The following is a 57671-nucleotide window of genomic DNA, read 5'->3' on the forward strand; positions in this document are numbered from 1 at the left end:
GCAGAGGGGATGGTGCAAGAGCTTAAAAAAGTGGCTAAATTACATAAAAAAGAGCCGCAAGCCGCAAGCCTCGCAGTGTTAAAATCGCCAGATATTCCGTCAATATTGGTGGAAACGGGGTTTATATCGAATCCACGTGAAGAGCAATTACTAAAAAGTGCTAACCACCAAGAGCGCTTAGCAAAAGCAATATTTACCTCAATCAAAAGCTATTACTTAAAAAATCCACCCGATGACTCACTGTTTGCGTCGTTGAAGTCGCAATACCCGACTAAGCACAAAGTGCGTCCCGGCGAGTCTTTAAGCTTGCTTGCCAGTCGTTATGGCGTATCAGTTAGTAAGCTTAAGCAAGTCAACAAACTACAATCTAATACCTTGTTTATTGGTCAAGAGTTAGATATTCCACAAAGCTAAAATCGTTAGGATCTCTATGAGCATTGAAATATTACCCGCGCGATTAGCTAACCAGATTGCAGCGGGCGAAGTTGTTGAAAGACCCGCATCGGTTGTCAAAGAACTGGTTGAAAATAGCTTAGATGCAGGCGCAACACGGATTCAAATAGATATTGAGCGAGGCGGCCATAAGCTTATTCGTATTCGTGATAATGGTTCGGGTATAAATAAAGACGAGCTAACGCTTGCGCTTTCTCGCCATGCAACCAGCAAATTAAAGTCGCTTGATGACTTAGAGAATATTTGCTCACTGGGTTTTCGTGGTGAAGCACTGGCATCAATTAGCTCGGTATCACGGTTAACACTGAGCTCTAAAACCAAAGAGCAAGAGGCCGCGTGGCAAGCGTTTGCTGAGGGGCGTGATATGGCAGTGCAAGTAAAGCCTACAGCGCACCCTGATGGTACGACTATTGAAGTTAAAGACTTATTTTTTAATACTCCAGCCAGACGTAAGTTTTTACGCACTGAAAAAACCGAGTTTACCCATATAGATGAATTAATAAAGCGCATTGCTTTGAGCCGTTTTGATGTATCTATTACGCTTACTCATAACGACAAAGTGGTACGTCAGTATCGGGCTAAAATGGATCCCGCACAGGCGATTACGCGGGTAGCCCAAGTGGCTGGCAAAGCCTTCGCTGAACAAGGCTTGTATATTGAGTCAGGAGAGGCGGGTTTACAATTACATGGTTGGGTGTTGCCCGTAGGCTCTGCAAATACCACACAATACACCTATGTAAATAATCGCATGATGCGCGATAAGTTGATTTTACATGCTATTCGTCAAGCATTTGAGGAAGTTGCAGGGCAAGAAGAACTCCCTGGCTTTGTTATTTATATAGATATAGACCCACGACAAGTTGATGTAAACGTGCATCCTGCGAAGCACGAAGTGCGTTTTCATCAAGGACGTTTAGTGCATGACTTTATCTTACAAGCGATTAAGCAGGTTGTAGTACCATTACAAGAAGAGTTTGTTGATCATCAAAGCTCGCAACACGGGGTGATAGAAAGCCCTCACCGTAGCGCGCCATCACAGTACGTGAGTCAGGCAGCGAATGAGTTATTGGATTACCCTAAGTCAAACTTGCAATCATTTGAAAATAGCCACAGTGGAGCATCGTCTTCTTCCTCTCGAGGTGGTGGGTATGCAGGAACAAACGGTAGAACAAACCAAGCGAATCATCATGATGTCAGTGCATTTTATCAAGGTGTCAATGAGCAGCATGCTAGTCATTTTGACAAACCAACGAGTACCCCAATCGAGTTGCCGACATCTAATCAGCAGCAAACAGCACAGTCATTAATAATACAAAGTGATGGTGGCTGCGTGTTTAAGCAACAACAACAGTTGTACTGTTCACACTTTAAATATCTATTAGTGGATGATTGGTTAGAGTTGATAGCAGAGCACGGTCACCTAGAAGGCAAAGCGTTGTTGTTACCTGTGCGAGTCAATATCAGTAAAGAAGATAGTGCGCGCTTAACGCAGCAACAATCTTGGTTTACTTTACTGGGCTTTGAGTTATTGATTGAAAAGCAATTTGTGATGGTGAAAAAGCTGCCGCAGAGTTTATATTTGCTTGATGTAAGCCAAGCGATAGATGCCTTAATAAAAGCAACGCAAGCTGAGCTTGAGAGCATTGAGGATTGGTTACACTGGCAACGAGGGCAAATACCGCAACGCTTTTATGCGAGCCAAGCATTTGCAGAGGATGTTGTGCGTTTGCAAAATAATCCACAAACAATTCAGCGCTTAGCTGCAAAAGCGGTTAAAATAGATTTAAATCATTTCTTAGTGCAATTAGATTAAGGTCGTTGAGTTGAGTAATTTACCTGTCATTTTTTTAATGGGCCCAACAGCTGCGGGGAAAACTGCGTTAGCTATTGATTTATGTCAGCATTTAAAAACAGAAATAATCAGCGTCGATTCAGCCTTAGTGTACAAAGATATGGACATAGGGACGGCAAAGCCGGATGCACAAGAGCTTGCACTTGCGCCACATCACCTAATTGACTTAATAGATCCCAGTGAAAGTTACTCTGTTGCTGATTTTCGTCGTGATGCGATTGAAAAGATTGACCAATTTCACCAACAAGGTAAAGTGCCAGTATTAGTTGGTGGTACAATGATGTATTTTAAATCATTAATAGATGGATTATCGCCACTGCCAGAAGCCTGTCCAGTCATTAGGGCTGAACTCGAGCAGCAAGCTAAATTGCATGGTTGGCCAGCACTTTATAAAGAACTGCTTGGTATTGATCCACAAGCGGCAGAAAAAATGAGTGAAAATGACTCTCAGCGTATTAATCGTGCGTTGGAGGTTTACCGCTTAACGGGTAAAACCATGACTGAGCTGCAAAAAAGTAAGCAGCCAAGTTTACCGTATACGTTCCATCAATTTGCTATTGCACCGGATGATCGTGCCGACTTACACGAACGTATAGCACAAAGATTTAAAATAATGCTTGAGCAGGGGTTTGAAAATGAAGTTTCATCCCTATATCAACGTAAGGATTTACACCCAAACTTACCTTCTATTCGTTGCGTGGGTTATAGACAAATGTGGGATTACATTGCTGGCGAAACTGATTACGATGAAATGGTGTTTCGCGGTATTGCAGCAACACGACAGCTTGCTAAACGTCAATTGACGTGGTTAAGAGGTTGGCCCGATGTAACGTGGTTAACAACGGGTGATGAAGAAAACTTGCAACGTGTTGTAAGTTCGCTAAGCTAGTAGTAGTTGAAATTTTTTAGCTTTGTTAAATGAGTTCAGCCACTTAATTATAATAACACCTAGAACGAAGGAAAATAACATGGCAAAAGGCCAATCGTTACAAGACCCATTTTTGAATGCGTTACGTCGTGAGCGTATTCCAGTATCAATCTTTTTGGTTAATGGCATCAAACTACAAGGTAAGATCCAGTCATTTGACCAATTTGTTATTTTACTCGAAAACACCGTCAACCAAATGGTGTATAAACATGCAATTTCGACTGTAGTTCCTGCTCGTGCTGTTAACTTCCAAGGTATTCAAGGAAGCGAAGACGGTGAAGAGCCAGAAGTTGGAAATTTTTAAATTAGGAGCATAATGTTTGTTTGACCGTTATGAAGCCGGCGAACAGGCAGTCTTAGTTCATATCGACTTTCCTAAAGAAGGGGATCGTGAAGATCTTCATGAATTAGAGATGTTGGTATCTTCTGCTGGTGTTAGCAGTTTGGCGGTTGTGCAAGGCAGCCGTCAATCACCACATCCGAAACTATTCGTCGGTACCGGAAAGGCTGAAGAGATCGCTGAGATTGTCAAAATCCACAACGCAGATGTCGTCATTTTTAATCATCAACTCAGACCGTCACAAGAACGCAATTTAGAGCGCGTTTGCCAATGCCGAGTGCTTGATAGAACGACGCTTATTCTTGATATTTTTGCGCAACGCGCACGTACTCATGAGGGTAAGTTGCAGGTTGAACTTGCACAACTGCGTCATATGTCAACTCGCTTGATCCGCGGCTGGACACACCTTGAGCGCCAAAAAGGTGGTATTGGTTTACGTGGCCCAGGTGAAACCCAGCTAGAAACAGATAGACGCTTACTGCGAGTGCGTATTCAAAGCATTCGTGCACGCTTAGAAAAAGTTGCCGTGCAACGTGAGCAGGGTCGTCGTGCTCGCAACCGCAATGAAATCCCAACGGTGTCATTGGTAGGCTATACCAATGCGGGTAAATCGACGTTATTTAACCGTATAACTGACTCTAATGTTTATGCTGCTGATCAGCTATTTGCGACGTTAGATCCAACCTTACGTAAACTTGAAATTGAAGATGTAGGGTCGATTATTTTAGCGGATACTGTAGGCTTTATTCGTCATTTACCCCATGATTTAGTTGCTGCTTTTAAAGCAACACTGACAGAGACTCGTGAAGCAGATTTACAGCTACATGTGGTTGATGTTGCTGATCATCGTCGCAAAGAGAATATAGAACAGGTACAATCGGTTCTTAAAGAAATTGAAGCGGATGAAGTACCACAATTGCTGGTATACAACAAAATTGATGCACTTGAAGATATTCAAGCGCGCATTGATCGGGATGATGAAGGCACCCCGATCAGAGTTTGGTTATCGGCTCACAGTGGTGAAGGATGTGAATTATTATCACAGGCTATCAGTGAGTTGTTAGCAAAGAAAATGTTTGTACATACGCTTAAATTAGCACCACAATTTGGCCGTTTACGTGCTGCGTTGTTTAATTTAAACGCAGTACATCAAGAAGACTTTGATGAGCAGGGTCAATGGTTGTTAGCTACGCGTATGCCTATGGTAGAATGGAACCGATTGAGAAAAGAGTTTGGTCCTGAAATCGACGCTTTTATTTTGTAATTCGAAAAAACTACCGCACAATGTCATTTTTAGTATGAGAACAGCGGTATTTTTGTTAGATTTAACGTAATTACCTAAATTATTTAGATAACAATGGAGTATAGCTATGGCCTGGAATGAACCGGGTAATAATGGCAATGACAAAGATCCGTGGAACAAAAAAGGCGGACGTGATCAAGGCCCACCTGATTTAGACGAGGTGTTTCGCAAGTTCAGCGGTAAGTTTGGCGGCATATTTGGCGGTAATAAACCCGGCAAAAGTGGCGGTGGACTCGGTGGAGCTGGTCTTTCATTTGTGCTAATTATTGCTGCAATTGTATGGGCATTAAGCGGTATTTATACCGTTAAAGAAGCAGAGCGTGGCATCGTATTACATTTTGGTCAGTTTGACCGTATCGCAGATCCAGGTTTGCGTTGGAAAATGACATTTATTGAAACAGTCGTTCCAGTTGATATTGAAGCAGTTCGTTCATTATCGACATCTGGCTTTATGCTAACCGAAGACGAAAATGTGGTTAGTGTTGAATTTCAGGTGCAGTACCGAGTTATTGACCCTGTATTGTACAAGTTTAGTGTTACTAATGCTGATTCTAGTTTAAAAGAAGCATTAGAAAGTGCACTGCGCTATGTTGTTGGCCATTCTAAAATGGACCAAGTATTAACGAATGGCCGTGAAGTTGTACGTCAAAATACCTGGGACGAACTAAATAAAATTATCGAACCGTATAATTTAGGTTTAATAGTCACGGACGTTAACTTTAAAGATTCACGTCCACCGGCTGAAGTTAAAGATGCGTTTGATGATGCGATTGCAGCACAAGAAGATGAAGAGCGTTTCATTCGTGAAGCGGAAGCTTATGCCCGTGAGATTGAACCGCGTGCTCGTGGTCAAGTAACGCGTATGACGCAAGAAGCTGAAGGTTATGGTGAGCGTGTTATTTTAGAAGCAGAGGGTGAGGTAGCCCGTTTTGAAAAGCTACTACCTGAATATCAAGCTGCTAAAAAGGTAACTCGTGAGCGCTTATACATTGATGCCATGCAAGAAGTGCTCGGTAGCAGCTCGAAAGTGTTAGTCGATGTTAAAGGCGGTAATAACATGATGTATTTACCACTTGATAAAATGATGGAAAAACAAGGTACAGCAACTCGTGTTGCACTACCTAGTTCAAGTGATATCAACGACCTACGCAATAAAGTTAATACATCGCGCAATAGCACTGTGAACTCAAGTTCAGACCGCTTTGGCGCAGATCGCTTTAACGACGGGAGATAAGCGCAATGAAAAACTTTAGTCTAGTTCTATTATTAGCGGCCGTTGTGTTGTCATTTTCGTCAGTGTTTGTAGTACCTGAAGGGCAAAAAGCAATTGTTATGCTCTTTAGTAAAGTACAAAAAGACGACAGTGGTGAAGCAATTGTTTACAACCCTGGCTTACAATTCAAAGTACCTTTCTTTAGCCAAGTACGTCGTATTGATGCGCGTATTCAAACTTTAGATGGCGCACCGGATCGCTTTGTAACCAGTGAGAAAAAAGACTTAATCGTTGACTCGTTCGTGAAGTGGCGGGTAAGTGATTTTAGCGCATTTTATTTACGTGCCCGTGGTGATAAGCAATACGCTGAAGCGCTACTTAAGCAAAAAGTAAACAACGGTCTTCGTACTAATTTTGGTTCACGTACCATCCGTGAGATTGTATCTGGTGAGCGTAGCGAGCTAATGGAAGAAGCGTTAGTCCAAGCCTCTGAAAGTGCTCAAGAGTTAGGTATTGAAGTACTTGATGTACGTGTTAAGCAGATCAATTTACCATCAGAGGTTAGTGATTCTATTTACAAACGTATGCGTGCTGAACGTAAAGCGGTTGCAAATGAACACCGTTCTGAAGGTAATGAAAAAGCAGAAACTATCCGCGCTGAAGTTGACCGTCGGGTAACGGTTATGCTTGCTGATGCAGAGCGTAATGCCCGTGCTGTTCGTGGTGCTGGTGATGCAAAAGCAGCTGCTATTTATGCAGATGCATACAATAAAGACGCTGAATTCTTTAGTTTTGTACGTTCATTAGAGGCTTATAAAAAGACCTTTAAAGATAAGCAAGACGTGATGGTGTTATCACCAGACAGTGACTTCTTTAGATATATGAAAGGTGCTGCTGCGCAGTAATCACTTCTTATATCTAACACAAATCCAAACCCTGTGTATGCAGGGTTTTTCTTTTAGTAAGACAGATTATTGTGAATAACTTAATGTTATTCAACCAGTTAATTTTTATTGTGAGTGATGCACTACGCGCTCGCAGAAAAAATAACCTAAACGGGGTGATCTTTGCCCTCATTATCTGGTAAAATCTCGTCCTAATTTTTTCTAAGTGAATTTACAATGGGTAAAAACGTTGTTGTATTAGGCACCCAATGGGGTGACGAAGGTAAGGGTAAGGTAGTTGACCTCCTTACAGACAAAGCATCTTTAGTAGTTCGTTACCAAGGTGGCCATAACGCAGGTCACACTTTAGTTATCGGCGGTGAAAAGACGGTTTTACACCTTATTCCATCGGGTGTATTACGTGACAATGTTAAATGTGTGATTGGTAATGGTGTTGTTGTATCACCAGAAGCGCTAATGAAAGAGATTGGCATGCTAGAAGAACGTGGCGTACCAGTACGCGAGCGTTTATTAATAAGCGAAGCATGTCCGTTAATCTTGCCTTTCCACATCGCATTAGATGTTGCCCGTGAAAAAGCACGTGGTAACAAAGCGATTGGTACTACAGGTCGTGGTATTGGTCCAGCGTATGAAGATAAAGTAGCTCGTCGTGGTTTACGTATCGGTGATTTATTTAATCCTGAGCTATTCGCAGCGAAGCTTAAAGAAGTATTGGAATATCATAACTTCACTTTAGTTAACTATTACAAAGTAGACGCTGTTGATTTTCAGCAAACATTTGATGATGCAATGGCTGTTGCAGATATTCTTAAAGCAATGGTTGTTGATGTTACAGAATTACTTGATCAAACTCGCCTTGCTGGCGACAACATCTTATTTGAAGGTGCACAAGGTACATTACTTGATATCGATCACGGTACTTACCCATACGTAACCTCTTCAAATACCACTGCCGGTGGTGTTGCGACAGGCGCAGGTTTTGGTCCATTAAACCTTGATTACGTTCTGGGTATTATCAAAGCTTACACAACGCGTGTTGGTTCTGGTCCTTTCCCAACAGAGCTTTATGATGGCCTTGAAAAGCAAGACCCAGTAGGTAAGCACTTAGGTACTGTTGGCCATGAATTTGGTGCGACAACAGGTCGTTTGCGTCGTACTGGTTGGTTAGATGCAGTAGCAATGCGCCGTGCAGTGCAAATCAACTCAATTACAGGCTTCTGTTTAACGAAGCTTGACGTATTAGATGGTTTAGAGACGCTTAAAATCTGTACTGGTTATCAGTTAGAAGACGGTACTGTTACTAACGTAACGCCACTTGCTGCTGAAGGTTACGAGAAAGTAACTCCAGTGTATGAAGAAATGCCAGGTTGGTCTGAAAATACAGTAGGTGCTACTTCTGTTGAGCAGTTACCACAAGCTGCACTTGATTACATCAAGCGTATTGAAGAAATCACAGGTGTACCTGTTGATATTATTTCTACAGGTCCTGATCGCGTAGAAACTATGGTACTACGCAGCCCATTTGCGTAATAACCAATTGCACTAAAAAAGCTGCCTAGAGCAGCTTTTTTTGTGGCTGTTTTTCAGCTTTATTACAAATAAGCCTAGATAAATTTCATTCTGGAACGATCTTTGTATAAACTTTAACAAGATGGTTTTAATTAAAGTGACCTAAATGCGTTTGTTAACTTGTTTATCAATAGTGCCGCTCTCTATGTTGTTGGCAAGCTTCGCTAAAGCGGAGGAACCGCTGACTGCCGTACCTTTATACACAGAAACAGAGCTGTTAGCACTGATCAATAAAAATGCCCATTTAGCGCGGGTAAAGGCAGATGATTGCCAGTTAGTGCAAGATATCGAAGCACGAGCCAATAAAATGGCATTGCCTTCTTATCAATTCCTATATGGCGACATGTTAGCGTATGCGGTGTGTGTTGATCGTAATGTGGAATTGGGTGTGTATTATATGCGTCAGGCAGCTCAGCAAGGCTTAGCGGCTGCATTAGAGCAACTTGGTCGTTACTATGATACTGGCCGTTTAGTGCAAAAAGACAAAGCACTGGCTATAACTTACCTGCGCGAAGCAGCAGCACAAGGTAACTTGAAGGCACAATTACGCTTAGTAAATTTGTTTAATCAAGGCTTTGGTAGTCCACGCGATTATGAAGATGCGTATCGTTGGCTCTTCCATGCCATGGTGGCAGACAAGGCAACTCACCAAAAGATTGAACGATCACTTGCTCAACTGGCGCAAAAAATGCCAGACAGCGTAGTGGCACGCGCACGTTTACCTATGTAGGTGTGAATTGAATAGCTAGCGAGTTAGAAAGGATACAGTTAGCGAGTTGAAAGTAAAAGGGCTAGGTGTAATACCTAGCCCTTTTTGTTTACTCTTTTATTTCTTTAGATTGTTTAGGCTCTTTGTTTTTACCATTGTTGGGGTCTTTTAACACCGACATTTTCGGTGGCTGCATTGCAATAATACGCTCACCTTGTTGTGGCGGTTTCTCCATATTTATCGTAAATGGACGCAGCTTTAACGGTGAATCTTCATCGCTATCTTTATCCCCATTAATAATAAATAATGGGATCGCATCAGGATTCACCTCCTGATATTTCTCCCAACTAAACTCTTCTGAAATGCGTGTGGCACTCACTTTACCGCCTTTTGCTATAAGGCTACTTAAACGAGCATATGAACCACTATCACCAAATAGTATTTGGCGAGATAAAAATGTGGCGCTGTCTTTATTTGCCTTTGCATGTGAGGTTGAAGAACGCAGTGAAAACACGTTTTTCTCATTCAATAAATGTGAAAAATACTGCACACCTAATGCGTTGTGGTGGCGATTAGGCGATAGCGCCATAACACTACGAATAGTGGTTAATGGTAGGTAGCGCTCGGCATGCTCTGACTGCGGGTTGCCATAGTAACAAGCAAGGCCGTCCATACGTGCCATTTTGCAGTTTTCCCAAGCAGGATCAGATAAATGCACTGGAATATTTTGCTCTTTTAAGCCACAAGCAATGGCGCGAGCAACATGGTTAGCACCTATTATTAAGATAGTATTAGGTGAAGGTTGGCGTACACCCAATAGTTTAGCGATTGGAATAGCCGTTAAACTTTGCAAAACCACAGTAATAATGATCACAGTAAAAATTAGCGGGACTATTTTTTCTGCGTCGGCGACGCCTGCTTCCATCATACTTAGCGCAAATACCGAGCCTACTGCAGCGGCAACAATCCCCCGAGGCGCTATCCATGACAGCACTAGACGAGACTTTATTGGCAGCTCTGTGCCAAAGGTTGAAACAGCAATACACAGTGGACGTGCAACAAACAGCACTATTGCTAAAAAGATAAACACATCAGCATCAAGCATCATTAAATCCGAGAGCTCTAAACGTGCTGCAAGCAAGATAAATAAGGTCGAAATTAAGATCATAGACAGATCTTCTTTAAACTCTAAAACAGAATCAATTTCTAAATCATCTTGATTTGCTAGCCAAATACCAAATACTGTAACCGCAAGTAAGCCAGATTCATGGCTTAAATGATTTGAAATTGTAAAGCTGATCAATACCAGCGCTAAGATGCCAAACTTATGTAATTCAAATGGTAGCCATTCACGGCGGATCAATAAAGTTGTTAACCAGCCAGCAACTACACCAATTGACAAGCCCACCCCTAAGGTTTTGAATAAGGCGATAATAGTGTGTAAAAACACTTCACCTTGACCAACAAGCATGACAGCTTCAAATACTAATACCGCAAATAAAGCACCGATTGGGTCGATAACAATGCCTTCCCAGCGCAAAATTCGGTCTATATCTTGAGTCGGCCGCATTGAATTTAATAGCGGGGCTATTACAGTAGGCCCTGTTACAACTAAAACAGCACCAAGTACTGCGGCAACACGCCAGTTTAGTTCTAAAATCCAATATGCACTTAGGCTGATGACGATACAAGTGGCAATCATCCCTATTGAGCAGAGGTTCCTGACTACCTTGCCAATACCTTTGAGTTCACGAAAGTGCAGTGTTAATGAACCTTCAAATAAGATCACTGCAACACTGAGAGAGACCACTGGAAATAGTAAATCACCAAGTAGTGCATCGGGATCTAATAGACCCGTAGCAGGCCCTAGTAGCAGGCCTGTAAGCAACAAAAATAAAATAGCTGGGACACGAAAACCCCATGCTACCCATTGAGCGAGAACCGAGCATAGCGCGATCCCTGCGATATAAATAGCTGACATAGATGATGCATTCCTTATTTATTACTGCAGTGTGGAGTAACATTTTAGAGACTAATGATACAGGGGTATACACGTGTATGTTATTTTTTCCTAATAGAATTTTAGCTGTTTATGAAGTTATTTGTGGAAGAAATGAAAATTAACTGCGTTTAAAATAATCAAAATGAAGTAAAGTTACCATAACCTATTGATAAATATGTATTTTAAAATTTTTTAGGATGAATAATAAGCCAGCCGGACGAAATGTAGCCTTGATCTCTTCCCTAAAATTAGCGTATTATAGTTAGTGTTCAAACAATTAGTTATCTAATTAGTTATTTTTTAGAACTAAGCGAATACATATAGTTATTTTTAAGTCGCTATTTATTTCAATGGCTTAGATTGAGGTTACTATATTTATATGCTTAAAAATTAACTTTTAATTGTTTGGAACACAATTTGTATAATTTTACTCACTTTTAGTAGTTAGTTAATTTGAACAAAAATTACCTTTTGGTGATTTATTTAGTTTGAGTTGAACTGTTACTTGCTCAATATTTGACACCCATCGTGGTGAGCAAATCTCGGTCCTTGAGTCATCACCCTATCTGTTGGTGTACCAGACTCTAGAGGCTCTATGTATGTTGTTAATAAAAAAGCCTCACACAGCTTTTTACAGCGATGCATAAACAACACTTTTTTATTTACTTTATAACTGTTCAGTCTTAATGATTGAGCTAAAGTTATGCTATACCTATTGCTTAGTAAACATACTGAGTGAATGTTTTTGGCTGAGTATTTAAAAGTGCAGAATGAAAGTGAGTGAAATGGAACGTACACATTGTTAACTCGTAATCTAGTGTAGTGCTAGGTGATTGTTTTCATACTTACCCTACTAAAGGGTAAAACACAGTTAAAATGGAAAGTTGAACATTTATGCAAAAGTTAAATTGGCGACGTATCGTATTAAAAGTAGGTAGCGCATTAATTGCACCGGATCAAGATGGCTGCCGCTCGCGTTATTTATTAACCATCGCTCAGTTTATTGTTCGTTGTCGTAGTCAAGGAATTGAAGTGATTTTAGTTTCGTCAGGCTCAGTTGCTGCTGGCGCGCATTTATTTCCTGCTCAGCAAGAGCGTACTGTGGTAATGAAAAAAGCCATGGCAGCGGCAGGCCAAACAGAAATGATGGCAATGTGGGACCGCTTTTTTGACTTCCCATCGGCACAAATTTTATTAACTCATGGTGATTTACGCGACCGTGAGCGCTATCAAAGTATTCGAGAAACCGTATTTACCTTACTTGAGCATGGTGTACTGCCTATCATGAATGAAAATGATACGGTGACCACAGATGATTTAAAGGTGGGTGATAACGACAATTTATCGGCGATGGTGGCAGCGGCCGCAGATGCTGATGCATTAATGATTTTTTCAGATGTAGATGGGCTTTATGATAAAAACCCGAACTTACATGATGATGCGGTGTTATTGCCTGAAATTAAATCAATTGATGATTCAATCTATGCTATGGCAGGATGTGCTACCAGCGCGGTTGGTACCGGTGGGATGAAAACTAAAATTGAAGCGGCAGAAAAAGCCACTTCACACGGAATTACTACGTACATTATTAACGGTTTTAAAGAGAAAACATTTACACAACTACTGGAAGGCGAAAACCCAGGAACTATTTTCTTGCCGTATGAAAAACCAATGCAAGAAGCTGTACACTGGATGACACATACAGCAAATGAGCAAGGTGAAGTTGTTGTTGAAGGTTCATTTGATGAATCTCTAGAGGGTGAAACAGGCTGTATTCGAGGTGATGAAATTGTTGCTGTACATGGTGAGTTTGCGGTTGGTGATACCATTTTAGTTCGCAGCAATGATGGTACTCGATTAGCTAAAGCGACCGCCAATTACAGTAGTTGTTTATTGAATTTTATAGCTGATAACGAACAAAGCGAATTTAGCGACAAAATGCAAGATTCGATCGGTCCCGTTATTTCAGAAAAAGATATCGCATTATTGGAGAAGTCATGAGTTTAATTACGGATATTTCACGTCAAGCAGCAAAAGCGGCACATCAGTTAGCCTTACTCGATACCGAGACCAAAAATCAGGTGCTACTAGAAATGGCTGCGGCACTACGTGCGCAAAAAGCCTTTATCATTAAAGAAAATGAAAGTGATTTAGCTGCTGCGCGCGATAATAATTTAGCAGCATCAATGGTTGACCGTTTGACGCTCAATGATGAACGTATCGAAGCGATGGCGGAAGGCATCGAAGTGATTGTAAGTCTTGATGATCCTGTGGGTCAATTACGTGATATTACAGAGCGTCCAAATGGTATTAAAATTCGTAAGATGCGCGTACCGCTGGGTGTTGTTTGTATGATTTATGAAGCGCGTCCAAATGTAACTGCCGACGCAGGTGCTTTGTGCTTTAAGTCAGGTAATGGTGTAATTTTACGTGGTGGTAAAGAGGCACTTAAAAGCTCGCAAGCAATAGCCAGCGTAATGCACAGCGTACTTGAGCAGCATAATTTACCTACAGCATTAATTTCAGTTATCCCAGATCCAGATCGCGGTTTATTAATGGAGCTTATGCAGCAGCGCGACAGCATTGATTTAATCATTCCACGCGGTGGTGAAGGCCTTATTAATTTTGTGACAGAGAACAGCACGATCCCTGTGATCCAACACTTTAAAGGTGTGTGCCATTTATACGTCGATAAAGATGCCGATCTTGAAGTGGCTATTAACTTACTACTGAATGGTAAAACCCAGCGCACCGGTGTATGTAATGCATTAGAGGGCTTAGTGGTTCATCAAGATATTGCTGATGAATTTTTAAATCTATGTGCTGTTGTATTACGCCAAGAAGGGGTAAAAATTAATGCAGACAGCCAAGCTGCACAGTATTTTGATAATGCAACCGTACTTACAGCAGAGCAATTTGGTGAAGAATACCTAGATTTAGAAATCGCAATTCGCGTTGTACCAGACTTTGCCGGTGCCATTGACCATATTGCACAATTTGGTTCAAACCATACCGAAGTGATTTGTACTAAAAATCAAGCTGCCGCTGAGTTATTCCAACGCAGTGTTGATGCTTCAGTCGTAATGGTAAATGCGTCGTCACGCTTCTCAGATGGCTCACAGTTAGGTTTAGGTGCAGAGATTGGTATCGCAACGTCAAAATTGCACGCTTACGGCCCAATGGGCTTAGAGTCACTTACCACAGAAAAATACTTAGTGAATGGTGAAGGCCAAGTACGCGAATAAGCCTTAAGTTAATGCGCGGCTTTAGCTAGCTATAACGAGTAAAAATAATACCGGGCAATTAATTAGCTCGGTATTATTTTGCCAATTTTTTAAGCCAATCACTAGCAGGCTCAGGCCTATGTAGATGGTAGCCTTGTAAAATCATATTTGGGTAGGCTTGCAATAATTCAAAGTGCTCATCGCCTTCAACCCCCTCAGCAACCACTTCTAAATCAAATAAATTCCCTAAGCTGACGATCATATCAATAATAAGTTTATCGTTTTTATTAGTGGGTGCTTCAAATACAAATGATTTATCAATTTTAAGTTCATGGATCGGCAGTTGTTTTAAATAGGTGAGGCTTGAATAGCCAGTACCAAAATCATCAATCGATAATCTAACACCTAATTTTTTTAATTGATGTACAGCGGCAATTGCTGCTTCCATGTGATTAAGTAATGTACCTTCAATGATCTCTATTGTCAGTGTTTTAGGATTAATTTCACTATTGTTGATCTGCTCTGTTATAAAGCTTAGAAAACGGTTTTCGTGAAAGTGCCGGCCGCTAATGTTGATTGATAAACTCAGTTGTGGGTGTTGCTTGTTTACTTTAGCTAATAGGGCTAATGCTTGTTGAGTAACCCAGCAGTCTAAGTCAAAAATAATATCGGATTCTTCAGCAATTGGAATAAACTCCGCGGGGCTAATAAATCCTTTACTAGAATGCTCCCAACGTAATAATATTTCGGCCCCTTTTAATTGCTGTTGGCGATCAAATTGAGATTGTAAGTAAAGGGTGAGCTCATTTTGATTAATAGCTTTACGTAAATCTTGTTCAATTTCAAAGCGCCGTTTTGCTTGCTCGCCAAACGATGTGTCAAATGAGGTGATACGGTTACCGCCTTTTTCTTTGGCTTTATAGCACGCGGCTTCACAGTTTCGAATGGTTTCTATGGCTGATTCACGCACTTCCATATGCGGAAATAAATAGCTACCAATACTGACCGTTAAAGTTATTTGCTCGCTATCAATCTCAAATGGCTGACTGATAACTTGCAATAACTTTTGCGCTTTACTTTCAGCTAGCGATTGTGCACGTATACGGCCGCACCCTTTGTTTGCAGTACTCAAAACGGCAAACTCATCACTACCAAGGCGTGCAATCACATCATTATTATCAATACATTTATCAATTCTACTCGCAAGCTCTTTTAAAACGGTATCTCCAGCAAGCAAACCTAAGCCATCATTTATGGAATGAAAGCTGTCAATATCAATAATATAAATATACGCATAACTGTGCTCGGTATAAGATTGGCGTAGCTGTAAATCGAGCTGTTTTAAAAAATTATTGCGATTGGGAAAGCCTGTTAATTCATCGTGCCAGGTTAAATAATCGATCCGCTCTTGAGTTACCTTTACACTGGAGATATCACTAAATACACCAATAAAATTGACGTTAGTGTCGGCGTCATTTTTCACCATACTTAGGGTTAATAATTCAGGGTATAACTCGCCATTTTTACGACGCGTGACAAGTTCGCCACTCCAGTAACCAGCATTACTTGCATGTTGCCAAATATCAGCAAAGCTCATTTCTGGGAGGTTATTTTGTTTAACATCTTTGAGTGGTGTATTTAAGGCTTCACTTTCGCAAAAGCCAGTAATACGGCAAAAAGAAGGGTTGACTGCAATGATGATCCCTTGGCTATTAGTGATTACCACACCATCTGCGGTACTGGTTAACGCTTGATAAAAAAGCTTTTGTTTGGCAGAAAGTTTTTTAAGCTCAGTTTCGCGCTTGTTTAATTCACTGGCGAGCTTTTCAATTTCTAATAATTTATCGTGTAGGTCAAAGTTTTTTTCGATCAAGCGATCTAGCATACCTTGTACAGTGATATGAGTACGAACACGGGCACGTACCAGGGCTAATTTATAGGGTTTGTGAATATAATCTACCGCGCCCAGTTCAAAGCCTTGTTCTTCAGAGTCTTCATCAGTGAGTGCCGTGACAAAGATAATTGGAATACCTTTGGTATGTTGGTTACTTTTGAGAATTTTACATACTTCATAACCATCCATATCAGGCATCATAATATCAAGAAGGATCAAATCTGGGCGAGTTGTTTTAACAAACTCAATAGCTTTAGGGCCGCTTATAGAAACGCGCACATCATAATCAGACAACAAACCTTCAACCAATATATGTAAGTTGCTAGGCTCATCATCAACAATTAAAATTAAGGGTTTTTGTTGCTCATTAGTCACCAGTACACCGGTTATTAATTGTTCTTTAGATAGTACGTTAAATTCTTCTTTTAGTGTGTAACTATATAAAAGTAGTCCACTGTTCCTGTTCTTGTCTAATTTTCTAGCTCTTTAAATATTGTTTAATTAGTGCCTGCGTAACTGGAAAATTAAACTGCTCAAGGGAGTCCTTTATTGCACTCAAATGTGGGTCGTCGCCGGACTTTTTAATGTGATCTGTTAATTGCTGGCGTAGCTTTGCTGAAATAGGCCGCGCTGCTTGAGTGTCTAACAATATCATTTTTAAATAATCAGTTTGGATTATGGTATTTGGGTCTATTTGTGGCGTCACTTCTAATTGTTTGGTTAGTAAATATTGATCGATAGCACATAATGAAAGTGTAAAGCTCTGTTCGAAAGCATTAAAATCGACCCTGGCTTGCTCCTTTATCTCGGTTTTCAAAGTCTGTGTAGCATGGGTTAGTTGTTCAAGCCCTAATGTACCAACTAAACCAGTTAAAGTGTGTAAGGCTCGGCGCAGTTCTAGGTGGTGATGTTGAGCATAAAGCTGTTTAATGGTCGGTATAAAGTCAGTATAGTCATCTTTAAAGCGCTGATACAGTGTATTTAGTAGTTCTTCATTAAAATCTAAGTTCTCTAAAGCTACCGCAGGGTTGAGTAACAGTGGTTGTGGATTATGGCCAAAATCAATGGTTTTATGGGCAGTAGCGGTAAAAGGTAAAGTGAATGAAAACGCAGAACCTTGGTTTGCAACGCTGTGAACTAGAATTTCCCCACCGAGTAATTTAACGAGTTTTTGGCTAATGGTTAAGCCTAAGCCGGTACCGTTAAATTGGCGGTTTATATTATTATTCCCTTGATGAAAAGGGTTAAAAATCTCTTGTAATTTATCAGCTTCAATACCGATACCTGTATCCTCAACGGTAAAACGTAAAGTAATGATTTGATGTTGTTGAGCCACCGTTTCGATAAATAGCTTAACTTCACCTTGGTCGGTGAACTTAACGGCGTTATCAATTAATGCATACAGTATTTGACGGAGTCTAGCTGCATCTCCATTAAGAGGTTGTTTTTGATCAGTATGGCAGGTGATTGTTAGCTTTATATTTTTCTTTTTAGTAACACTCGCAAAAGAAGTATTTAAACTTTGTATAATGTTTATGAGTGTAAAAGGAGTGCTTGCTAGCTTTAAGCGTTGAGCATCAAGTCTGGCAAAGTCGAGAATATTATTGAGAATTCCAAGTAAGTTATTGGCGCTGTATAATGCTCTACTTACATGATTTTGTTCATGTTTACCAATATCAGACTCTTGAAGTAATTGCAGCATACCTAAAATACTATTCATGGGGGTTCGTAGTTCGTGGCTAATATTGGCAACAAAGTCACTTTTTGCTTTGTTGGCCTTCTCGGCTTGCTCTTTCGCGAGCATCAATGCTGCATTGATATCTTTCATCTGCACATTAAGTTGCTGTGTTTCTATGAGCAACTTATTACTTTGCTGATTTTTTCGATATAGCGCATTAGCAGCTTTTATGGCACTGGTAATTTCGTTTTTTTGGTTGGGCTCGTCCAGCTCAGTGGTGAGCCTGTCATTATTCATATCTTCAAGTAAAAGTGTTAATTTGCTGATTGGAATAATAATTGCCCTAGCGATAAATAAGCTAACAACAATAATTAATACCACAATAATCAGCCCAAAAGCTCTAGACTGCTTAGCTGTTTGCGCTAGGCGGTCGGTTAGCTGTTGTTGGGCCTGGCTTAATGTTGCTTTTTCACTGTTATTAATTTGTTTAGTCAGATAAAGCAGTTCGTTAGCAATACCGGTTAATACAACATTAAAAGAGTAAATATAGCCCCTAGTTAATAATGTGAGTTGATTATAAGCACGGCGGATATTGAGTATGTCGATTGCAAACTCAGCTGCGGGTGCTTGCATGTTTACGAGTTCAATATTAGCCAGTTGTGCTTGCAGGGTTGTAATTTTAGTTGTGATGATTTGTGAGGCATCATAATGAGGGGTACGTAAATAAGTTAATGCCGCGTGTTCGATAGTGGATAAAGTGAGTTTAGCTTCGGCGTAATATGTTTTATCTTTTTGCTCAGCCTGTAGTTTTAAAGCATCGAGTTTATTATTAAGTAATGTAACTGAGAGCTTAAATTGATCATTGAATAACGTTTCACGGTTAGTTTGAATTTTAACGACTTGTTCGAAGGTGTTGTTGTAGTTAATTAAGTGATCCTCAAGGCGGCCCATTATAGATTGATATTGATGTTGCGCTGTTTTACTTGAAAAGGTGATTAGATTTTGTTGTGCTTGGTCATGAAAACGTTTGAAGTTGTTAATGGCGTTTGGTGTCGCATGATCAACATATTCCACAACCTGACCTTGCAGTGAAATAACATTATTCTCAAGGCTTGTTGTGAGCGCTGTTTTCATTAACGCATCATTTTGTAAAAAGAGTAACTTGGTTAATGAGCTTTGTGCTCGCTCAAAAAAATAGCTTTGCAGCAATAATAAGCAAATTAAAATACTGAGGGTAATGGTAATTTTTGATTTGATCGAGTGCAGCATCATTAGCGACTAATTAACTCATACCACTTTTGCAAGCTGTAATCGTAAGTTGGCATTACTGTATTCCATACTGCTACGTTACTTAAACGCGTTAAATAACTACCGCCACTTCTGCTACTCCCTGCGAGCACGGAAATCTTCCCTTGGGTATTTTGTAAATCTTGGGTTGCTTGCTTTCCCTCGTACCAATATTGCCACTCAGCATCACTTAGCAATGGCTTAGAGCGCTGTGGGTTACTAATATAATAGCCTTGACGCGCTATAAATGCACCTGGCCAACCAGATAGCCACCAATTCATATAATCATACGCTGCATCTTCTGCGTTATTAGCGACTTGAGATGATAAACACATTACTCCATGCCAACCTCTATACCCTTCCTTTGGGGCGGCAAAACGAACGTTGACACCTTGGCTATTTAGGCTTTCGACTGCAGGAGAAAACATACTTTCAATATAGGCACGGTTATTACGCATAAACTCAACTGACTCAGGTACCGAGTTCCAATAACCGCAAAAATGATCTTGTTTTTTATAATCGAGTAAAATAGCAAAAAGTTGGTCCAGTTCATTGCGGCTCATGGCGCCAATATCATGAAATTTTATTAACCCTTTACTTTGAGCTGCTAACGCTAAGTCAAACACGCCAATCGAAGGGGCGTTAACAATCGCCACTTTCCCGCGATTTTCTTCATTTAATAGCCATGACCAACTTTCAGTTTCATAAGCTGTGCCTAGCGGAATATGATCGGTGTTATAACCAAATGAATCTACGTTATGAACATAGGGTAAATAACTAATGAGGTCACTTTCAGTGCTGCTTAAGGTCCCATCATCTTGAATGTTTAACAGTTTATAGGGCGCATCGCCGGCACCTAAAGACGCGTTAGGTGTTAACTTGCCAGTTTTGGTAAGAGCATTGATTTCAGAAAAGTGGCTAATACGTTTTTTATCAATTGCCTGAATACTCCCCGCATTCCACAATACATTAATACTGTTTGACCATTGTTCGTATAAATCAAAAGAGCTTGGATCCATTGAGGCTTTTTGCAAAACAGCAGCACTGCCTGCGGGTTGAAATTTAATATCGATACCTAAATCAGCCATGGCTTGTTGACGAATAGCTTCTTGCAAAGTGACATGAGTACCCAATACACGTAGCGTCACTTTTTTACGAGCAAATACATAAGGAGCATGAGTAATAATACTTGCTGTGACTCCTAACGTGGCAATTTTCTTTAGTGTTGCTCGCTTAGGAAGATCCATAATTTAATCAATATCAATTGGCTAATATTTAGGTATAGCTAAGTATTAGCAATTGCTCAAGATTTAAGTATTTAATTGGTATAAAAGATTGTTGGAATTAGTATTTGATGAGGATGAAATAAACGTTTAAAAAGATGATAAATAAGAAGAGTAGGAAAGTGGTGGAGCTAAGCAGGATCGAACTGCTGACCTCCTGCGTGCAAGGCAGGCGCTCTCCCAGCTGAGCTATAGCCCCACATTCCTAAAGTTACGAATTTCGTAACCCACTTGAGATTCCCTTTCAAGCGGGACGAACTTTAATGAGATTTATAAATTTGGTCAAGCATTTTTTATATATTTTGCGAATTTTCACGCAAGTAGTGTATTTTTGATAGACTAGTAGCCACTAGAAAGTAAAAAGACTTTAAAGATGAAAAAATATGCATGGATCCTACTCGTTTTGCTCTGCGGATGTGCAAGTCAAAATGATGAGCCGCCTTTTGAAATTAATAACAAGCAGTTGCATACCAAGTTAGATGAGCAAGGTAAGAAGATTTTTGCCTATGTTGTGTCGGTCAAAGCGAATAGCCGAAAAAGTTTAAACTTAGATCGACCACTTACCCGCAGTGAGTTTAAAAGCTTTGCTGAGCAAGAATATTTTGAAGAATCGAACAGCTTAAAGCTAGAGTTAGAGGACCAAGCCGTAGAGTTATTGCAACAAGAGTTAAAAACAACGCAATACTGTAAGGATAAGTATGAAATAAACAATGTTGTATGGCGTGACTTAAGTGTGCAATTAAGGGGGCATTGTTTATAAATGGTGGCGGATAAAACTAAGTTAGCAGCACTGCTAGCGCATTTGGAAATTAGCTACGATGTAATTGAACATCCAGCATTACATGGCAGTCTGACTGCTGATGAATTAATGATAGAACGTCCCGGCACACGACTAAAAAATTTATTCCTGCGCGATAACGAAGGTAAAAACCATTTTTTAGTGATCACAGCTCACGACAAACAATTAGATTTAAAAGCGCTGGCTAAATATCAAGGTTTGTCGCGTTTAGGGTTTGCTTCAGATGAGCGCTTGGCGCGTTTTCTAAAAGTCGCTCCTGGGTGTGTCTCAATGTTGGCGTTAATGAACGATAAGCAAAATAATGTCACACTTTGGTTAGACCAAGATATTTGGTTTGGCGATTTGTTTCATTGCCATCCGTTCGAGAACACGCAAACATGGTTGTTAAAAAAAGCCGATTTAGAACGTTTTTTTGCAAGCACAGGTCATCAACCTAAGGTGGTTTTTTTACCTGCAAAATAACCCGCAGCCACTAATGCTAAACCACATAAGCACACAAACAATAATGCTGCCATAAATGCAACATGGCCATAGTACTGGTAAACCAAACCAGGTAAAAAAGAGCCTAATGCCCCGCCACTGTAATAAAACGACACATAAGCGCCATTCGTTACACTCGGTGGCGCGTTACTGATTTTATTAACCAGTGGTGCGGCTGTTGAGTGAATAATAAACATTGCCCCACAAAAGCCAGTAAATGCCAGTAAAAATACCAACAACTGTGAACTCATTAAAAAGACCATGGTTGTACTATAAAACATAAATATTGCTGACAATAAATGCCACGGTGAAATACTTTTTCTTAATAGCCAAGGTGTTGCTATAGAAGCGAGTGCGCCGATTAAATAGCCACTGTAGACTAAGCCAATATCGCGAGTGTTAGTAATTAAAAAAGTGTCGCGTAAAATGAATGGCAAATAATTTAATAACGCTGCAAAGCAAAAAAACATACAAAACACAGCACCATACAACTTTAAGACGGCAGCATTAGCCAGTTGCTTTAAATAGTTTAGTGGTGAAAGCGCATTACTAACAATGGCGACTTGATGGCGTGGTATACATAAAGCTGAGCCAATTAAACCAGCAGCGATAACAAAATAAAAACTTTGCCATGTCCAAAGATCTGCAAAAACAGCGGCAAATACACGGCCAAAATAACCTCCTGCTATGGTGCTCCCTATATAGAGAGTCATGTTCTTTTGTAAGTGTTCCGCTTGATAAGTACTGCCAATATAGGTGGTCATTGCTGTAAGTGCGGCAGGTAACGTTAAACCTTGTAAGAACCGTAGCAACAGTAATAACTCAAAGCTGGGGGCGTACGCAAAAGCAATGCAACTAACAGCAAGTAGCAGCATAGTATAGCGAAGAATAGTAAGAGGGTTACGTTTAGCGAGTAGTAAACCATACATTAAAGGAGCGACGGCTAATGGGATCATAGTCGCCGTCATCAAGCTGCCCGCAGTGGCCGGACTAACTGAAAACTGCTCGGCAAATAAGCCTAACAATGGCTGTGGCGCATAAAGTACAAAAAAGATAAACACTGAGCACACTAATAAATGACTCAAGCGCATTATATTGCCCCTACTACAAAAACCACAGCATAACCTGATTGCTATTTAATTCAATCAAGTTAAACCTTTTTTCTTTTAAATCATCATTTATTGCGCTAAATCAGGGTATCAGCCGCAACAGTTTGTTAGATTAATAGCCGCAGCACTATGATTCTTCTGCATTGACGATTAAAATAATCTTAATATCAGTTTTTAATGGAACAAAGCCATGGGTTCATTACAAGACCAATTGCTAAAAGCAGGACTAACAACGTCACACAAAGCGAAAGTCGCTAAGACTGAAAAGCGTAAGCAGCAAAAAAAGCCTAAAAAAGGGGCCACAAGTAACCCCAGTGATCTGCAAAAACATATTCAGCAGACAAAGTTAGAGCAACAGAAAAAAGCAGAAGAGTTAAATCAGGCGCGTCAAGCTGAGCTGAAGCAGCGTGAACAAATCGCCCGTGTTAAGCAAATTTTAGAGCACCATAATCAAGATTCGATCCGTGGGGAGCGAACTTTTAACTTTACTTATGAAAATAAAGTAAAAGAGTTAGATGTAAACGAAAAAACCCAAAAGGCATTAGCCGGTGGGCGACTCGCTATCTGTGTTTTAGAAGGGCAGTTTTTTGTACTTGAAGATGAGCCTGCGCGAAAAGTGGCAGAAGTCGATGAAAAGTACATTGTGTTTCATGTTGAACCTGAAGACAAAGGCAAAGATGCCGATGATCCTTATGCAGATTTTGAAGTACCAGATGATTTAGTTTGGTAGCCTAGCAGCTAATTTGAACAGTGTGTTTGGTGATCTACTTGGTGTATAAATAACGTACATTAGTTATGTGCAAAGATCCGTTATTATGGTCTACAATTAGAGCAATAATTTTTATAAACCGTCAAAAAGAAGAGAGAATACAATGAGCAAGATAACAAAATTACTCTTAGGTGCCAGTCTCACTATGGCTGCAAGTGTGTCATTTAATAGCATGGCTGCCGATGGCGCTGCGCTTTACACTGCAAAACTATGTCAAACATGTCATGGCCCAGAAGGTAAAGCACCTATCATGGCTATGTACCCAAAACTAAATGGTCAGAATAAAGAGTATTTAGTCGCACAAATGAAAGATATAAAATCGGGCGCGCGTAACAACGGCATGGCTGCAGCGATGAAAGCAATGGTCGCAAATGTATCTGAAGAAGAAATGACAGCAATTGCTGATTATTTAGCAAACGTAAAATAACTTGTCTAAATGCTAGTTACCTACTTAACTGGCAGTAAACAGCCACACCAAATGGTGTGGCTGTTTTATTTTAAAGATTGATCATCCTCGCTCACTACTTTAGACTTCTATCCATCTATTTCGTGTTAATTGTTGAGCACGTTTCTATAAGGCACTGCAATGTTTGAATTACCACAACTTGATTTAAAAAATAAAGTTTCTGCCCAAGAGTGGCAGCTACGTATTGATTTAGCTGCCTGCTACCGGTTGGTTGAGCATTTTCGTTGGGGTGATTTGATTTATACGCATTTATCAGCGCGTTTGCCGGGTACTGATCATTATTTAGTGAATGCGTTTGGCTTAACATTTGATGAAGTAACCGCCTCCAATTTAGTTAAAGTGGATTTAAATGGCAATATTTTAGATGACACGCCATTTGCTATTAACCCTGCAGGGTTCACTATCCACAGCGCGATCCACGAAGTGCGTGAAGATGCCCACTGCGTGATCCATTTGCATACTAAAGAAACCATCGCCGTTGCTACGCAGCAAAATGGTTTATTACCACTGAGTCAATATTCCATGTTTTCACTGCCTTCATTGTCTTATCATGGTTATGAAGGGTTGGCGGTCAATAATGATGAGAAAAAACGCTTGCAAGATGATTTGGCAGATACTAATCATATGCTATTAGTAAATCACGGTGGCTTAACAGTTGGGCCAACAGTAGGGGATGCATTTATGCGTTTTTATGATTTACAGCGCGCCTGTGAAATTCAGCTCGCTCTACAAGCCAGTGGTCAAGCGGTTACACCAGTGCCGCAAGCGATAATAGATAATATTTATAATCAAGCGAATGTCGTACACAGTGGTAGTACTGGCGGACAATTAGCCTGGCCTGCGATGTTACGTAAAGCTTATCGACTTGATCCTAATTTTGCAAAATAACCAAGTTGGTTAATAAGGAATTTTATGAAAGTTAATCGCGTTGAAGTGTTTGATATCCATTGTCCAGACAGACCTGCTTGGACACCTGTATTTGTTCGTATTCATACCGATGAAGGTATAAGTGGGGTTGGTGAAGCTGGGCTTGCTTATGACTTAGGTCACAGTGCTGCCGCTGCCATGATCAAAGAAATGGCCGATGCATTTTTAATTGGGCATGACCCGTTTCAAACCGAAAAATTATGGTCACGTATGCTTCGTGAAAGCTTTTGGGGCTTAGGTGGCGGACCTGTAGTGTATGCTGCTATGAGCGCGATAGACACGGCTCTATGGGATATTAAAGGTAAAGCATTAGGTTTGCCTGTGTATCAGTTACTGGGCGGTAAAGTGAATGACAAACTACGTACCTATGCATCGCAACTACAGTTCGATTGGGACAGTGAATTTAAAGCGCTTGTGCATCCACAAGAATACGCTGAAGCAGCATTAAAAGCGGTGGCCGAAGGTTACGATGCGGTTAAAGTTGACCCGATCCAATACGATAAGGACGGTAATACCTATTACGATCGTACTAACATCATTTCACGCGCTGAGATGAAGCTTTATCGCGCGCGCATGCAAGCAATTCGCGAAGCGGTTGGCGATGAGGTTGATATCATTTTTGAATGCCACAGTTTACCTGGGGCAACTTCTGCCATTCAAATAGGTGAAATCGCCAAAGAATTTGACTGCATGTACTATGAAGAACCTGTTAATTATCTAAACCACTCTTTACATGCGAAGGTCGCAGATAAAGTGTCGGTGCCAATTGCTGGTGGCGAGCGCTTATATAACCGCTGGGGTGTGCGTCCGTATTTAGAAGATCAAAGTATTGATGTGCTACAGCCGGATATTGGTTTATGTGGTGGTTTTACTGAAACCAAAAAAGTGTGTGATTACGCAGATATCTTTGACGTGCGAATTCAAGCTCACGTCTGTGGTGGCCCTGTTGCCACAGCGGCATCATTGCACTTAGAAACAGCGATTCCAAACTTCTTAATTCATGAGCACCACACTTATGCGATTAAAAAGTGGAATAGAGAGTTATGCTTACAAGATCCACAGCCTAAAAATGGTTTCTTCGAAGTATCAGAGGAGCCAGGTATTGGTATTGAGCTGAACGATGAAATAGTGATGCGCTCGCAACGTGTAGAAATAAAATAAGCGACGAGTCGCGAGCTATGGATAGCGAGCTAAATTTAGCTCGCTTTTCATTAAGCTTATCCACTTTTTCTTTTAAAACTATTTCTTACACATTCACTGCACTACAATTTTGCTCGAACCTCGAACCTCGAACCTCGAACCTCGAACCTCGAACCTCGAACCTCGAACCTCGAACCTCGAACCTCGAACCTCGAACCTCGAACCTCGAACCAACCCTCGAACCTCGAACCTCGGACCTAGTTATAATTCACCTTACATTTCACATCCGGCAATGGCTCTGTGGCTTTGCTGTCTAAATGCCTTACAAAGCACAGATCATTTTTAATGAGTAGTTCATAGCGGTCTGGCATGTTGAGTTGCTTGCCCATGATTGGGTTACCAAACTCATCGAGTTTAGTAACGTTATCGACCACCAGTAAACTGCGCTGCATAAATACATCATCAGCGATTGCAATATTATCAGTGCGCATCAGACGAGCAATACCTTGGGCAATAAGCTCGCTTTGCGGTTTTGTTAGTAATGCATGCTGTAATTTGGGCGTGGCAGTTTCTGCTGTTGTACAACCGTAGAGCAGTACTGCCGTTATCATGAAATAGAGTTTTTTGTTTAGCATTCTTATGGCCTTAATAACTTACTGGCTTGGCAATATTTTATTTTGCTCAGCCAAAGTTGCGGCACGGGTGTCTTGTACAGCTGGCGTGTCGCTAAAGCGAGCGGGTGCAAAGCCCTGCTTACTGGCTATTGAGCTTGCAACAGGGCAACTGCCGCTTGCACGGTAATTAAGTGCTGCTTTAAGCATTGCTTCTTCAGGATCACCTAATTGATGGCTAAAGTCGTCAGCCACTGCGCAGCCTTCTACACGAACAGGTAAACGGGCGTTGTCAGTGGTATTTTGTGGTGCAAAACCGTCAGCATACTCCCCAAAGCCTTTGTGGTTCTCGCCGGTAAATTGAATACTAAAATAAGTGATGTCGCAGTTATCGGTTGCGTAAAAGCCATAGGGCTTACCGCAAGTACCAGCGCCAATTTGAATGACTTCAACATCAGCTCCGCGTAAGCCATTCATAATCGCTTCACTGGCTGAGCAGGTGCTAGCGGTCGTTAATAAATAAACGCGTTCTAAATTAAGGGTCGGTAACGGGGTGCCAGGTATTAATGCTGGGTTATCAGCAAAGCCAAGAAATTCATCAGTGAACATCACAGGTTCTAAACGTTGTCCAGTGACAGGGTTAAAAGTGGGGTGCTGATCGTTAAAAATCGTTCTTTCGAAAATTTTACCATTGGTATTCTCAGCTCCTGCGATCATGTAAGCAACTTGGCTTGCCATTTGTAAGAAACCACCGCCGTTGTAACGAATATCAATAATTAAATCAGTGACATTACTGGCTTTTAGATTATTAAAAGCATCATAAAGTGGTTTTTCAGCCACCGCATTATGACTATTAAACTGAAAGTAGCCTACGCTGCCATCGGCTAAGGTTTTTACGTTTGTAACAGGTTTAGAGCTAATTGTTTGCGAGGTTAAAGTGACTTCACGCGTTTCGTCAGTGTTTAAGTCCTTAAATAAAAAGGTCGTATTTTTCCCTGTTTGAGTTGGAAATAAACCTGCATTGAGGGTGTCTACTTCTGCTTGCGTGCTGGCATTAACAAAGTCAACGCCGTCAACTTCTAAAATCTCAAAACCACGAGCAAGATTTGCATTACTTGCAGGTGAGTTCGGCTCCGTATAGCTAATCACACCTTGGCGCGGCGCTGATGGGCTTATTAACTTCACTTTAAAACCATAGCCAAACGTTACACCAGATTGACTTTGTGCTTCCCATTGTGCGGTTGGTAGACTGGAATGAAAGTTATCTTTTTTAGCGCCAGAGTCAGTAATCTGCTCGGTTTTTAATAAGTTAAAATAGTCGCTCACAGCGGGAGTGAGGGCAGGATCACGATCGACTATTTCATCATACCAAAGGTAAGTTTCATTGCTCCATGATCGCAGCCAATGCTTTTCGTTTAGTGCTTGGCATTGTTGATCAAAGTTACTTGATGGTTGGAATACACCTTGAGTCCAATTGATACTGTTACCAGTGTCGCCATCACCATTGCTGTTATTGTTGTCGGTCATTGTACTACCGCCACCACAGCCGCTGAGCAGTACTAGCAAAGAGCAATTAATAAGCCCTAACGCGAATTTATTTGTTGATGAAATAGCCATATTTATACTTTATTTTAATACAACATAGCTTAAATATAGCGGGTTTTAATTAAACTTGATAGCAGTACTGTGCGTTTTTGTAGCTAAGTTGTGACCACATATTGTCACTCGTACAGCGCTGATAATGGCTATGCCAACATTGTTGATAACTTGCATTGATTTGGCACACTGGAAAGTTACTAGCAAACATTACTCGGTGTAAACCAAAGTGCTTAATAATAAACTCGAAGCACAGTTGTTGCAGGTTTTGTGAAAGTGCAGGAAATAATTCAAATCCTGAAAACTTGATCCTGCAATTGGCTATTTGTGCTAATTGGCGGATCCCTTGCTGCCAATCTAATAAGTCATTTGGCAAACCTGCATGGTTTATAACGATCTGTAACTGCGGTAGTTGATGGCAATAATTTACAATGTGTTGTGTTATTGCAAGGTTTTCAATTGCAAATTGTGCTTCGAAAATTAACTGCTCACTGCTTAGTAAAGCTAGGTTTTCTAGGCAGTTAGAATTGCTTAAACGTATGGCGTCGCTGCCTTGTGTAATATCTCGAATACCAATCAAGGAGGGGTGTGATAATGCAGTAATAGCAGCATTAAAATTACTTGGATGACCATCAATTTTGGCAAAGCTAATTGCTTTATAGTTTTGATCTGCTAAATGTTCAGCTAACCAAAGTAATTCGTTGATGGGTTGTTGGTTATCATAACCTGCCTCAATATGCACCAGGCCTGCCAGTTCAAACTGGGTTTGTTGCTGTAATTGCGCTGCGGTTATAGGTGCTTTAATTTTTGCTAAATTTGGCCAGCTGACCGGATTGTTACCTTGCAACCAATCGTATTGCCCCTGTGCTAAATTAAAAAAGTGCACGTGGGGATCGATAATACGTTCACTCATTGTGTTGTGTAGCCACCGTCAATGGTTTGCAAACTTCCAGTAATAAAGCTGGCATCATCACTGGCTAAAAAGTTAACAAGTGCCGCTACTTCATCAGCTTGGCCGAGTCTACCTAGCGGCTGCAAAGCACCTTCTTCGGCAACGATGCTTGCTTTATCTGCGCCACTGCGAGCGCAGTAGGCATCAATCGCATTATGAAATAGTGGTGTTTCTATGGTGCCAGGGCAAACAGCATTAGCGCGAATATTATATTGCGCGTAATCTAGAGCTGTGGTTTTGGCTATTGATGCTAAGGCATGCTTTGTTAAATTGTAAGCAAATGAATTGGTTTTGCCGATAATTGCTTGATCTGAGGCAATTAAAATAATCGCCCCATGTTGCTGTGCTTTCATGCTCGGTAAAACGCTCTGAATTGCTGCGTATGCACCTTTTACATTTAAGGCAAATAAGCTATCAAAGGTTGCTTCGTCGGTATTCTCAATCGTTGCACTTAAATGACGGCCCGCATTCGATACCAATACATCGATGCGTTGTTCTTGATTGGCAATATCTGTAATAACTTGCTTTACAGCACTCACATTACTGACATCACAGTGGTGCCAAATACCTAGCTCGCCACTTTCAATATCTAGGTTATGTACCTGATAACCATTCTTTAAAAAGCGTGCAACCACAGCTAGGCCTATGCCTTTACTGCCGCCCGTAACGATAGCAACCTTTGACATAGTAATTCCTTAGTGGTTGTGGCCGCAGCCGCCTTCGCTATGCACATGACCATGAGATAATTCATCGCTGGTTGCTTCACGCACGCTAAGTATTTGCACATCAAAAGTCAGTGTTTTGCCTGCAAATGGGTGATTTAAATCACAATCAGCATTGAAGCGGCCTACTTTTACAATCGTTACTTGATGACGACCTTGGTTTGAATGAACCATCGCTGTCATGCCTGGTTTCCACACTTTAGTGTCACCTTGTAGATGTTTAAGTGGAATGCGCTGAATAAGATCATCAACACGCTCGCCATATGATTCACTAGGTTCTAAAGTCACGCTTAAAGTGTCACCCGCAGATTTACCTTCAAGGGCTTTTTCAAGACCTGGCAGCATGCCTTCAAGGCCGTGGATATAACTTAATGGTTCATTGCCTGTACTTGTTTCTAGTTGCTCGCCTGCTTCACTTAATGTGTAGTGAAATTCCACGGCCGAGTTTTTGCTAATTTGCATGCTGATCTCTTTAATTTAACTAAAATGAAAAACTAATTTTACGCTAAATACGAGTGATGTGAAACTGCTGGTTAGTGCGGTTGTTTTAAGGTTTTTTCAAGTTCAGAAAGTAAACCTTCATTGTGTATTTGAGGAGCCGTTTTCGTTGCTTGTGGTAAATGTAAAACCAGTTGCGTACCTGGTGTTAAAATACTGGAGGCATTGAGTTGATTCCATTGCGCTAAATCACTATGCGGCACGTCGTATAGCTGGCTAATTCCCCAGATGGTATCGCCTGGTTTTACTTGATAGTGGATCGCAATCGTTGGGATCGCCATTTCATTCTGCTCAAGGTAAGGGCTAATTCTATAATCAATCGTTAATGAATCGGGCATAGTGCGAGGTTGTCCAATCATTAGGGTTTCACCAATACCAATTAGGTTGGAATGTTTATGATTTATAGCTTTAAGTTTTTCCACCGATAATCCAAAGCGGCGAGCTATTGAATATAAGGTGTCATCTTTTTTCACCGTATATTCACCAGCAAAATTACTCTTAAAGAATTGACTGCTTAGTAAGCTTTGTTGCTGTAATGGGAGTAATAAAGTGTGTGGGCCGTTGGGAGAACTTTGATTTTTTAAATAACCTGGATTCAGTTTATGTAACTGGTTACGACCGATGCCTGATAGGTTGGCTATCACTGAAAAGTCAAATTGTTGACCAATATTTAGTTCAGTTGTTAGTGCTTTATTCGCCAGCTTAGGGCGAGTCAAGCCGCGGTTTGGGTGTTTTACTAAGTAGCTTAGTGCAAGTAGTTTTGGTACGTATTCAGCGGTTTCTTTTGGTAATTTTAAAGTCCAGTAATCAGTGCTTTTACCGCGCTTTTTATTTTCGGCAATTGCGCGTTTTACTCGTCCTTCGCCACTATTATAGGCCGCTAATGCATGCAACCAATTGCCATCAAATTGTTTATATAAATACTCTAAATACGCCAGTGCTGCATCGGTTGAGGCCAAGACATCTTTGCGACCGTCATACCACTGATCTGATTTGATCCCAAAGTGATGGGCTGTCGCACCGACTAATTGCCATACTCCAACCGCCTGCTCTGATGAGCTGATGGTGGGCCTAAAGTCGCTTTCAACAAAAGGTAACAAGGCTAACTCCATCGGTAACTTACGTTGCTCAATTTTACTGACAATATGATAAAGGTACGGAGCAGCACGTTCATTGACTATCTGTAAGTAATTAGGTTGCTTGGTATACCATGAAATACGTTTGTTGAGAGCTTTGTTTAGATACACTTTGATGGTTAATTTATCAGCAATATGCTGCCATAAGTCTTGACTGCGATTGCTTGCTTGAGATTGTTTTGTAGCTTGTTGCGATGGTGCTTTTAATTTTATTGTTTGTTTTTTCTGTTCGCTGTCTGCCAGTGGCTGCGGGGTATGTGTTGGTTTAAAGTGATTAAAAATAATTGGGGCTTGCGGTGCATCACTTGGCTCTACAGGTTGCTCTGTTGTCTGGCAACCAGTAAGCAACAGTAACAACATTAATAGGGCTAAGAGATAACTGCGCATAAAAATCACTAAATTAATATCCTTTTAAAAGTCTAGCACATCCGCGTGCAGTCGCTATTTTGACTGTTTCGCTCGTTTAAGTCCAGCCTGTAGGAACAGAGGATAAGCTTTCTTGGATATTTCGTCGATTTGATAGTCTTTAGCAAATTGTTGATCAAAGCTGTGTTCTAATTGAGTTAAGTCTTGTTGTGGGTGCGCTAATACATGCGCTTCAATAGCCTGTAAAAAGCTTAAAGGTTGTTGTAAATCATCGACTTTAAGTACTCCTCCGTGTCCTGGAAGAATTAGTTTAATGCGTTTATCACTGTGTAATTGCGACAGTACTTTTATCCAACTATTAAAATTACCGTGACCTGGATAGGCTAGCCAGTCAACGAGATCTGCGCCAACTAAAATACGATGGTTTTCGGCGCTGAGAGTTAGATCAGCGTTGGTATGAGCTTGATAGGCGTTAATAGTGACAGGATAGTTACCAAGCTCCAGCGTGAGCGGCTGAGAGACTGGTATATTGGGTGCTTGCAGTTGGTATTGGCGCCAACGAAGCAATCGTTGTTTCGCTAAGTTGAGCTTATCGCGCCACTGTTGCTGCTGGGCTTCTGGTTGCTGTGATAAGCGTTGCAAGCTCAGTTCAATGCTTTTTTCATAACTGTCCAATTTATCAAAGTAAGCTTTTTGCAGAGTCTGAAACTCAGTTGCAAGCTGTTGATGAACAATTAGTTGGGCGTCAGGGTAGTGGTGTTGCAAAATAGCCATCCCCAGTAAATGGTCATCGTGAAAGTGGCTAGCAACCAAGTAGCATAAAGGAGTCGTTAAGGTATTTTTTAGGTGTTCAATGGTCGTTTCAACAGCGGCAAAATCGCCACTGGCATCAAACATTAATGCACATTTATCACCCTGAATAAGCACTTGGTTTGAATCATAAAAACGTAAATTACTCGACTGCTCTAAAAATTGTACATTTGCAGAGATAGTGCGCCATTGCGTTGGCGCAGCAGTTGTATTGGCTGCAACACAGAAGCAGCTTAGCAGTAAAAACGTAATAAATTTCATGGGAGAATAAAAATAATGGGTCATAGTGACAACCTGAGCAGCCAACAATAAAATAGCAAAGTTAGCGGATTTTGTTTGGAATTGATACTGGAAATAGCGAGATAATAAAAAAGCGCAGGGCGCTTTTTTATTTGGTTGATGATTGTCCTAAGTAAGCACTTAGTTTATCAATGAGCTGATCTTGTTGTTGTTGTTCAACGCTTTGCTGCGTTTTCGCTTCAAGTAACTCGTGGCTCATGTTCAAAGCTGCCATTAATAAGGCTTTTTGATCATTTCGCACGGTTGAGCGTTGCTTCATTTGTTCAACCAAATCATTTAAATATTTGGCTGATGCAATGAGGGCATCTTCTTGTCCTGCAGGGCAAGCAAATTGCTGCTCTTTACCAAGCAACTCAACGGTGACTCGCTGGTTTTGCAGCTCAGACATTAGCTAGCCTGTTGGACGCTTTGTAGCTTCTCAAGTAAACCAGTTAACGTTGTACTGGTGTCTTTTTGTTTTTCTTCACTTTCGAGGACTTCAAGTTGAAGAATTTCATTTTCATCGATTAACTTACTGTTTTTTTCTTTAAGCTCGCTAACCTGAGCTTGTAGCTGTGAATTTTGACCAATTAATTGGTCGATCAATTGTTCTAGTTGAGAAAGGGTATCGTTATTCATTAAGGCGCTCATAAAACTGTGATTATTGTCATGCAAATGTAAAGCAAAGTTGCTTTATATGCCAGCATTTACGTGCGTTTTAGCTGATTTTTATTTAATGTTAATGAGCTGTTCAGGCTAGCGCCTGATTTGTTCATAAGTGATTCACTTAATCTTGAATTCAAGCACCAGCAATTTATGACCCTCGGCATTTTATGTTGTAGAATATAACCAACTTCAATGGGTTTATTTAAATAAACCATTTATAGCGAAATAACATTATGCTTAGTTATAGACACTCATTTCATGCTGGAAACCCAGCCGATGTGGTTAAACATTTGGTCCTTGCTCAAGTCTTGAGCTACCAAACACTTAAAGATAAGCCATTGGACTATATCGATACCCATTCAGGGGCTGGTTTTTTTGAATTGGCAGGTGCCGATGCGCAAAAGACCCAAGAATACCTTGATGGTATCGCTAAGCTTTACCAACATAATAGCGAACACCAAGCGCTAAATGATTATATCGAATTGATAAAATCATTTAATAACTCGGCGCAGTTGGCTTTTTACCCCGGCTCTCCAAAAATTGCCGAGCATTTTTTGCGTCGCCAAGACAAGGGCTGGTTTTTTGAATTGCATCCGCGGGATTTAACGCTACTGCAAGAAAACATGAGCGGCAAACGTTCGATCCGTGTTCGTGGTGAGAATGGTTTTGCAGGTTTAATTGGTTTATTGCCTCCTGCGTCGCGTCGCGCGTGCGTATTAATTGACCCACCCTATGAAATTAAAGACGACTACGATACCGTTGTTAAAACGCTAACCAAAGCTTATCAGCGTTTTGCTACAGGCACGTATATGATTTGGTACCCAGTGGTTGATAGAGAGCGAATTGAGCGTATGGAAGAGGGCTTAATTGCCTCAGGTATGCGTAATATTCAGTTATTTGAACTGGCTACCACAGCGGATACTGAAGTACATGGTATGACGGCATCAGGAATGATCGTAATTAACCCGCCATGGAAGCTTAAACAAACGATGGATAAGATATTACCAGAGCTGGTAAGTCTGCTAAGCGACTCGTCTGGTTTTTACCGTAGCGAACAGTTAGTTGAAGAATAACCTAAAACGCCCAGCAGAGCTGGGCGTTTGATGTCTATGCGTTATATTTAAAAGTAAGTTGCTTTAAAAGTTGCAAGTTCGTTTCCTTGCTGATCTTTCAAACGAAGTAATTCACCTTTAATTTCCCACTGTGCGGTATTTTGTAATACTGCTGACATTGCCGCTTCTTGTTCCATACCTTTAAAACACATTTTCTTTGTGCTGGCTTGTGGGCTAAATTTAAGTGTTTGCTGATTTACTTGGTAGCTACCAGTAAAGTTGTTACAACCTAAAAAACCATGGCTTTTGTTATCAGCGCTAAATTGAATAAAGGGCTCTTTTGTTTCTACGATTACTTTTTCGCCATTCAAAGTAATCGCTTTAAAGTACGTATTTACTAAATCGACATTAGGTTTTTGCGGCGCTACTTTAGACACCACAACCTCATAAGGAGTGGTTTGTTGCGATTGCTCAAACGGGTTGTTATGGGTTGTGCTTACATATAATAGTTGGTCTTGATTAGTGATCCGTGCCATGACGCTATAGCGGTGACGTTGGTCCATTTTACTCGCATCATAACTAAGCTCTACCGTGTAAGGTGGTGCACCATTAATATCAATAGTTTGCTGGCTGATCACTTCAGCTTTAGCATCCATTTTTGATACGTCAGCAAGGGTTACTGTCAGTTGCGCCCCCGGGCGCAGCATGCTGCGATCAAGGTAGGTAATTTGCGTAGTTAACGTGGCCATAGCTGCATCTTCAGTAGTTTGTTCAGTTGATTCAGGTTGGCTTTGACATCCTGAAAGTACAACAGCACTGCTGGCTAATAGACTCATACCAACAATCGATTTTAAAATTGCATTTGGTTTATGTAATAGCATGGCTTATTCCTTGGAGTGAATGAAATCGGTGGATTCTTAACTAGCTATAAGTGTACGACTTAGTTACTTAATAATAGCTTAATTGTTGGAACACAAGAAAATGCGCTAGACGCGCTTATTTTTTAACAAACTTGGTTAAAATCACAATGCGCTGACCGTCTACACGCCCTTCTATATGCTCAGGGTTGCTCGTCAAGCCGATATTGCGAACCGCAGTGCCGCGCTTAGCCGTTAAGCTACTTCCTTTAACATCTAAGTCTTTAATTAGTGTAACTGTATCGCCTGCTTGTAAGACTACACCATTGCTATCAACATGCTTAATATCATCGTCTTCTGCTAATGCAACTTTTGCCCAGGCTAGTGTGTCTTCTTCTAAGTAAATCATATCTAGTGCGTCTTGCGCCCAACCATTATCAGGTGCTAAGCGGGTAAGCATTCTATAAGCAACCACTTGAACGGCTGGTGTTTGACTCCACATGCTGTCGTTTAAACAATGCCAATGAGTTGGGGTGAGCTCAATGTTGTTTTCAATTTGGTCTTTGCACGTTTGGCAGGTATAAATGCATTTATCTGAATGAGCTTCTGTAACAGGTGGTACTTCGTATACAGAAAGATTTTCACTCGCAGCACATAACTCACATTGGGTATTGCTGCGTTCAACTAAGGTCTGTTCTATGCTCATATCGGGCTCTTGTAAGGGAGGTAAACTTAAAGGTAAGTAGCTATTGTACTCAATTGTAGAGTAAATTAGAACATATCCATTATTTATGTGTGGGTATATAAATTACTATAAGCGCACAGTATTTTGCTGGCATTGAGTTGATTAGGCTGGTTACCGATGTTTAAGTTTAGGCAAGCTGAAAAAAATTAACTATACTGAATCGATAAAATAACAACAATTTAGCTGGCATAAGTCGCTAGAATTATTAGCAGGAAATAATATGCTGAGTACGCAGATAACAGCCGATATGCCAAACCTTGTTACTCAATATATAGCAAGGCAACCAATTTTTGATGCTGACACAGGCCTTTATGCATATGAGTTACTTTATCGAGATTCGATTAATAACGCTTTTCCTGTTGGTACAACCGACGGCCAAGCTACTGGGCGGTTGTTTTTTAATGCCTTAATGTTGATAGGTATTGATAAGCTCACCGCAAATCATCGTGCATTTATTAACCTTTCAACAGATGCCTTATTAGAAGACTTCCCTAAACTGTTGCAACCAAATAGCGCTGTAATCGAGATAGTTGAGCGTGCAGATAATATAGCGAAAGTGACAAAACGTGTTAAATCTTTAAAGCAAGAAGGCTATCGGTTTGCCTTAGATGATTACGATGGCGATGTTAAATGGGAGCCACTTTTAGGCTTAGTCGATTATATTAAGCTCGAAGTCGAAGAGCCTATTATTAAAACCAATATGCTATTGAAAAAGCTCAAGCGCCGATTTCCTGATGTGAAAATTATCGTTGAGCGTATAGAAACCCATGAACAATTTACGCTTTTAAAAAGTGCCGGCTGTGATTACTTTCAGGGCTTCTTTTTCGCGCGTCCTGAAATGCTTACTTATCATAATGTTGAACCCTCGAAACTGGCTGTGTTTGATTTATTGCGCTGTACATCACGCTCAGATCTAAACTTTGATGAGGTGCATCAACGTGTTGCTAAAGATGTTGGTTTAACGGCTCGTATATTGAAATTAGTGAATGCCCGTTCTAAAAGTCAGAATTTAGTTATTACTTCAATTTCTCAGGCGGTTATTTATTTAGGCGAAGATGCAATACGCCAATTTGTTAGGGTATTAGCGCTGAGTGAACTTGGGGTTGATAAACCCAGTGAATTAACCAAACTGGGATTAACACGTGCGCACTTTATGTTGTTGATGTTACAACCGGGTGGCCAAGAGATGTCAGAGCAAGGCTACTTGGTTGGGCTGATGTCGGTACTTGATGCGATCTTAAATATGGAGCTTGATGTAATAGCGCAGGAGTTTCGCTTAGGTGATGAGCTTTCAAGCGCATTACTCAACTTTAATGGTATGTTGGGAGCGACCCTTAAACTAGCGCGGGCAGTAGAAGAAGATAATTGGCCTTTGGCTGAAAAGCTGCTGGAAACAATTCGCCCAGCCTCCGAAATAGAAGTGGTTTATAATGCGATGCTCAGCGCCCGTCAGTACGGGGACGACGTATTAGCATCAATTATTGAACAAGAATAAGCACTTGAGTATTATGCGCATTAACTAACTTATCTTATGAAGATATTACATGCGTTTATTATTACCATTTACCACGATTTTAATTGCTTTAGCACTGCTTATTCCTGGTGTAACTCAGCCTGTTTTGAGCTTAGAGGGAAAAATAGATAAGTCAAAGCTAGCACAAACCGGGATTGAAATGTTGGCAGATGAGGGCGACCGTAATACCCGTAATATGTTAATGATGGCTTCAAGCATGTTGGGTCTAGACAAGCTCGAAGGCGAAATTAGTGCCTATAAAAAAACACGCAGTATTTGGGGCACGGTTAACGAACTGGCTAATAATAAAAACTATTTAGTCGCCGTGCTGGTGGCATTTTTTTCGATAGTGATACCAACCTTAAAATTATTGATGCAATTGCTATATATTTTTTTACCCGTGAATAAATTTAAGCAGCTGCTCGGTCAAGTAATACAAGGCTTAAGTAAATGGAGTATGGTTGATGTATTTGTTATTGCGTTAATCGTATCCTATTTAGCCGGTAACGCAGAAGGCCAAATGGGCGAACTTATCAATATGCACGCAGAGTTTGGCGCTGGTTTTTGGTATTTTACCGGGTATTGTTTATTTGCCATCGCCGCCAGTAATTTAATTAAGATTGAACCAAAAAACAGTTAAACGTTTGTGTTAGTGAATAAGTTAACATAAAATTCCCTAGAACCTAGAACCTAGAACCTAGAACCTAGAACCTAGAACCTAATTTTAAAAGGCACTTTTTTGCAACGTATTTACCTTAGTTTATTGACCATTGTTTTGTTACTCACTTTAGTGGGTCAAGCTGTTGCGTCTGTAACTATGAGTTGTGAAATGCCACACATGAGTCACTCACAGTCAAGCATGATGGATAATAATGATATGCATCATGATATGCATCATGATATGCATCATGATATGCATCATGATATGTCTGCTGGCATGATGAATATGGATTGTTGTGATGACGACACAACAGCCAATCAAGAATGTGGTTGCCCTGTTAGTGCATGCTCTGCACATTCTATGCTGAGTATGGATGGTTTATTTACCACATTATTATCGCCGTCTGAAAAAGTACAACTTCACATCTCGCAAAATCAACACCGTATAGCCAGCTCGCTTTACCGCCCTCCTATGTCTGCTTAATTGCAGGATAGGTGCGTCTAAAATTTATATAAATCACCTTTTCTGCCTCTAAATTTAATCCTTTTTTTAATTTTAGTGGAGTAAGTGATGAATCACTTAGCAGTATTTAAAGCCATTTTTTTAGCGATTTTGCTAGCAGCGGCAAACCCAGCATACAGTAATGAGTTAAGTCTTGAACAAGCGCTTAGCTATGCACTTAATAATGAACCTTGGTTAACAGCCAATAAGTATCAGCAAGCAGCAGTGCAAGCACAAAGCTTAGCGGCGGGCACGTTGCCAGATCCCGTTTTGACTGTTGGGCTAATGAACCTTCCTACAGATGGCTTTGCCTTTGATCAAGAAGGAATGACTCAGTTCAAAGTGGGCGTGAGTCAAATGTTTAGTCGTGGTGATAGCCTTGCGCTGAAACAGCATGCGTTAGCACAATCAGCGCAGCAATATCCTTGGTTACGCGCAGATAGACTTGCCCAAGTAAAAACCATTGTTATTGAATCTTGGCTCAATGCGTATCGAGCACAGCAAAGCATCGCTTTAATTGAGCAAGATAAGGCATTGTTCTCGCAGCTGATTGATATTACAGAATCAAGTTATGCCAGCTCGGTCGGTAATACTCGCCAGCAAGATATTATTCGCGCCCAGTTAGAATTAACTCGCCTTGAAGATAAGCTAGTAATGCTCGAACAACAGTTTGAAAGTGCTAAAAAGCGTTTGTCACAATGGTTGCCAATCAATATGTTAACTCAACCGGTAAGTGCTAATCGCAGTGACATAATACCATTGGTTGATTTTGACCAGCTTGAGTTTACACAGCTAATGCCATTGTTAATGGCGCACCCTGCAATCGTTGCAATTGAGCAAACTGTCGCGGCAAAGCAAACTGAAATCGATGTTGCTAAGCAAGGTTATAAACCACAGCTCGGCGTGAATATGGGCTATGGTTATCGTGACGATACGCCAATGGGTGACTCCCGCGCCGATCTGTTTTCTGTCGGTATTAGTATTGATTTACCGCTGTTTACTGATAACCGCCAAGACCAACAAGTCAATGCCGCGATCGCCACGGCTGAAGCCGTTAAAACTGAAAAATTGATTGCCTTACAAAAGCTCAAAGGTATGTACTTTAAAGAGTTTAGCCAATTAGCACGGTTGGCAAAGCGTGACGCCCTTTATCAAACTAAACTACTGCCTCAAATGGCTGAGCAAGCACAAGCGACATTAAATGCCTACACCCGCGATGATGGTGATTTCTCTGAAGTAATGCGCGCCCGTATCAGTGAACTCAATGCCAAAATAGACGCGTTAAATATCCAGATAGATCAACAAATTATTATTGCTCGCCTGAATTATTACGCCAGTAGCAAAGACGCTGCTGTGATGGCCGAGCTATTAGCAGGAGAGCATGATGAACACTAATTTAAAATTGCTTATTGCCGCACTCGTTGGTGCAGCCATTGCGACAACGAGCTTAACCCTACTGACAGATAGTACGCATACAGTCAGTACCAACACAGAAAAGAAGCCCTTGTACTGGGTGGCGCCAATGGATAGTAACTATCGACGTGATGAACCAGGACTCTCGCCTATGGGCATGGATTTAGTGCCTGTTTATGCAGAAGGCGAAGAGAACGATCAAGACGGCCCCGGTGCGGTGACAATTTCGCCCGCTGTGATCAATAACCTAGGTGTTAGAACTGCCAAAGTACAACGTAAAGCACTGCAAAGCGAAGTGAACACGGTAGGCTACGTACAGTATAACCAAGATCAGCAAGTGCATATTCACCCTCGGGTAGAAGGCTGGCTTGAAACCTTATATGTTAAAGCCGCAGGCGATCAAGTTAAACAAGGAGAGCCACTGTATACCTTGTATTCTCCACAGCTAGTTAACGCTCAAGAAGAGTTTGTACTGGCGGTGAATCGTAACAACCCTGTGCTTATTCGTGCAGCAAAGGCACGTTTAAAGGCGTTAAATGTATCGGACGGTTTTGTTGAACGCTTACAAACCAATAAAAAGGTGATGCAAAATATTACCTTTTATGCACGCCAAAGTGGCGTGGTCGATGAGCTTAATGTACGCGAAGGCTTTTATGTAAAGCCTGGTACTTCTATGATGAGTATTGCTCAGTTGGATGAAGTATGGGTTGAAGCTGAGGTATTTGAACGCCAAGCACAATTGATTGAAGTAGGCTTACCCGTAACCATGACCCTTGATTACATCGCAGGGCAAAGCTGGCGCGGTAAGGTTGATTATATATACCCAACGTTGGATGCCAAAAACCGTACGCTGCGGGTACGTTTACGTTTTAACAATCAAGATCACCAACTAAAACCGAACATGTTTGCACAAGTGAGCATTCATGCTAAAGCCAGCGAGCAGCAGCTAATTGTGCCAAAACAAGCGGTGATCCGCACAGGTTCTCAAGACCGCGTTGTTGTTGCTCTAGGCGAAGGCCGTTTTAAGTCAGTCGCGGTGGAACTTGGCCGTAGTGATAATAATGATGCTGTTATTTTAGCAGGCATTAAAGCCGACGATGAAGTAGTGACTTCTGCGCAATTCTTATTAGATTCAGAATCAAGTAAAAGCTCTGATTTTAAGCGGATGCAGGCGCCACAAGTTATCACCAGCGTGTGGGGAAAAGGGGTTATCAACCATGTAATGGCAGATCAGCGAATGGTGAATATTAGCCACGAACCAATGAATGAACTTGATTGGCCTAGCATGACGATGGATTTTATGGTTGCTGAAAGCGTTGATATTGGCGCGTTACAAGCAGGTCAAACACTGCATTTTGAGCTAACAAAACAAGTTGATGGAAGTTATGTAGTAAGCGGTATTCATATTATGGACTCAACTCATATGATGGTTGATGCGGCCAACACTGCCACCGTAAAGGGCACTATTAACAGTATTGATAAAACCACGCGAGTAGCCAATATTAGTCGCGGCGCAATCGAAAAATGGCACCGAGCACCCGCCACTATGGACTTTGTATTTGCTGATGGCGTTGATTTAACAACGCTTGAAGCTGCACAACAAATAACATTTACCTTTAGTTTGCAAGGGGGGGAATTTGTTATTAGCCGTATTGATGTTGAACCCTCAATGCAATCACACAGCGGACACTAGGGGGCGTTATGATAGCAGCAGTTATTCGTTGGTCTGTGACTAATCGCTTTTTTGTTTTGCTTATAACCGCAATACTAATTGGTGGCGGTGTATTTGCGGTAAAAAACACCCCAGTTGATGCCTTGCCGGATTTATCTGATGTGCAGGTGATTGTTAAAACCTCATACCCTGGGCAAGCGCCGCAAGTGGTGCAAGATCAAGTTACTTTTCCACTAACCACCGCCATGCTCTCAGTGCCAGGGGCGCAAACTGTGCGTGGTTTTTCATTTTTTGGTGATTCTTACGTGTATGTCATCTTTGATGAAAAAACCGACCTTTACTGGGCTCGTAGCCGAGTACAGGAGTATTTGAGCCAAGTAGCCAGTCGTTTACCAGAAAGTGCAACCGCTGAGCTTGGCCCAGATGCCACTGGTGTTGGTTGGGTTTATTTATATGCGCTGGTGGATAAAACCAATCAACACGATATTAGCCAATTACGTAGCTTACAAGATTGGTTTTTAAAATTTGAATTACAAACTGTCCCTGGGGTGTCTGAGGTGGCTTCAGTAGGTGGTATGGTGAAGCAATATCAAGTCAATGTAGAGCCAGATAAATTGCGTGCCTACGGTATACCGCTGAGTTTAATACAAACAGCCATCAAACAAGGCAACCAAGAAATGGGTGCCTCAGTGGTAGAAATGGCCGAAGCCGAATACATGGTAACCAGCACCGGTTATATTAAAAGTGTGGCTGATTTAGAGGCCATTCCACTGGGCGTTAACGCCAATGGCACACCGCTACAGTTACGCGATGTTGCCGATATTCGCCTTGGTCCACAAATGCGCCGAGGCATCGCTGAGTTAAACGGTGAAGGTGAGGTTGCAGGTGGCGTAGTGGTAATGCGCTATGGTGAAAACGCACAAAAAACTATAGAGCTGGTAAAAGCAAAGCTCGAATCACTCAAGAAAGGCTTGCCTGCTGGGGTTGAAATTGTGCCAGTGTATGACCGCTCTAACCTGATCAAAAATGCAGTAGATAACCTCACCAGTAAGTTGTTCGAAGAGTTAGTGGTGGTGGCGCTGATCTGCATTGTATTTTTGTTTCATGTGCGTTCATCCTTAGTGGCGATTATTACTTTACCGCTGGGGATTTTAACGGCGTTCATCATCATGTATTGGCAAGGCATTAACGCCAATATCATGTCGCTGGGCGGTATTGCCATTGCCATAGGTGCAATGACCGATGGCGCGATAGTGATGATTGAAAACATGCATAAGCACATGGAAAAAACACCGCTTACTGATGAAAACCGTTGGCAAGTGGTGAGCGATGCAGCCAGTGAAGTCGGCCCAGCGCTGTTTTTTAGTTTAATGATCATTACCGTCAGTTTTATGCCAGTGTTTATTTTAGAAGCGCAAGAAGGGCGCATGTTCGCGCCACTGGCGTACACTAAAACCTATGCAATGGCAGCATCTGCGGGTTTAGCAATTACCTTAGTGCCAGTATTAATGGGGTATTTTATACGTGGCAAAGTCATTTCAGAGCAAAAAAATCCGGTTAATCGCTTACTGGTCAATACTTACAAGCCACTGCTTAATACGGTCTTACGCTTTCCTAAAATGACTTTAGTGTTAGCGCTGGTGGTAGTAATTATTGGTTTTTATCCGGTGAATAAAATTGGCAGTGAGTTTATACCGCCGCTGGATGAAGGCGATTTAATGTATATGCCAACTACTTACCCAGGTTTATCGATTGGTAAAGCGCGGGAGATTTTACAACAAACCGATAAACTGATAGCCAGCGTGCCTGAAGTGTTAACCGTGTTTGGTAAAGTAGGCCGCGCAGAAACTGCCACCGATCCCGCACCACTGACCATGATTGAAACCTTTATTCAGCTTAAGCCAAAAGAGCAGTGGCGCGAAGGCATGACCTTAGAGAAACTGAAAAAAGAGCTCGACGGTTTAGTGAAATTCCCAGGCCTGACAAATGCTTGGGTTATGCCAATAAAAACCCGTATTGATATGCTGGCAACGGGCATTAAAACGCCAGTAGGCATTAAAGTCGCGGGGCCAAACTTGAATGAAATTCAAAAAATTGGCCAGCAAATTGAAGTCTTACTAAAAGATGTACCCGGCACTGCCTCGGTATATTCTGAGCGTGTTGCTGGTGGCCGTTATATCAAAGTGGATATCAACCGCGAAAAAGCCGCTCGTTATAGCTTAAACATTGCCGATGTACAGCAAGTGGTCGCTACAGCGATAGGGGGGATGAATGTAACCGAAACGGTCGAAGGGCAAGAGCGTTATCCAGTCAATTTACGCTACCCACAAGATTACCGCGATTCACCTGAAGAGCTGATGTTATTACCAATCGTAACCCCATCAGGTCAGCGGATAGCGCTTGCTGATGTGGCGGATGTATTTATTGAAGATGGCCCACCGGGGATCAAAAGTGAAAACGCACGGCTAAATGGTTGGAGCTTTATTGATATTGATGGCATTGATATTGGCAGTTATGTAGATAATGCGCGCCAAGTGCTTGATGAAAAACTAGTGCTACCAGCGGGTTACTCAATAACTTGGGCGGGGCAATATGAGTACATGGAGCGCGCCAAAGACAAGCTCGCCTATGTATTACCTCTGACATTAGCGATTATTATCGTGCTGTTGTACCTCAACTTTCGAAGCTTTGTTGAAGTAGCCATTATAATGGCCACCCTACCGCTGGCAATGATTGGCGGAATCTGGCTTATGTACTTAGAAGGCTTTAACTTCTCAGTCGCCGTGGGAGTGGGTTTTATTGCCCTTGCTGGGGTCGCGGTGGAAATTGGCGTGATCATGTTGGTGTACTTAAACCAAGCCTACAATGAAAAGTGCGTGCAAGCACAACAAGCCGGCACAATGCTTAGCTTTGTCGAGCTGAAGCAAGCCATAGTCGAAGGCGCAGGCCTGCGAGTACGACCAGTGATGATGACAGTCGCAACCATAATCATCGGTTTGCTCCCCGTACTTTACGGCACAGGCACCGGCAGCGAAGTAATGAGCCGCATCGCCGCCCCCATGGTCGGCGGCATGTTCAGCGCCATCGTTTTAACCTTGTTGGTACTGCCAGCAGTATATTTGTTATGGCGTAAGCGAGGTATAAATGCGTAAGTTGAGTTAAAAATACAGCGCCCCTAAACTTTGTTTGACCAGAGTCGCAGAGCCTCGTAAAACAGCTACTGCGACTACCTCCAATTTTGAATAAAATAGGACAGGCACAAAATTTTTTGCAAAAACCATAGTATCAACTACTGTTATTATATACAGTTTGACTGGAGCTGATACTTTATGACTCGCGCAAGAAAAAACCTGATTGATTTAGCATCCACATCCTATTACCATTTAATCGCTCGTTGTGTTAGACAAGCATACTTGTGTGGTAATGATAAACACACGGGTAAAAACTTTGATCACCGAAGAGAGTGGCTTGTAGAGCGAATAAAGCTATTAAGTAGCGTGTTTGCCATCGAAATCGCAGCCTACGCGATTATGAGCAACCATTACCACCTTGTTGTAAATGTGAATAGGCAACAAGCACTTGAGTGGTCTGATGAAGAAGTAATTAAGCGCTGGTATCAACTCTATAATGGTCACATGTTGGTTGATCGCTACATAAATGGTGAGCAGTTAGATGAACCTAGTTTACTTTTCTTCAATGAGATCATCGCTAAATGGCGAGAAAGGTTGTATGACATTAGCTGGTATATGAAAAACCTTAATGAATATATAGCCCGCGAAGCCAATAAAGAAGATAACTGCACCGGAAAGTACTGGGAAGGGCGCTATAAGTCACAGGCGTTATTAGATCAAACAGCAGTACTTAGTTGCATGGCCTATGTCGATTTAAATCCTATCAGAGCAAATATAGCAGATACCCTTGAAGACAGTGATTTTACCTCAATTCAAGAACGTATAGCGCATTTCAAAGCCTTTACCGCAGACGTGATGAAAGCGAATAAGCCCCTCAAACAAAATGATAATATCCAACATGAAAGCCAACCTGCACAGCTAAAGCCATTTGGTGGTAATGACATCAAACATACAATTCCCTTTGCTTTGCTAGATTACATTGAATTAGTAGATTGGAGTGGCCGACACATAGATCCAAAGAAAAAAGGGCATATAAACCACACAGTCCCTAAAGCGCTACTTACTTTGAATATAGAAGAAGCGCAATGGCTTGAATCCGTAAAGCGATTTAGACATCAATATTCAAATTTTGCAGGCAGTAAACAACGATTAAAGCAGCACGCCGCCAGCAACGATGTCAAATGGTATAAAGGTACAGGTTGAATAGTTGAACCTTTTTAAGTTATTCAGCTCGAAGTTTGGCAATTAACAGCGTGCAATAAAGGAATGCGAGGATTACCTTCGATAGGGGAAGTACAAAATCTTCTGACAAAATATATGCCTGTCCTTTTTTATTTTCTTTTTATTTTAAGGTGTTTCTTAACTTGTAAATAGTGGCTTTTAATTAGTAAAAGGACATTTGTCTTTGATAGGTGAAGTGCACAACTTTTTGAAAAATATATGCCTGTCCTCTTTTTATTTCTTTTATTTCCTTTTTTTATTACTCTTTTAATAACAAGTCTGGCTTTTTACGATTGTTGCTCCCTTTTTAACATCACCCTATAAAAATTACCCTGTTACTTGTAACTTATACGAGTTTAAGTAACAGGATTTTAATACCCACTTGTTTTTAATTAACTTTTTAATGGCACGTTTTTAGCAATATTCTTATAACACGTTTTTGCTATAGCCTTGTTAGCAGACTTAATTAAGTAAGGAACACACATGCAAGTTAAAACAATACAAGAAGTGTACGATTGGACTGTGCTTTTTCATACGCAAATGGCGGCAAATTTTTTTAGTCTTCGCGAGGGGTTAGCGGAGCATAATCGAATGCTCGCCGATTACTTTGTTGAGTACGAAAAAAAGTTAGCTGAAGATATGGTTGGTTTTAAAGCTATCACCGAAATAAATACGTTAGATACTTATTGTTACGAGTACTTTGCTGAAAACCCAGAGTTGATCAATTTCACCGATTTAGATCGTGATACCCGTGTTGATGAGCAAGTCATGCAGGGTTACTTATCTCAGCAGCATAAAAAAGTAATCAACCTTTATGAATACTTACTTAGTCGTGCAGAAACCCCTGCAGGTAAAGAGAAGTTAGCGCAATTGCTAGAGCTTGAGCAGCAAGGCTTAAAGCAAATGATACAAAGCGCTAATCGCCATATGGATATGTAACTGATACTAGGGCCTGTTGACCTTTCAAGGTTAAATTTGCAGCAGTCTGTTAGGTATTTAGGCAAGGCAACGCCTATGTAGTGTGGTTATTCCCCATAAATAGGCGATAACGCAGCATCAATACCAAACAGGCGCTGCCCTTTGGGTTCTGCCAAGGGGCGATTTACTCTTTGTTGCTCGGCTTTTACTTAGTCCACTAGGTTACAAACCTCGCGCCGTGATTAAACCGCCCCTTGTTTGAACAAATTTTAATCCGCAAAGATCAACAGGCCCTAATATTCAGTTGATAAGTAAAGTAGCTTACGGGATAGCACTTATCCCGTTTTGTATCTAAACAAAATCGATTAAAAATCCCACTTTTTTCAAATACTTTTGCTCTTGCTGTAAATCTGCATGCAGCAAGGTTTGCTCACTGAGCCAGCCCAGTGGAAACTGCAATAACATACTATTACCTTTTACAGAAACTGCTAACTCCTGATGCTGGTCATTCAAGCGCTTTTGGTTAAGTAATACTGCTAATCGCAGTAAGACAATTAATTGCAATATTTGAAAGTGTGGTACTGAAAGTAGCGTTGGAAATTGCTCTAAACGCACTTTTTTACGGTAAAAGCGTATCATGCAGCTAAGCAATGTTTGTTGCTGCTGCGTAAATCCAGGTAATTGGCTATTTTCAACCACATACGCACTATGCTTATGTAAGCCCGATGAATTGATTCCTAAACCTACTTCATGTAACTGTGCAGCCCATAGCAACAGCTGATGATTATCTAACGAGTCAAGTTGCCATTCTTTTTGTACTTGTAGGAATAACCAGTCAGCAGTGTTTGCAACACGTTGAGCATGAACCTTATCGATTGTGTTTCTTTCGCTTAAATTAGCAATAGTGTTGGTACGTATATCTTTAAGCGCTAATTTTTGCTGCATTTCATGGAGCAGGCCTTCTCGTAGTGAAAAGTCGCTATAATCCATTTCAGTAATATTAAATAGCTGAAAAATAGCAATTAAAATAGCCAAGCCACCACAAATACTTACTTGGCGCTCAGGGCTTAAACCTTCAATTAATAAGTTATCAATGGTTTTTGCAGCAATAAATTGGGTTTTTAGTTCAAGTAACCGCTCTAAGGTGATATTTTTTTGTTCAGGGTCATTAGCACTGATCATCGCAAGTATTGATTTTATAGTGCCGGAGGTGCCCACCACAGATTGCCAGCCAGTATTAATATAATTGGCAAAAATAACTTCAAGTTCTTGCTCGGCTTTTATTTGTGCTTTGTTAAAACGTTTGTCGTTAATAATACCATCGGCAAAAAATTGCTTGGTATAGCTTACGCAGCCCATATTGCGACTTGAGAGCAGCTTATGTTTAAAATGCTTGCCAATAATTAGCTCGGTACTACCACCGCCAATATCAATCACTAAACGGTTTTCATCATGATGAATATAATGAGCAACACCTTGATAAATTAACCGAGCTTCCTCTTGACCTGAGATCACATCAATATGGTAGGGGAAAACGTTACTTGCTTGAGTTAAAAATGAATTAATATTTTTAGCACGTCGTAATGTATAGGTTGCGGCTATTTTTACGTTACTTGCTGGAAAGTCTTGCAGCGTGTTGGCAAACTGTTTCAATACAGCCAATGCTCTGTCTATCGCAGTTTGGCTTAGTTGGTTTCTATCATCTAAGCCATCAGCTAAATAAACCCGTTGCTTTTCTTTGTGAAGAATTTGCAAAGAGCCATCGACTTCTCTGGCAACGACCAAATGAAAACTGTTGGAGCCTAAATCGACCGCAGCTATTGAGGGATAATCATTCATTATTATAATTGCCTTCCCATTTTTTTAAGTGATCGTAAATTGCAATTTGCGAGCGAATTTTCTTACGATTTCCGCGTCTTACATAATGGTTCTTTTGTTCACTATCAATAATACGCGCTTTGGTGCGATCTTTAAATTGTAGCTCAAGTACATCGATGATCAGCTGTTTGAGTTTTTCATCATAAATAGGCACGCCCACTTCAACCCGATGATCAAGGTTACGAGTCATCCAATCTGCGGATGAAATATACACTTTTTCATCGCCGTTATTAGCAAATACCATCACTCGCGGGTGCTCTAAAAAGCGATCAACAATACTAATAACGCGGATGTTGTCGCTAAAGTTAGTAAGGCCCGGTACTAAGGAGCACATACCACGAACTATAATCCTAATTTTAACCCCACTACGCGCCGCTAAGTACAAACAATCGACTAGCTCTTTATCAACTAAGTTATTTATTTTTAATGTTATTCTACCTTGTTTACCACTTTCGGCATGAGCAATTTCTTGATGAATTAAACCAATTAGCAGTTGTCTTGCGTTTACTGGCGAAATCATTAAGTGTTCAAATACAAAGGGTTTATAGCTACTTTCAATAAATTTAAATACGCTATCGCTTTCATCACAAATGCCTTGATGCTTAGTGAATAAGCTAAAGTCAGTGTAGATTTTTGCGGTCTTTTCGTGAAAATTGCCAGTGCCGATATGGGCGTACTTAACGATTTGGCCTTTCTCGCGACGGTGCACAATACATAACTTACTGTGTACTTTGAGTGCAGGAATGCCAAAAATAACTTTAATACCGGCACTACTGAGCACTTTTGCCCACTCAATATTATTTTGCTCATCAAAACGTGCTTTAAGTTCAACCATTACCGTTACTTTCTTGCCATTTTTTGCGGCATTAATAAGTGACGATATAAGCCGTGACTTGCTCGCTACGCGATAAATGTTGACCTTAATTTGTGTCACATTAGGATCAAATGCAGCTTGGCGAACATACTCTAGCAAATGGTTAAATGTATGATACGGATAGTAAAGTAAGATATCTTGTTGACTAATCGCTGCAAATATACTGGCATGGTTGTTAAAGGCTGTACTTTGTAAAGCGGGCAGTGGTTTGTTCTCTAAATATTGGCGGCCAACATTGGGAAAACCAATAAAGTCTCTAAAATTACGGTAGCGGCCGCCGGGGATCAAGGCGTCGTGGTGAGTTACACCTAAGCGCTTCTTCATTACTTTGAGCATCGATTCAGGCATTGTTTGATCATAAACTAATCGCACCGGCTCGGCATAAATGCGTTGTTTAAGGCCCTTAGACATTTTATCTAAAATGCCTTCTTCTAATTCATCATCGAGGTTGTATTCTGCATCACGAGTTAATTTTATGGCGTAACCTTGAATGTTATCAAAGTCAAAAAAACTACTAAAAATATCACTTAAGAAGAAGGTAATAATATCGTCTAACATCACAATAGTTTTATGACGACGAGTTTTCTCAGGCGGTAAAATAATAAATCGAGGCACGCGATCGGTTGGTACTTCAAGCATGGCGTAATGGCTTTTGTCATTACTCATCTCAACAAACATATACGTCATGGTATCGTTGATTTGATCTGAATAATCTTTGTTTTCATCTAATAAAATAGGTGAGATATGCTGTAATACGTTATCGAAGAAAAACTTTCTTAACCAATTGGTATGAAACTCACTCAGCTGCTCAGGTCGGTCAACATGAATATTGTGAGCAATCAGATCTTTTAAAATTTGTTCGTGGATCTGGTTAAATTTTTTGCCTAACTGCAGTACTTTTTGTTGAATTTGAGTCAGTAAAATTTCGTCTTCATCAAAGTTGGTATCAGGGAGTTTGTTTAATAAAATACGACGTTTAACATCGGCAACACGAACTCTAAAAAACTCATCCATGTTATTTGAAAAAATCCCCAAAAAACGAATGCGCTCAATAATTGGGTTACTTTTATCTCGCGCTTCTTGTAATACGCGATCGTTAAAAGACAGCCAACTTAACTCTGGGGCGAAATAATTAATCGTTTGAGGTACATCAGCACAGGCGTTCATATTCTATTCCTTGGATAGTAACTGAACAAAATATAAAGTACTTAGATGACAAAAAAATGACAAACGTGTCACTTTTGTGACACGCCAATAGGTGTTAGGGGTTGCGTATTACAGTGGCTTAAGCGTCTTCAATATCAACAATTAGATCTGAGGTAATGGCTTCTAATGCTGCGACTACTTCGTCTTTATTCATCCCTGTAGGTAGCGCAACTGTAGCTACTGCGCTAAAAATAGGCACTCCCCAGTTTGGTGCGCTTTGCTGTTTAGAGTTTAAGTGGGTGATGTTTGCACCTTTGTGACGTAGCACGCCTGCAAGTTCTTGAATAATGCCAGGGCGGTCATTACCTGTGATCACAAAGTTAAGCTGTTCAGCTGGTGTATCAGGTAGTTCATCAGTGCCAGTTTCAATGCGCACTTCTAACTGTGGTAGGCTGTGTAGCGAGTCTTGTAATTCTTGCAAATGTTCAGCAGGGACTGCTACTTCAATAATACCAGCAAAATGGCCTGCTAAATGGCTTAAATTACTGGTAAGCCAGTTACCATGATGATTTAAAATTGCAGAGGAAATATCCTCCACAAGTCCAGAGCGATCTTGCCCCAAAATTGTTATAACTAATTGCTTCATATAATAAATCCTTTAGGTGCCGTAATTAAATAATAAATGCTCAGGCATGAAATTGTTGTTATATTAAAAAGAACCGAATTGAGTATTGACTCAGCCTCCAAATTTGTCCAATTTTTTTACCATTAGTTCAATTTAAAAACAGTAATATAGTGTGAGTTTATCAGATGAATTCTCTAAACTTATGTTATTTAATAATAAATCACTAAGTTGAAAGTTTTTCAATTTGTCATAAATTTTTAACATGTTGAATATCAACAGTGTTTAATTGGTTGTAATGAATATAACGACAAACCCTAAGCAATTATGACGCTTGTAACAATACTGTCATCTTGGTGAAATATAATCTAGCCAACGTTAAGATTTATAGGTGTTTCGATGACTTCCAATCCGAATAAACCGTCTTTTAATACGGATAGAAGCCGTCTATTCAAAGATCGGTTTGCCCAATTTAGCATTACCGCTGGCGGTATTATGGTATTGATAGCTTTGCTATTGATATTTTTCTATTTGTTGTACGTTGTGCAACCTATTTTCGAATCAGCGAAAGTAGAGACACGTGATAGCTTTCCCCTAAGTAATGCAGAGCAAATTGTAGGTTTAGGTGTAGAAGAACAAACCGAAGTGGCCTTTTTACTAAGCCAACAAGGCAGCGTTGATTTCTATAGTGTTGAGAAACAAAGTTTCGGTAAGAAACTTCAAAGCTTAGCGATTCCACTAGAGAGCGATGTGAGCAGTTTTGCCGTTAGCGCCCCTTTTCAAGGGCATTATGCATACGGACTTGAAAACGGCTCAGTGGTTTTAGTTGCCCCTAAGTTTTTAGTCACGTTTCCTAATAATGAACGTCAATTAACACCGCGCTTAGGTTATCCGCTTGGTGAGGATTCACCATTACAAGTTGACGCTGAAGGTGCCGCAATTAAACAGTTTGCTTTCAGTCATTTTGAAGATAAAACCGCCGTTGTGGCACAAACTGAAGACAAGCGCGTTATTTTTAGTAGCTTTGTTGCTGAAGAAAACATGTTCAGCGGTGAAGTTGAGTGGCTCATTGAGCGCACCGAACTTGATGTGGAAGGGCGTGTTGACCAACTATTAATGTCACCAGATACCACCCGTACTTTTGTTCGTTCAGCCAATCAAATTTATGTTTATGATACGCGTTATCCAGGTGAAGTTGAGCTGATTCAGATGCTGGCTGCAAATGAAGAAAATGCCAACCTAGTGGCGGCACAGTTATTAGCTGGCGCTAATTCATTGATGCTGGCTAATGATAATGGCGAAGTATCACAGTGGTTTGAAGTTAACACGGATACTGGGCGTGAATATCAAAAAATACGTGCTTTTGAAACGTCAAAACAGCCTAAGTTAGATATCTTCACTGAGTTCTATCGTCGTACTTTCTTCACCACGAGTAGTAACGGTGAGCTTGGTGTGTATTACACCACCAGTGAAGCTAAATTATGGCAAGGCAAAATCAGTGACGGCCCGATTGAAAACTTTGCTGTTGCACCGCGCTCAAATGCGGCGCTTATCTTAGCGGATAATAAACTTACTGTGGTTGAAATTCATAATGAACACCCAGAAGTAACCTGGTCGGCATTATGGCAAGAAGTATGGTACGAAGGTTACCCAGAGCCAGGTTATATCTGGCAATCAACCTCGGCGGGGGATGATTTTGAATCAAAATTCTCTTTAGTGCCAATTTCGTTCGGTACTATCAAGGCTGCAATGTATGCGATGTTATTTGCCGTGCCAATCGCACTTTCTGCGGCAATTTACACTGCTTACTTTATGTCTGGCTCATTACGCAAAGTAGTGAAACCAACCGTAGAAATTATGGAAGCATTACCAACTGTAATCTTAGGGTTTTTAGCGGGTTTGTGGCTTGCTCCACTTATTGAAGAGCACTTGCCAGCCATTGTCGGCTTATTGTTTATGCTGCCTGTGGGGATTCTATTAACCGCATTTGCATGGACCAAATTACCACAAAGTATTCGTCACCGTGTACCAGATGGGGCGCATTCAATTTTACTTATTCCAGTGTTGTTATTAATTGGCTGGTTAGCATTTGCGATGAGTGGCGCAATCGAACTTTGGATGTTTGACGGTAATGTGCGTCAATATTTAACGAATGAACTTGGTATGACATTTGACCAACGTAACTCTCTAGTTGTTGGTATTGCAATGGGATTTGCGGTTATTCCAACTATTTTCTCAATTGCAGAAGATGCTGTGTTTAGTGTGCCAAAGCATTTATCAAATGGTTCATTAGCGCTGGGAGCAACGCAATGGCAAACATTGGTAAGTGTTGTGCTATTAACTGCCAGCCCAGGTATTTTCTCAGCAGTGATGATGGGCCTCGGTCGCGCCGTAGGTGAAACCATGATCGTACTGATGGCAACAGGTAACACGCCAATAATGGATTGGAGCATTTTCCAAGGTATGCGTACTTTAGCAGCTAATATCGCAGTAGAAATGCCAGAGTCGGAAGTGGGTAGTTCACACTATCGAATTCTATTCTTAGCCGCATTTGTATTATTCATATTCACCTTTATTTTTAACACAATTGCTGAGTTTGTTCGTCAGCAGTTGCGTGATAAATACAGCTCGATGTAAGTAGGAGACACGACATGGTAAAGCAGTGGTTTAAGTCAGGTTCTCCTTGGATATGGATGACAGGTGGTGCGGTTAGTATCAGTCTGATTTCTGTATTAGGGTTATTAGCCATGATCGCTTGGAAAGGATTAAGCTTTTTCTGGCCATCACAAGTTGTACAGCTCGAGTTGCAAGGTTCAGTTGCACAACAGACTGTTATTGGTGAAATCTATGACCGTGAAATGGTGCCAAAATCGCGCCTTGAAGCTACCGGTATTGATTTATCTGGTTTCGATAAAGAGCAGTTAGAACGCTTTTTGATTAAAACCGGTAACCGTGAGTACGTAGACTTAGATTTTCGTTGGGTACTTGAGACCGACATTAAATCAAATACTAAACCTGCCGCTATCGCTGTATTTGAGCGTAGTAAAAACGGTAACTTTTACGGCTATGTTGAGCAAGTTATTAAAGACGGTGAGGTTGTTACCGGCAATAAAATCGCCGTATTAGAAGAATTAGTAGATCGTGCCGTTGATTTAAATGAGCAAGCCCTTGATTTACAAAACGGTGATATTGGCCATATTAACTACGAACTAGAGCGCCTACGCTTAAAAGAGAAGTCGTATTTACTTGATGATGCTTTAACCGATGAGCGCGTTGCAGAGCTTGCACAAGCTCGCGCAGAATTAAGAGCTGAATATAGCGTGTTAGAAAAGCAATTGTTTGCACTGCGTAAACAAGCTAAACGTGACCAAGTAACTGTAAAAGATATGCGCGGTGAAATCGTTACTTTACCGCTATACCAAGTACTGGACTTTTGGTTTCCAAATGACATGGGCTTTTTTGCAAAATTAGGTCACTATTTTGTACAGCTAGGTAAATTTGTAGCAGATGACCCCCGTGAAGCGAATACTGAAGGCGGTGTATTTCCGGCAATCTTTGGTACAGTGTTTATGGTTATGCTGATGGCTGTGATAGTCACGCCGTTCGGGGTTGTGGCAGCTATTTACTTACATGAGTACGCTGCGAAAAATGCAGTAACTAAAATGATCCGCATCGCGGTAATTAACTTAGCAGGTGTCCCCTCTATTGTTTACGGTGTATTTGGCTTAGGGTTTTTTGTTTATGTATTAGGTGGCAGCTTAGATCAGCTATTCTACCCTGAAGCATCACCAAGCCCTGTATTTGGTACACCAGGGGTAATGTGGTCAGCGCTAACCTTGGCTATTTTAACCTTACCAGTTGTAATTGTATCAACGGAAGAGGGCTTATCACGTATTCCAAGTACGGTACGTCATGGTTCATTAGCATTAGGTGCTACGAAAGCGGAAACCTTATGGCGTATCATTGTACCAATGGCAAGTCCGGCTATAATGACAGGTTTAATATTAGCGGTTGCCCGTGCTGCCGGTGAAGTTGCGCCGTTAATGTTAGTTGGTGTTGTAAAAATGGCACCGACATTACCGCTTGACGGCAACTTCCCGTACTTTCACTTAGATCGCAAGTTCATGCACTTAGGCTTTCATATATACGATGTTGGTTTCCAAAGCCCGAATGTTGAGGCGGCTCGTCCGTTAGTCTATGCCACCGCATTCTTGCTAGTATCAGTGATTATTACCCTGAATATTACCGCAATCGGCATACGTAACCATTTACGTGAAAAGTTTAGATCGCTTGATCAATAATTAGTAAAGATTTTATAGGTAACAAACATGATTACAGTCGCTCCACAAGTAAACCAATCAAGCAGTAGTTTGAAATTGGATTTAGACAATTTAAGCACCGAGCAAACAGCACTCGAGATCAAAAACTTAGATCTTTACTATGGTGAAAAACAAGCGCTTAGCTCAGTAAGTATGAACATTCCTAAAGGCCAAGTAACGGCATTTATCGGGCCATCGGGCTGCGGTAAGTCAACATTGTTACGTTGTATTAATCGTATGAACGACTTGGTAGATAGCTGTCGTATTGAAGGTGAAATCTTACTTCATGGCCAGAACATCTATGACAAAAGTGTTGATGTAGCGGCGCTACGTCGTAATGTAGGTATGGTGTTTCAGCGCCCGAACCCATTTCCTAAATCAATCTACGAAAATGTAGTTTATGGCCTACGCTTACAGGGTATTAAAGAAAAACGTAAATTAGACGAAGTTGTTGAACAGTCATTACGTGGTGCAGCATTATGGGATGAAGTAAAAGACCGTCTTCATGATAGTGCTTTTGGTTTATCGGGTGGTCAGCAGCAGCGTTTAGTCATTGCCCGCTCTATTGCTATTGAGCCTGAAGTGTTATTACTTGATGAGCCAACATCAGCGCTGGATCCTATTTCAACACTGGTAATTGAAGAGCTAATCAACGATTTAAAAAATAAGTTTACCGTTGTTATTGTTACCCACAACATGCAACAAGCTGCACGGGTTTCTGATCAAACGGCCTTTATGTACATGGGTGAGTTAATTGAGTATTCAAATACCAATACCTTGTTTACAACCCCAGCGAAAAAGAAAACTGAAGACTACATTACCGGCCGTTACGGTTAGTAAATCAGTCATATAATTTTCGGGTGACGTAACCAATTTTGATAAGAAGGTAGACAATGGAACACAATATTAATAAGCATATTTCTGGCCGCTTTAATCAAGAGCTAGAAAATGTCCGCAACCATGTATTAAGTATGGGTGGGTTAGTTGAGCAGCAACTTAATAGTGCGCTTGATGCGGTAAGTAATGGCGATGCTGAGTTGGCCCGTAAGGTCCGTGAAAACGACTATAAAATAAACGCCATGGAAGTGAGCATTGATGAAGAGTGCACGCGCATCATTGCTCGTCGTCAGCCAGCAGCTAGTGATTTACGCCTCGTTATTGCCATAGCGAAAACCATTGCAG

Annotated in this window: 49 protein-coding genes and 1 tRNA gene (2 of these 50 running past the window's edge); 30 read left to right on the forward strand and 20 right to left on the reverse strand. The window is 41.0% G+C overall.

Annotated elements, in window-relative coordinates; translation table 11 throughout:
* From PHAL_RS0114395 to PHAL_RS0114435, 9 genes are all read left to right on the forward strand, one after another.
* A protein-coding gene (locus tag PHAL_RS0114395) for an N-acetylmuramoyl-L-alanine amidase (RefSeq protein WP_029216174.1) crosses the window boundary here: on the forward strand, nt 1-414 show its final stretch. 930 nt of this gene lie to the left of the window's left edge; 414 of the gene's 1344 nt are visible here — the last part of the coding sequence; its start codon lies beyond the left edge, outside the window; it ends in the stop codon at nt 412-414.
* Between the two features lie 16 nt (nt 415-430).
* Nucleotides 431-2266: a DNA mismatch repair endonuclease MutL gene (mutL, locus tag PHAL_RS0114400; protein ID WP_016709126.1), complete on the forward strand. Its 1836-nt coding sequence runs from the start codon at nt 431-433 to the stop codon at nt 2264-2266.
* 37 nt (nt 2267-2303) lie between these two features.
* On the forward strand, nt 2304-3194 hold the full coding sequence (gene miaA / locus PHAL_RS0114405; RefSeq protein WP_050901589.1) for a tRNA (adenosine(37)-N6)-dimethylallyltransferase MiaA: 891 nt from the start codon (nt 2304-2306) through the stop codon (nt 3192-3194).
* 79 nt (nt 3195-3273) lie between these two features.
* Entirely contained in the window at nt 3274-3537 is a 264-nt protein-coding gene (gene hfq, locus PHAL_RS0114410; RefSeq protein ID WP_016709128.1) for an RNA chaperone Hfq, read from the forward strand.
* A gap of 16 nt (nt 3538-3553) precedes the next feature.
* Nucleotides 3554-4837 carry a ribosome rescue GTPase HflX gene (gene hflX / locus PHAL_RS0114415; protein ID WP_016709129.1) on the forward strand — a complete coding sequence of 428 codons (1284 nt, stop codon included), beginning with the start codon at nt 3554-3556 and terminating at the stop codon, nt 4835-4837.
* Between the two features lie 106 nt (nt 4838-4943).
* Nucleotides 4944-6110, forward strand: coding sequence for an FtsH protease activity modulator HflK (gene hflK / locus PHAL_RS0114420; protein ID WP_016709130.1), 1167 nt, complete (start codon nt 4944-4946; stop codon nt 6108-6110).
* A gap of 5 nt (nt 6111-6115) precedes the next feature.
* Nucleotides 6116-6994 (forward strand): protease modulator HflC, encoded by an 879-nt coding sequence (gene hflC / locus PHAL_RS0114425; protein WP_016709131.1) that lies wholly within the window; start codon nt 6116-6118, stop codon nt 6992-6994.
* 216 nt (nt 6995-7210) lie between these two features.
* Nucleotides 7211-8524 carry an adenylosuccinate synthase gene (locus PHAL_RS0114430; RefSeq protein ID WP_016709132.1) on the forward strand — a complete coding sequence of 438 codons (1314 nt, stop codon included), beginning with the start codon at nt 7211-7213 and terminating at the stop codon, nt 8522-8524.
* 145 nt (nt 8525-8669) lie between these two features.
* Entirely contained in the window at nt 8670-9293 is a 624-nt protein-coding gene (locus PHAL_RS0114435; protein ID WP_016709133.1) for a tetratricopeptide repeat protein, read from the forward strand.
* A gap of 88 nt (nt 9294-9381) precedes the next feature.
* Here PHAL_RS0114435 and PHAL_RS0114440 read toward each other — a convergent pair whose 3' ends face one another.
* Nucleotides 9382-11253, reverse strand: coding sequence for a cation:proton antiporter (locus tag PHAL_RS0114440; RefSeq protein ID WP_016709134.1), 1872 nt, complete (start codon nt 11251-11253; stop codon nt 9382-9384).
* A 915-nt stretch (nt 11254-12168) separates the two neighbouring features.
* Here PHAL_RS0114440 and proB point away from each other — a divergent pair.
* Both proB and PHAL_RS0114450 read left to right on the forward strand, forming a co-directional pair.
* A complete protein-coding gene (gene proB / locus PHAL_RS0114445) occupies nt 12169-13275 on the forward strand; it encodes a glutamate 5-kinase (protein WP_016709135.1) in 1107 nt (368 codons plus the stop codon).
* Nucleotides 13272-14519, forward strand: a complete 1248-nt coding sequence (locus tag PHAL_RS0114450) for a glutamate-5-semialdehyde dehydrogenase (protein ID WP_016709136.1) — start codon at nt 13272-13274, stop codon at nt 14517-14519. Before proB ends, PHAL_RS0114450 begins: the two co-directional genes overlap by 4 nt.
* Before the next feature lie 73 nt (nt 14520-14592).
* Here PHAL_RS0114450 and PHAL_RS0114455 read toward each other — a convergent pair whose 3' ends face one another.
* From PHAL_RS0114455 to PHAL_RS0114470, 4 genes are all read right to left on the reverse strand, one after another.
* Nucleotides 14593-16767: a two-component system response regulator gene (locus tag PHAL_RS0114455; protein WP_016709137.1), complete on the reverse strand. Its 2175-nt coding sequence runs from the start codon at nt 16765-16767 to the stop codon at nt 14593-14595.
* Nucleotides 16768-16870: 103 nt separating this feature from the next.
* A complete protein-coding gene (locus PHAL_RS23110) occupies nt 16871-19342 on the reverse strand; it encodes a hybrid sensor histidine kinase/response regulator (protein ID WP_016709138.1) in 2472 nt (823 codons plus the stop codon).
* Nucleotides 19342-20604, reverse strand: a complete 1263-nt coding sequence (locus PHAL_RS0114465) for an ABC transporter substrate-binding protein (protein WP_016709139.1) — start codon at nt 20602-20604, stop codon at nt 19342-19344. Before PHAL_RS0114465 ends, PHAL_RS23110 begins: the two co-directional genes overlap by 1 nt.
* Before the next feature lie 159 nt (nt 20605-20763).
* A tRNA-Ala gene (locus tag PHAL_RS0114470) sits at nt 20764-20839 on the reverse strand.
* A gap of 174 nt (nt 20840-21013) precedes the next feature.
* On the opposite strand from PHAL_RS0114470, the gene PHAL_RS0114475 reads away from it, so the two are divergent.
* Together PHAL_RS0114475 and PHAL_RS0114480 are read left to right on the forward strand one after the other, a co-directional pair.
* Complete coding sequence (locus PHAL_RS0114475) at nt 21014-21400, forward strand: hypothetical protein (protein WP_016709140.1); 387 nt, start codon at nt 21014-21016, stop codon at nt 21398-21400.
* Nucleotides 21401-21901 carry a prolyl-tRNA synthetase associated domain-containing protein gene (locus PHAL_RS0114480; RefSeq protein ID WP_016709141.1) on the forward strand — a complete coding sequence of 167 codons (501 nt, stop codon included), beginning with the start codon at nt 21401-21403 and terminating at the stop codon, nt 21899-21901. It begins immediately after the preceding gene.
* Here PHAL_RS0114480 and PHAL_RS0114485 read toward each other — a convergent pair.
* Complete coding sequence (locus tag PHAL_RS0114485; RefSeq protein WP_016709142.1) at nt 21868-23010, reverse strand: MFS transporter; 1143 nt, start codon at nt 23008-23010, stop codon at nt 21868-21870. The two genes, PHAL_RS0114480 and PHAL_RS0114485, sit on opposite strands and share 34 nt — an antisense overlap.
* 208 nt (nt 23011-23218) lie before the next feature.
* Here PHAL_RS0114485 and PHAL_RS0114490 point away from each other — a divergent pair, with 208 nt between their 5' ends.
* The 4 genes from PHAL_RS0114490 (at nt 23219) to PHAL_RS0114505 (ending at nt 26351) form a co-directional block, all read left to right on the forward strand.
* Entirely contained in the window at nt 23219-23758 is a 540-nt protein-coding gene (locus PHAL_RS0114490) for a DUF2058 domain-containing protein (protein ID WP_016709143.1), read from the forward strand.
* Nucleotides 23759-23900: 142 nt separating this feature from the next.
* Nucleotides 23901-24224, forward strand: a complete 324-nt coding sequence (locus PHAL_RS0114495; protein WP_016709144.1) for a c-type cytochrome — start codon at nt 23901-23903, stop codon at nt 24222-24224.
* A gap of 159 nt (nt 24225-24383) precedes the next feature.
* The gene (locus PHAL_RS0114500; protein ID WP_016709145.1) at nt 24384-25151 is read left to right on the forward strand and encodes a class II aldolase/adducin family protein; all 768 of its coding nucleotides are present in this window, start codon (nt 24384-24386) and stop codon (nt 25149-25151) included.
* Nucleotides 25152-25175: 24 nt separating this feature from the next.
* Entirely contained in the window at nt 25176-26351 is a 1176-nt protein-coding gene (locus PHAL_RS0114505; protein WP_016709146.1) for a mandelate racemase/muconate lactonizing enzyme family protein, read from the forward strand.
* A 236-nt stretch (nt 26352-26587) separates the two neighbouring features.
* Here the strand turns inward: PHAL_RS0114505 and PHAL_RS0114510 are convergent, their stop codons facing one another.
* The 9 genes from PHAL_RS0114510 to zapB all read right to left on the reverse strand — a co-directional run bounded on the left by PHAL_RS0114510 (nt 26588) and on the right by zapB (nt 33939).
* Complete coding sequence (locus PHAL_RS0114510) at nt 26588-26965, reverse strand: hypothetical protein (protein WP_016709147.1); 378 nt, start codon at nt 26963-26965, stop codon at nt 26588-26590.
* A gap of 18 nt (nt 26966-26983) precedes the next feature.
* Nucleotides 26984-28558 (reverse strand): S41 family peptidase, encoded by a 1575-nt coding sequence (locus tag PHAL_RS0114515; protein ID WP_016709148.1) that lies wholly within the window; start codon nt 28556-28558, stop codon nt 26984-26986.
* 49 nt (nt 28559-28607) lie between these two features.
* Nucleotides 28608-29450 carry an amidohydrolase family protein gene (locus PHAL_RS0114520; protein WP_016709149.1) on the reverse strand — a complete coding sequence of 281 codons (843 nt, stop codon included), beginning with the start codon at nt 29448-29450 and terminating at the stop codon, nt 28608-28610.
* Complete coding sequence (locus tag PHAL_RS0114525) at nt 29447-30175, reverse strand: SDR family NAD(P)-dependent oxidoreductase (protein WP_016709150.1); 729 nt, start codon at nt 30173-30175, stop codon at nt 29447-29449. Before PHAL_RS0114525 ends, PHAL_RS0114520 begins: the two co-directional genes overlap by 4 nt.
* 9 nt (nt 30176-30184) lie before the next feature.
* Nucleotides 30185-30673 carry an FKBP-type peptidyl-prolyl cis-trans isomerase gene (locus PHAL_RS0114530; protein WP_016709151.1) on the reverse strand — a complete coding sequence of 163 codons (489 nt, stop codon included), beginning with the start codon at nt 30671-30673 and terminating at the stop codon, nt 30185-30187.
* Between the two features lie 71 nt (nt 30674-30744).
* Nucleotides 30745-32232, reverse strand: a complete 1488-nt coding sequence (locus PHAL_RS0114535) for a LysM peptidoglycan-binding domain-containing protein (RefSeq protein WP_016709152.1) — start codon at nt 32230-32232, stop codon at nt 30745-30747.
* Nucleotides 32233-32286: 54 nt separating this feature from the next.
* Nucleotides 32287-33306, reverse strand: a complete 1020-nt coding sequence (locus tag PHAL_RS0114540; protein WP_138973958.1) for an MBL fold metallo-hydrolase — start codon at nt 33304-33306, stop codon at nt 32287-32289.
* 103 nt (nt 33307-33409) lie between these two features.
* Nucleotides 33410-33709: a cell division protein ZapA gene (locus PHAL_RS0114545; protein ID WP_016709154.1), complete on the reverse strand. Its 300-nt coding sequence runs from the start codon at nt 33707-33709 to the stop codon at nt 33410-33412.
* On the reverse strand, nt 33709-33939 hold the full coding sequence (gene zapB, locus PHAL_RS0114550; RefSeq protein WP_029216176.1) for a cell division protein ZapB: 231 nt from the start codon (nt 33937-33939) through the stop codon (nt 33709-33711). Before zapB ends, PHAL_RS0114545 begins: the two co-directional genes overlap by 1 nt.
* Nucleotides 33940-34199: 260 nt before the next feature.
* Here zapB and PHAL_RS0114555 point away from each other — a divergent pair, with 260 nt between their 5' ends.
* The gene (locus PHAL_RS0114555; protein WP_016709156.1) at nt 34200-35039 is read left to right on the forward strand and encodes a 23S rRNA (adenine(2030)-N(6))-methyltransferase RlmJ; all 840 of its coding nucleotides are present in this window, start codon (nt 34200-34202) and stop codon (nt 35037-35039) included.
* Nucleotides 35040-35086: 47 nt separating this feature from the next.
* Here PHAL_RS0114555 and PHAL_RS0114560 read toward each other — a convergent pair whose 3' ends face one another.
* Entirely contained in the window at nt 35087-35899 is an 813-nt protein-coding gene (locus PHAL_RS0114560; RefSeq protein WP_016709157.1) for an META domain-containing protein, read from the reverse strand.
* 115 nt (nt 35900-36014) lie between these two features.
* Entirely contained in the window at nt 36015-36581 is a 567-nt protein-coding gene (locus PHAL_RS0114565; protein WP_016709158.1) for a PhnA domain-containing protein, read from the reverse strand.
* 259 nt (nt 36582-36840) lie between these two features.
* Here PHAL_RS0114565 and PHAL_RS0114570 point away from each other — a divergent pair, with 259 nt between their 5' ends.
* The 8 genes from PHAL_RS0114570 to PHAL_RS0114605 all read left to right on the forward strand — a co-directional run bounded on the left by PHAL_RS0114570 (nt 36841) and on the right by PHAL_RS0114605 (nt 47671).
* Nucleotides 36841-38115: an EAL and HDOD domain-containing protein gene (locus tag PHAL_RS0114570; RefSeq protein ID WP_016709159.1), complete on the forward strand. Its 1275-nt coding sequence runs from the start codon at nt 36841-36843 to the stop codon at nt 38113-38115.
* 49 nt (nt 38116-38164) lie between these two features.
* A complete protein-coding gene (locus PHAL_RS0114575; RefSeq protein WP_016709160.1) occupies nt 38165-38773 on the forward strand; it encodes a paraquat-inducible protein A in 609 nt (202 codons plus the stop codon).
* A 99-nt stretch (nt 38774-38872) separates the two neighbouring features.
* A complete protein-coding gene (locus PHAL_RS0114580) occupies nt 38873-39277 on the forward strand; it encodes a hypothetical protein (protein WP_016709161.1) in 405 nt (134 codons plus the stop codon).
* Between the two features lie 87 nt (nt 39278-39364).
* Nucleotides 39365-40690, forward strand: coding sequence for a TolC family protein (locus PHAL_RS0114585; RefSeq protein ID WP_016709162.1), 1326 nt, complete (start codon nt 39365-39367; stop codon nt 40688-40690).
* Entirely contained in the window at nt 40680-42401 is a 1722-nt protein-coding gene (locus PHAL_RS0114590; protein WP_016709163.1) for an efflux RND transporter periplasmic adaptor subunit, read from the forward strand. Before PHAL_RS0114585 ends, PHAL_RS0114590 begins: the two co-directional genes overlap by 11 nt.
* An 8-nt stretch (nt 42402-42409) precedes the next feature.
* A complete protein-coding gene (locus tag PHAL_RS0114595) occupies nt 42410-45532 on the forward strand; it encodes an efflux RND transporter permease subunit (protein WP_016709164.1) in 3123 nt (1040 codons plus the stop codon).
* A gap of 177 nt (nt 45533-45709) precedes the next feature.
* Nucleotides 45710-46714: an alpha-amylase family glycosyl hydrolase gene (locus PHAL_RS0114600; protein WP_016709165.1), complete on the forward strand. Its 1005-nt coding sequence runs from the start codon at nt 45710-45712 to the stop codon at nt 46712-46714.
* 501 nt (nt 46715-47215) lie between these two features.
* A complete protein-coding gene (locus tag PHAL_RS0114605) occupies nt 47216-47671 on the forward strand; it encodes a hypothetical protein (RefSeq protein ID WP_016709166.1) in 456 nt (151 codons plus the stop codon).
* A gap of 330 nt (nt 47672-48001) precedes the next feature.
* Here the strand turns inward: PHAL_RS0114605 and PHAL_RS0114610 are convergent, their stop codons facing one another.
* From PHAL_RS0114610 to PHAL_RS0114620, 3 genes are all read right to left on the reverse strand, one after another.
* A complete protein-coding gene (locus tag PHAL_RS0114610) occupies nt 48002-49489 on the reverse strand; it encodes a Ppx/GppA phosphatase family protein (protein WP_016709167.1) in 1488 nt (495 codons plus the stop codon).
* Nucleotides 49482-51569 carry a polyphosphate kinase 1 gene (gene ppk1, locus PHAL_RS0114615; RefSeq protein WP_016709168.1) on the reverse strand — a complete coding sequence of 696 codons (2088 nt, stop codon included), beginning with the start codon at nt 51567-51569 and terminating at the stop codon, nt 49482-49484. Before ppk1 ends, PHAL_RS0114610 begins: the two co-directional genes overlap by 8 nt.
* A 118-nt stretch (nt 51570-51687) precedes the next feature.
* Nucleotides 51688-52194, reverse strand: a complete 507-nt coding sequence (locus tag PHAL_RS0114620; RefSeq protein ID WP_016709169.1) for a glycine cleavage system protein R — start codon at nt 52192-52194, stop codon at nt 51688-51690.
* Nucleotides 52195-52569: 375 nt separating this feature from the next.
* On the opposite strand from PHAL_RS0114620, the gene PHAL_RS0114625 reads away from it, so the two are divergent.
* The 4 genes in view from PHAL_RS0114625 to phoU are tightly spaced (at most 56 nt apart) and all read left to right on the forward strand, a layout consistent with a single transcriptional unit that may run on beyond the window.
* Nucleotides 52570-54807: an ABC transporter permease subunit gene (locus PHAL_RS0114625; protein WP_016709170.1), complete on the forward strand. Its 2238-nt coding sequence runs from the start codon at nt 52570-52572 to the stop codon at nt 54805-54807.
* A gap of 14 nt (nt 54808-54821) precedes the next feature.
* A complete protein-coding gene (pstA, locus tag PHAL_RS0114630; RefSeq protein ID WP_016709171.1) occupies nt 54822-56471 on the forward strand; it encodes a phosphate ABC transporter permease PstA in 1650 nt (549 codons plus the stop codon).
* Nucleotides 56472-56498: 27 nt separating this feature from the next.
* On the forward strand, nt 56499-57326 hold the full coding sequence (gene pstB, locus PHAL_RS0114635) for a phosphate ABC transporter ATP-binding protein PstB (protein WP_016709172.1): 828 nt from the start codon (nt 56499-56501) through the stop codon (nt 57324-57326).
* Between the two features lie 56 nt (nt 57327-57382).
* Nucleotides 57383-57671: the 5' portion of a phosphate signaling complex protein PhoU gene (gene phoU, locus PHAL_RS0114640; protein ID WP_016709173.1), read on the forward strand. The gene runs 413 nt beyond the window's last position; only the first 289 of its 702 coding nucleotides appear in the window; it begins with the start codon at nt 57383-57385; the stop codon falls past the right edge of the window.

Origin of the sequence: Pseudoalteromonas haloplanktis ATCC 14393 (genome assembly GCF_000238355.1) — a bacterium.
Classification (GTDB): Bacteria; Pseudomonadota; Gammaproteobacteria; order Enterobacterales; family Alteromonadaceae; genus Pseudoalteromonas; species Pseudoalteromonas haloplanktis.

What these genes read in the sequence shown, in the direction of transcription:
- proB (WP_016709135.1), top strand. Translation starts at nt 12,169, where the DNA reads ATGCAAAAGTTAAATTGGCGACGTATCGTATTAAAAGTAGGTAGCGCA.
- PHAL_RS0114500 (WP_016709145.1), top strand. Translation starts at nt 24,384, where the DNA reads ATGTTTGAATTACCACAACTTGATTTAAAAAATAAAGTTTCTGCCCAA.
- PHAL_RS0114555 (WP_016709156.1), top strand. Translation starts at nt 34,200, where the DNA reads ATGCTTAGTTATAGACACTCATTTCATGCTGGAAACCCAGCCGATGTG.
- PHAL_RS0114520 (WP_016709149.1), bottom strand. Translation starts at nt 29,450, where the DNA reads ATGAGTGAACGTATTATCGATCCCCACGTGCACTTTTTTAATTTAGCA.
- PHAL_RS0114465 (WP_016709139.1), bottom strand. Translation starts at nt 20,604, where the DNA reads ATGGATCTTCCTAAGCGAGCAACACTAAAGAAAATTGCCACGTTAGGA.
- PHAL_RS0114565 (WP_016709158.1), bottom strand. Translation starts at nt 36,581, where the DNA reads ATGAGCATAGAACAGACCTTAGTTGAACGCAGCAATACCCAATGTGAG.
- pstB (WP_016709172.1), top strand. Translation starts at nt 56,499, where the DNA reads ATGATTACAGTCGCTCCACAAGTAAACCAATCAAGCAGTAGTTTGAAA.
- ppk1 (WP_016709168.1), bottom strand. Translation starts at nt 51,569, where the DNA reads ATGAACGCCTGTGCTGATGTACCTCAAACGATTAATTATTTCGCCCCA.
- miaA (WP_050901589.1), top strand. Translation starts at nt 2,304, where the DNA reads ATGGGCCCAACAGCTGCGGGGAAAACTGCGTTAGCTATTGATTTATGT.
- PHAL_RS0114475 (WP_016709140.1), top strand. Translation starts at nt 21,014, where the DNA reads ATGAAAAAATATGCATGGATCCTACTCGTTTTGCTCTGCGGATGTGCA.
- PHAL_RS0114495 (WP_016709144.1), top strand. Translation starts at nt 23,901, where the DNA reads ATGAGCAAGATAACAAAATTACTCTTAGGTGCCAGTCTCACTATGGCT.
- PHAL_RS0114605 (WP_016709166.1), top strand. Translation starts at nt 47,216, where the DNA reads ATGCAAGTTAAAACAATACAAGAAGTGTACGATTGGACTGTGCTTTTT.
- PHAL_RS0114430 (WP_016709132.1), top strand. Translation starts at nt 7,211, where the DNA reads ATGGGTAAAAACGTTGTTGTATTAGGCACCCAATGGGGTGACGAAGGT.
- PHAL_RS0114435 (WP_016709133.1), top strand. Translation starts at nt 8,670, where the DNA reads ATGCGTTTGTTAACTTGTTTATCAATAGTGCCGCTCTCTATGTTGTTG.
- PHAL_RS0114510 (WP_016709147.1), bottom strand. Translation starts at nt 26,965, where the DNA reads ATGCTAAACAAAAAACTCTATTTCATGATAACGGCAGTACTGCTCTAC.
- PHAL_RS0114540 (WP_138973958.1), bottom strand. Translation starts at nt 33,306, where the DNA reads ATGACCCATTATTTTTATTCTCCCATGAAATTTATTACGTTTTTACTG.
- PHAL_RS0114600 (WP_016709165.1), top strand. Translation starts at nt 45,710, where the DNA reads ATGACTCGCGCAAGAAAAAACCTGATTGATTTAGCATCCACATCCTAT.
- hflK (WP_016709130.1), top strand. Translation starts at nt 4,944, where the DNA reads ATGGCCTGGAATGAACCGGGTAATAATGGCAATGACAAAGATCCGTGG.
- PHAL_RS0114575 (WP_016709160.1), top strand. Translation starts at nt 38,165, where the DNA reads ATGCGTTTATTATTACCATTTACCACGATTTTAATTGCTTTAGCACTG.
- PHAL_RS0114620 (WP_016709169.1), bottom strand. Translation starts at nt 52,194, where the DNA reads ATGAAGCAATTAGTTATAACAATTTTGGGGCAAGATCGCTCTGGACTT.
- PHAL_RS0114545 (WP_016709154.1), bottom strand. Translation starts at nt 33,709, where the DNA reads ATGTCTGAGCTGCAAAACCAGCGAGTCACCGTTGAGTTGCTTGGTAAA.
- PHAL_RS0114530 (WP_016709151.1), bottom strand. Translation starts at nt 30,673, where the DNA reads ATGCAAATTAGCAAAAACTCGGCCGTGGAATTTCACTACACATTAAGT.
- PHAL_RS0114525 (WP_016709150.1), bottom strand. Translation starts at nt 30,175, where the DNA reads ATGTCAAAGGTTGCTATCGTTACGGGCGGCAGTAAAGGCATAGGCCTA.
- PHAL_RS0114595 (WP_016709164.1), top strand. Translation starts at nt 42,410, where the DNA reads ATGATAGCAGCAGTTATTCGTTGGTCTGTGACTAATCGCTTTTTTGTT.
- PHAL_RS0114570 (WP_016709159.1), top strand. Translation starts at nt 36,841, where the DNA reads ATGCTGAGTACGCAGATAACAGCCGATATGCCAAACCTTGTTACTCAA.
- PHAL_RS0114590 (WP_016709163.1), top strand. Translation starts at nt 40,680, where the DNA reads ATGAACACTAATTTAAAATTGCTTATTGCCGCACTCGTTGGTGCAGCC.
- PHAL_RS0114560 (WP_016709157.1), bottom strand. Translation starts at nt 35,899, where the DNA reads ATGCTATTACATAAACCAAATGCAATTTTAAAATCGATTGTTGGTATG.
- PHAL_RS23110 (WP_016709138.1), bottom strand. Translation starts at nt 19,342, where the DNA reads ATGATGCTGCACTCGATCAAATCAAAAATTACCATTACCCTCAGTATT.
- PHAL_RS0114535 (WP_016709152.1), bottom strand. Translation starts at nt 32,232, where the DNA reads ATGCGCAGTTATCTCTTAGCCCTATTAATGTTGTTACTGTTGCTTACT.
- hfq (WP_016709128.1), top strand. Translation starts at nt 3,274, where the DNA reads ATGGCAAAAGGCCAATCGTTACAAGACCCATTTTTGAATGCGTTACGT.
- PHAL_RS0114480 (WP_016709141.1), top strand. Translation starts at nt 21,401, where the DNA reads ATGGTGGCGGATAAAACTAAGTTAGCAGCACTGCTAGCGCATTTGGAA.
- PHAL_RS0114490 (WP_016709143.1), top strand. Translation starts at nt 23,219, where the DNA reads ATGGGTTCATTACAAGACCAATTGCTAAAAGCAGGACTAACAACGTCA.
- PHAL_RS0114625 (WP_016709170.1), top strand. Translation starts at nt 52,570, where the DNA reads ATGACTTCCAATCCGAATAAACCGTCTTTTAATACGGATAGAAGCCGT.
- PHAL_RS0114450 (WP_016709136.1), top strand. Translation starts at nt 13,272, where the DNA reads ATGAGTTTAATTACGGATATTTCACGTCAAGCAGCAAAAGCGGCACAT.
- hflC (WP_016709131.1), top strand. Translation starts at nt 6,116, where the DNA reads ATGAAAAACTTTAGTCTAGTTCTATTATTAGCGGCCGTTGTGTTGTCA.
- pstA (WP_016709171.1), top strand. Translation starts at nt 54,822, where the DNA reads ATGGTAAAGCAGTGGTTTAAGTCAGGTTCTCCTTGGATATGGATGACA.
- PHAL_RS0114515 (WP_016709148.1), bottom strand. Translation starts at nt 28,558, where the DNA reads ATGGCTATTTCATCAACAAATAAATTCGCGTTAGGGCTTATTAATTGC.
- PHAL_RS0114585 (WP_016709162.1), top strand. Translation starts at nt 39,365, where the DNA reads ATGAATCACTTAGCAGTATTTAAAGCCATTTTTTTAGCGATTTTGCTA.
- PHAL_RS0114485 (WP_016709142.1), bottom strand. Translation starts at nt 23,010, where the DNA reads ATGCGCTTGAGTCATTTATTAGTGTGCTCAGTGTTTATCTTTTTTGTA.
- zapB (WP_029216176.1), bottom strand. Translation starts at nt 33,939, where the DNA reads ATGAATAACGATACCCTTTCTCAACTAGAACAATTGATCGACCAATTA.
- PHAL_RS0114505 (WP_016709146.1), top strand. Translation starts at nt 25,176, where the DNA reads ATGAAAGTTAATCGCGTTGAAGTGTTTGATATCCATTGTCCAGACAGA.
- PHAL_RS0114610 (WP_016709167.1), bottom strand. Translation starts at nt 49,489, where the DNA reads ATGAATGATTATCCCTCAATAGCTGCGGTCGATTTAGGCTCCAACAGT.
- mutL (WP_016709126.1), top strand. Translation starts at nt 431, where the DNA reads ATGAGCATTGAAATATTACCCGCGCGATTAGCTAACCAGATTGCAGCG.
- PHAL_RS0114440 (WP_016709134.1), bottom strand. Translation starts at nt 11,253, where the DNA reads ATGTCAGCTATTTATATCGCAGGGATCGCGCTATGCTCGGTTCTCGCT.